At 37.9% G+C, this 57,671-nt stretch carries 59 protein-coding genes and 1 pseudogene (1 of these 60 running past the window's edge); 12 read left to right on the forward strand and 48 right to left on the reverse strand.

Annotated elements, in window-relative coordinates:
* Nucleotides 1-5 precede the first annotated feature (5 nt).
* Nucleotides 6-3,395, reverse strand: a complete 3,390-nt coding sequence (gene cas9, locus ACQRDX_RS03660; RefSeq protein WP_427894539.1) for a type II CRISPR RNA-guided endonuclease Cas9 — start codon at nt 3,393-3,395, stop codon at nt 6-8.
* 101 nt (nt 3,396-3,496) lie between these two features.
* On the reverse strand, nt 3,497-4,543 hold the full coding sequence (locus ACQRDX_RS03665) for an LLM class flavin-dependent oxidoreductase (RefSeq protein ID WP_427894537.1): 1,047 nt from the start codon (nt 4,541-4,543) through the stop codon (nt 3,497-3,499).
* A gap of 139 nt (nt 4,544-4,682) precedes the next feature.
* Here ACQRDX_RS03665 and ACQRDX_RS03670 point away from each other — a divergent pair, with 139 nt between their 5' ends.
* From ACQRDX_RS03670 to ACQRDX_RS03680, 3 genes are read left to right on the forward strand one after another with little or no spacing between them, the layout of a single operon-like run.
* A complete protein-coding gene (locus tag ACQRDX_RS03670) occupies nt 4,683-4,811 on the forward strand; it encodes an SPJ_0845 family protein (RefSeq protein WP_427894535.1) in 129 nt (42 codons plus the stop codon).
* Nucleotides 4,812-4,814: 3 nt separating this feature from the next.
* A complete protein-coding gene (locus ACQRDX_RS03675) occupies nt 4,815-5,714 on the forward strand; it encodes a permease (RefSeq protein ID WP_427894533.1) in 900 nt (299 codons plus the stop codon).
* Nucleotides 5,715-6,530, forward strand: coding sequence for a TIGR03943 family putative permease subunit (locus ACQRDX_RS03680; protein ID WP_427894531.1), 816 nt, complete (start codon nt 5,715-5,717; stop codon nt 6,528-6,530).
* A 114-nt stretch (nt 6,531-6,644) separates the two neighbouring features.
* On the opposite strand, the gene ACQRDX_RS03685 is transcribed toward ACQRDX_RS03680, so the two are convergent.
* The gene (locus tag ACQRDX_RS03685; RefSeq protein WP_427894545.1) at nt 6,645-7,283 is read right to left on the reverse strand and encodes a nitroreductase family protein; all 639 of its coding nucleotides are present in this window, start codon (nt 7,281-7,283) and stop codon (nt 6,645-6,647) included.
* A gap of 456 nt (nt 7,284-7,739) precedes the next feature.
* Here ACQRDX_RS03685 and ACQRDX_RS03690 point away from each other — a divergent pair, with 456 nt between their 5' ends.
* Complete coding sequence (locus tag ACQRDX_RS03690; RefSeq protein WP_427894529.1) at nt 7,740-9,089, forward strand: MFS transporter; 1,350 nt, start codon at nt 7,740-7,742, stop codon at nt 9,087-9,089.
* A gap of 86 nt (nt 9,090-9,175) precedes the next feature.
* Entirely contained in the window at nt 9,176-9,544 is a 369-nt protein-coding gene (locus tag ACQRDX_RS03695; RefSeq protein ID WP_354368676.1) for a glyoxalase, read from the forward strand.
* 69 nt (nt 9,545-9,613) lie between these two features.
* Here ACQRDX_RS03695 and ftsY read toward each other — a convergent pair whose 3' ends face one another.
* The 8 genes from ftsY to yycF form a co-directional block, all read right to left on the reverse strand.
* Nucleotides 9,614-10,786: a signal recognition particle-docking protein FtsY gene (gene ftsY / locus ACQRDX_RS03700; protein WP_427894527.1), complete on the reverse strand. Its 1,173-nt coding sequence runs from the start codon at nt 10,784-10,786 to the stop codon at nt 9,614-9,616.
* A complete protein-coding gene (locus ACQRDX_RS03705; RefSeq protein WP_354368674.1) occupies nt 10,773-11,606 on the reverse strand; it encodes a Cof-type HAD-IIB family hydrolase in 834 nt (277 codons plus the stop codon). Before ACQRDX_RS03705 ends, ftsY begins: the two co-directional genes overlap by 14 nt.
* Nucleotides 11,593-12,408 (reverse strand): Cof-type HAD-IIB family hydrolase, encoded by an 816-nt coding sequence (locus ACQRDX_RS03710; protein ID WP_354368672.1) that lies wholly within the window; start codon nt 12,406-12,408, stop codon nt 11,593-11,595. Before ACQRDX_RS03710 ends, ACQRDX_RS03705 begins: the two co-directional genes overlap by 14 nt.
* 265 nt (nt 12,409-12,673) lie before the next feature.
* Nucleotides 12,674-16,201, reverse strand: coding sequence for a chromosome segregation protein SMC (smc, locus tag ACQRDX_RS03715; RefSeq protein ID WP_427894524.1), 3,528 nt, complete (start codon nt 16,199-16,201; stop codon nt 12,674-12,676).
* A gap of 1 nt (nt 16,202) precedes the next feature.
* Nucleotides 16,203-16,895 carry a ribonuclease III gene (gene rnc / locus ACQRDX_RS03720; protein ID WP_354368668.1) on the reverse strand — a complete coding sequence of 231 codons (693 nt, stop codon included), beginning with the start codon at nt 16,893-16,895 and terminating at the stop codon, nt 16,203-16,205.
* A gap of 146 nt (nt 16,896-17,041) precedes the next feature.
* Nucleotides 17,042-17,863 carry an MBL fold metallo-hydrolase gene (locus ACQRDX_RS03725; RefSeq protein WP_427894521.1) on the reverse strand — a complete coding sequence of 274 codons (822 nt, stop codon included), beginning with the start codon at nt 17,861-17,863 and terminating at the stop codon, nt 17,042-17,044.
* Entirely contained in the window at nt 17,864-19,216 is a 1,353-nt protein-coding gene (gene vicK / locus ACQRDX_RS03730) for a cell wall metabolism sensor histidine kinase VicK (RefSeq protein WP_427894519.1), read from the reverse strand. It lies immediately after the preceding gene.
* A complete protein-coding gene (yycF, locus tag ACQRDX_RS03735; RefSeq protein ID WP_354369884.1) occupies nt 19,209-19,919 on the reverse strand; it encodes a response regulator YycF in 711 nt (236 codons plus the stop codon). The genes vicK and yycF overlap by 8 nt, the downstream gene beginning before the upstream one ends.
* A gap of 218 nt (nt 19,920-20,137) precedes the next feature.
* Here yycF and ACQRDX_RS03740 point away from each other — a divergent pair, with 218 nt between their 5' ends.
* From ACQRDX_RS03740 to ACQRDX_RS03755, 4 genes are read left to right on the forward strand one after another with little or no spacing between them, the layout of a single operon-like run.
* Nucleotides 20,138-20,902 (forward strand): amino acid ABC transporter ATP-binding protein, encoded by a 765-nt coding sequence (locus ACQRDX_RS03740; protein WP_354369883.1) that lies wholly within the window; start codon nt 20,138-20,140, stop codon nt 20,900-20,902.
* 10 nt (nt 20,903-20,912) lie between these two features.
* Nucleotides 20,913-21,725: a transporter substrate-binding domain-containing protein gene (locus tag ACQRDX_RS03745; RefSeq protein WP_354369882.1), complete on the forward strand. Its 813-nt coding sequence runs from the start codon at nt 20,913-20,915 to the stop codon at nt 21,723-21,725.
* A gap of 14 nt (nt 21,726-21,739) precedes the next feature.
* A complete protein-coding gene (locus ACQRDX_RS03750) occupies nt 21,740-22,441 on the forward strand; it encodes an amino acid ABC transporter permease (RefSeq protein ID WP_427894516.1) in 702 nt (233 codons plus the stop codon).
* 17 nt (nt 22,442-22,458) lie between these two features.
* Complete coding sequence (locus ACQRDX_RS03755; protein ID WP_427894514.1) at nt 22,459-23,109, forward strand: amino acid ABC transporter permease; 651 nt, start codon at nt 22,459-22,461, stop codon at nt 23,107-23,109.
* Between the two features lie 54 nt (nt 23,110-23,163).
* On the opposite strand, the gene ACQRDX_RS03760 is transcribed toward ACQRDX_RS03755, so the two are convergent.
* Together ACQRDX_RS03760 and tnpA are read right to left on the reverse strand one after the other, a co-directional pair.
* Nucleotides 23,164-23,949 carry an ABC transporter ATP-binding protein gene (locus ACQRDX_RS03760; protein WP_427894512.1) on the reverse strand — a complete coding sequence of 262 codons (786 nt, stop codon included), beginning with the start codon at nt 23,947-23,949 and terminating at the stop codon, nt 23,164-23,166.
* A 253-nt stretch (nt 23,950-24,202) separates the two neighbouring features.
* Nucleotides 24,203-24,675 (reverse strand): annotated as a pseudogene (gene tnpA / locus ACQRDX_RS03765) (IS200/IS605 family transposase).
* 70 nt (nt 24,676-24,745) lie between these two features.
* Here tnpA and ACQRDX_RS03770 point away from each other — a divergent pair.
* Nucleotides 24,746-25,027, forward strand: coding sequence for an ABC transporter substrate-binding protein (locus ACQRDX_RS03770; RefSeq protein ID WP_427894510.1), 282 nt, complete (start codon nt 24,746-24,748; stop codon nt 25,025-25,027).
* Between the two features lie 16 nt (nt 25,028-25,043).
* On the opposite strand, the gene ACQRDX_RS03775 is transcribed toward ACQRDX_RS03770, so the two are convergent.
* The 7 genes from ACQRDX_RS03775 to ccpA form a co-directional block, all read right to left on the reverse strand.
* Nucleotides 25,044-26,042, reverse strand: a complete 999-nt coding sequence (locus ACQRDX_RS03775) for a DUF3114 domain-containing protein (protein ID WP_427894508.1) — start codon at nt 26,040-26,042, stop codon at nt 25,044-25,046.
* 205 nt (nt 26,043-26,247) lie between these two features.
* Nucleotides 26,248-28,200 (reverse strand): threonine--tRNA ligase, encoded by a 1,953-nt coding sequence (gene thrS, locus ACQRDX_RS03780; protein WP_427894506.1) that lies wholly within the window; start codon nt 28,198-28,200, stop codon nt 26,248-26,250.
* A gap of 17 nt (nt 28,201-28,217) precedes the next feature.
* Nucleotides 28,218-28,541 (reverse strand): MazG-like protein, encoded by a 324-nt coding sequence (locus tag ACQRDX_RS03785; protein WP_427894504.1) that lies wholly within the window; start codon nt 28,539-28,541, stop codon nt 28,218-28,220.
* Nucleotides 28,542-28,559: 18 nt separating this feature from the next.
* The gene (locus ACQRDX_RS03790) at nt 28,560-29,042 is read right to left on the reverse strand and encodes a GNAT family N-acetyltransferase (protein WP_427894502.1); all 483 of its coding nucleotides are present in this window, start codon (nt 29,040-29,042) and stop codon (nt 28,560-28,562) included.
* A 301-nt stretch (nt 29,043-29,343) separates the two neighbouring features.
* Nucleotides 29,344-30,678 (reverse strand): glycosyltransferase family 4 protein, encoded by a 1,335-nt coding sequence (locus ACQRDX_RS03795; protein ID WP_427894500.1) that lies wholly within the window; start codon nt 30,676-30,678, stop codon nt 29,344-29,346.
* Between the two features lies 1 nt (nt 30,679).
* Entirely contained in the window at nt 30,680-31,678 is a 999-nt protein-coding gene (locus tag ACQRDX_RS03800) for a glycosyltransferase family 4 protein (RefSeq protein ID WP_427894498.1), read from the reverse strand.
* 194 nt (nt 31,679-31,872) lie between these two features.
* A complete protein-coding gene (ccpA, locus tag ACQRDX_RS03805; RefSeq protein WP_427894496.1) occupies nt 31,873-32,874 on the reverse strand; it encodes a catabolite control protein A in 1,002 nt (333 codons plus the stop codon).
* A gap of 163 nt (nt 32,875-33,037) precedes the next feature.
* On the opposite strand from ccpA, the gene ACQRDX_RS03810 reads away from it, so the two are divergent.
* Entirely contained in the window at nt 33,038-34,114 is a 1,077-nt protein-coding gene (locus ACQRDX_RS03810) for a M24 family metallopeptidase (RefSeq protein WP_427894494.1), read from the forward strand.
* Between the two features lie 63 nt (nt 34,115-34,177).
* On the opposite strand, the gene celB is transcribed toward ACQRDX_RS03810, so the two are convergent.
* From celB to rplK, 27 genes are all read right to left on the reverse strand, one after another.
* Complete coding sequence (gene celB / locus ACQRDX_RS03815) at nt 34,178-35,530, reverse strand: PTS cellobiose transporter subunit IIC (protein WP_354369714.1); 1,353 nt, start codon at nt 35,528-35,530, stop codon at nt 34,178-34,180.
* Between the two features lie 23 nt (nt 35,531-35,553).
* The gene (locus ACQRDX_RS03820; protein ID WP_427894492.1) at nt 35,554-36,054 is read right to left on the reverse strand and encodes a hypothetical protein; all 501 of its coding nucleotides are present in this window, start codon (nt 36,052-36,054) and stop codon (nt 35,554-35,556) included.
* A gap of 12 nt (nt 36,055-36,066) precedes the next feature.
* The gene (locus ACQRDX_RS03825; RefSeq protein ID WP_427894490.1) at nt 36,067-36,381 is read right to left on the reverse strand and encodes a PTS cellobiose transporter subunit IIA; all 315 of its coding nucleotides are present in this window, start codon (nt 36,379-36,381) and stop codon (nt 36,067-36,069) included.
* A gap of 12 nt (nt 36,382-36,393) precedes the next feature.
* Entirely contained in the window at nt 36,394-38,361 is a 1,968-nt protein-coding gene (locus ACQRDX_RS03830) for a BglG family transcription antiterminator (protein ID WP_354369711.1), read from the reverse strand.
* A 46-nt stretch (nt 38,362-38,407) separates the two neighbouring features.
* Complete coding sequence (locus ACQRDX_RS03835) at nt 38,408-38,728, reverse strand: PTS cellobiose transporter subunit IIB (RefSeq protein WP_354369710.1); 321 nt, start codon at nt 38,726-38,728, stop codon at nt 38,408-38,410.
* A 163-nt stretch (nt 38,729-38,891) separates the two neighbouring features.
* Entirely contained in the window at nt 38,892-39,227 is a 336-nt protein-coding gene (locus tag ACQRDX_RS03840) for a hypothetical protein (protein ID WP_354369709.1), read from the reverse strand.
* Nucleotides 39,228-39,349: 122 nt separating this feature from the next.
* Nucleotides 39,350-39,589: a SemiSWEET transporter gene (locus tag ACQRDX_RS03845; RefSeq protein ID WP_354369708.1), complete on the reverse strand. Its 240-nt coding sequence runs from the start codon at nt 39,587-39,589 to the stop codon at nt 39,350-39,352.
* An 80-nt stretch (nt 39,590-39,669) separates the two neighbouring features.
* On the reverse strand, nt 39,670-41,103 hold the full coding sequence (locus ACQRDX_RS03850) for a 6-phospho-beta-glucosidase (protein ID WP_427894486.1): 1,434 nt from the start codon (nt 41,101-41,103) through the stop codon (nt 39,670-39,672).
* 110 nt (nt 41,104-41,213) lie between these two features.
* Nucleotides 41,214-42,545 carry a DUF1958 domain-containing protein gene (locus tag ACQRDX_RS03855; protein WP_427894484.1) on the reverse strand — a complete coding sequence of 444 codons (1,332 nt, stop codon included), beginning with the start codon at nt 42,543-42,545 and terminating at the stop codon, nt 41,214-41,216.
* A 219-nt stretch (nt 42,546-42,764) separates the two neighbouring features.
* A complete protein-coding gene (smpB, locus tag ACQRDX_RS03860) occupies nt 42,765-43,232 on the reverse strand; it encodes an SsrA-binding protein SmpB (protein ID WP_427894482.1) in 468 nt (155 codons plus the stop codon).
* Nucleotides 43,195-45,522, reverse strand: coding sequence for a ribonuclease R (rnr, locus tag ACQRDX_RS03865; protein WP_427894480.1), 2,328 nt, complete (start codon nt 45,520-45,522; stop codon nt 43,195-43,197). Before rnr ends, smpB begins: the two co-directional genes overlap by 38 nt.
* Before the next feature lie 54 nt (nt 45,523-45,576).
* Complete coding sequence (gene secG, locus ACQRDX_RS03870; protein WP_427894478.1) at nt 45,577-45,813, reverse strand: preprotein translocase subunit SecG; 237 nt, start codon at nt 45,811-45,813, stop codon at nt 45,577-45,579.
* A 46-nt stretch (nt 45,814-45,859) separates the two neighbouring features.
* Entirely contained in the window at nt 45,860-46,006 is a 147-nt protein-coding gene (gene rpmG, locus ACQRDX_RS03875) for a 50S ribosomal protein L33 (protein WP_354368904.1), read from the reverse strand.
* Nucleotides 46,007-46,009: 3 nt separating this feature from the next.
* Nucleotides 46,010-46,618: a dephospho-CoA kinase gene (coaE, locus tag ACQRDX_RS03880; protein WP_427894543.1), complete on the reverse strand. Its 609-nt coding sequence runs from the start codon at nt 46,616-46,618 to the stop codon at nt 46,010-46,012.
* Nucleotides 46,615-47,436, reverse strand: coding sequence for a DNA-formamidopyrimidine glycosylase (mutM, locus tag ACQRDX_RS03885; protein ID WP_427894476.1), 822 nt, complete (start codon nt 47,434-47,436; stop codon nt 46,615-46,617). The genes coaE and mutM overlap by 4 nt, the downstream gene beginning before the upstream one ends.
* 91 nt (nt 47,437-47,527) lie before the next feature.
* The gene (gene era / locus ACQRDX_RS03890) at nt 47,528-48,427 is read right to left on the reverse strand and encodes a GTPase Era (protein ID WP_427894474.1); all 900 of its coding nucleotides are present in this window, start codon (nt 48,425-48,427) and stop codon (nt 47,528-47,530) included.
* A gap of 111 nt (nt 48,428-48,538) precedes the next feature.
* Nucleotides 48,539-48,943, reverse strand: coding sequence for a diacylglycerol kinase (dagK, locus tag ACQRDX_RS03895; RefSeq protein ID WP_354368910.1), 405 nt, complete (start codon nt 48,941-48,943; stop codon nt 48,539-48,541).
* Nucleotides 48,924-49,421, reverse strand: coding sequence for an rRNA maturation RNase YbeY (gene ybeY, locus ACQRDX_RS03900; protein WP_354368912.1), 498 nt, complete (start codon nt 49,419-49,421; stop codon nt 48,924-48,926). The genes dagK and ybeY overlap by 20 nt, the downstream gene beginning before the upstream one ends.
* A 162-nt stretch (nt 49,422-49,583) precedes the next feature.
* The gene (locus ACQRDX_RS03905) at nt 49,584-50,600 is read right to left on the reverse strand and encodes a PhoH family protein (RefSeq protein ID WP_354368914.1); all 1,017 of its coding nucleotides are present in this window, start codon (nt 50,598-50,600) and stop codon (nt 49,584-49,586) included.
* 76 nt (nt 50,601-50,676) lie between these two features.
* Nucleotides 50,677-50,892 carry a YozE family protein gene (locus ACQRDX_RS03910; protein ID WP_354368916.1) on the reverse strand — a complete coding sequence of 72 codons (216 nt, stop codon included), beginning with the start codon at nt 50,890-50,892 and terminating at the stop codon, nt 50,677-50,679.
* Nucleotides 50,889-51,398 (reverse strand): peptide-methionine (S)-S-oxide reductase MsrA, encoded by a 510-nt coding sequence (gene msrA / locus ACQRDX_RS03915; RefSeq protein ID WP_427894471.1) that lies wholly within the window; start codon nt 51,396-51,398, stop codon nt 50,889-50,891. Before msrA ends, ACQRDX_RS03910 begins: the two co-directional genes overlap by 4 nt.
* A gap of 282 nt (nt 51,399-51,680) precedes the next feature.
* Complete coding sequence (locus ACQRDX_RS03920; protein ID WP_427894469.1) at nt 51,681-51,836, reverse strand: hypothetical protein; 156 nt, start codon at nt 51,834-51,836, stop codon at nt 51,681-51,683.
* 2 nt (nt 51,837-51,838) lie between these two features.
* Nucleotides 51,839-52,696 carry a CvfB family protein gene (locus tag ACQRDX_RS03925; RefSeq protein ID WP_427894467.1) on the reverse strand — a complete coding sequence of 286 codons (858 nt, stop codon included), beginning with the start codon at nt 52,694-52,696 and terminating at the stop codon, nt 51,839-51,841.
* 100 nt (nt 52,697-52,796) lie between these two features.
* Nucleotides 52,797-53,354, reverse strand: coding sequence for a ribosome recycling factor (gene frr / locus ACQRDX_RS03930; RefSeq protein WP_427894465.1), 558 nt, complete (start codon nt 53,352-53,354; stop codon nt 52,797-52,799).
* 10 nt (nt 53,355-53,364) lie between these two features.
* Nucleotides 53,365-54,096 carry a UMP kinase gene (pyrH, locus tag ACQRDX_RS03935; protein WP_354368926.1) on the reverse strand — a complete coding sequence of 244 codons (732 nt, stop codon included), beginning with the start codon at nt 54,094-54,096 and terminating at the stop codon, nt 53,365-53,367.
* Between the two features lie 149 nt (nt 54,097-54,245).
* A complete protein-coding gene (rplA, locus tag ACQRDX_RS03940; RefSeq protein ID WP_354368928.1) occupies nt 54,246-54,935 on the reverse strand; it encodes a 50S ribosomal protein L1 in 690 nt (229 codons plus the stop codon).
* 100 nt (nt 54,936-55,035) lie between these two features.
* Nucleotides 55,036-55,461: a 50S ribosomal protein L11 gene (gene rplK, locus ACQRDX_RS03945; protein WP_354368929.1), complete on the reverse strand. Its 426-nt coding sequence runs from the start codon at nt 55,459-55,461 to the stop codon at nt 55,036-55,038.
* A gap of 166 nt (nt 55,462-55,627) precedes the next feature.
* On the opposite strand from rplK, the gene ACQRDX_RS03950 reads away from it, so the two are divergent.
* The gene (locus ACQRDX_RS03950) at nt 55,628-55,981 is read left to right on the forward strand and encodes a DUF3397 family protein (RefSeq protein ID WP_427894462.1); all 354 of its coding nucleotides are present in this window, start codon (nt 55,628-55,630) and stop codon (nt 55,979-55,981) included.
* A 47-nt stretch (nt 55,982-56,028) separates the two neighbouring features.
* Here ACQRDX_RS03950 and ACQRDX_RS03955 read toward each other — a convergent pair whose 3' ends face one another.
* A protein-coding gene (locus tag ACQRDX_RS03955; protein WP_427894460.1) for a DNA translocase FtsK crosses the window boundary here: on the reverse strand, nt 56,029-57,671 show its 3' portion. 697 nt of this gene lie beyond the right edge of the window; 1,643 of the gene's 2,340 nt are visible here — the last part of the coding sequence; its start codon lies off the right edge, out of view; its stop codon occupies nt 56,029-56,031.

Genomic DNA, 57,671 nt, shown 5'->3' on the forward strand with positions numbered 1-57,671 from the left:
TTTTATCATTTATTTTTATCTAATTTATTATCCTTTCCAAAACTTAGTTTAGGATGATTCCCTTCTTTTTTGATAAAATGCTGATGACCAAGAATATCAGTTTTAACTTTGTAGATAGAAATATTGGTTTTACTTAAGCTTTTTTTAACCCGTCCAGATTTGTCAGCATCTCCTAAAACACTGAGTAAAACTTGTCCACCATCAAATTTAGCCTTATCGTAAGGTTTTAACTCAACACAATTTTTTTCATTTGGCTTAGTACGCGACAAAAATCTAAATACTTGTTCCTCTCCATTTTCCATATCTTTAATCAGTAATAAATCATTTTTATAAAGAGTGAACTTGAATTCAGATTCTTCAGAAATACCTTCTCTTTTCTTAATTTCATCATATTTTTCTTGCGAGATAGTATAATTTCCAGTCCCTTTTTCAAAGCTTAAGTCAGCATACTTCAATCCTAATAGTTCATATTTAGCAGTCTTAGGATTAAAGTATAAGTCTGCTCTCCAAGGATTGATCGATTGTAGTACCACAGGATTTTTACTGTCATCTGGTGTGATATCAACATGGTTTCCAAGCTTATTATCATAATATTTCAATGCCTTGATCGGTGTTCCTTTGTTTTTGCGGCTGTACTTAGTCATTAAGCCATTTTGTTGGCGATATCGTTCAAAAGGATTTCCAACTTCTTTCCCCTTATCGTCAAACTCTTTGTAATCACGTAGAATCACTTCAATAACCTTTTCCCAAGTCAAAGAATCCTTCTGGTACATTAAAAATACTGACTTATCTTTATCATATTTTTTACGGAAGGCATCATAACCCGTTTGGCTATAGATATCTTTAATTTTACCTAAAACATAGGTTTCTTCTTTTTTATCTTTTGATAATTGTGCTTGCCTTGTCGCATAAATCGTCGCATCCGAAATTTTTCGATTAACCTTAGAATCTATTTGATAAGAAAAGAGAATCTCATCCTCAAATGATTTTGAAGAAATCGTGTGAACAAAGCCTTGATAAGGTGATTGAAAGACTAATTTCTTGTAGTCGTCATCTGATAAAATCTCGCCTGTTTCCAAGTCTATCTTTTGACCTTGCTCATAGTCCTCAAACATCGGATTATCTTGTTTTTTCCACAATTTTAACTGGCTAGAAGCCGCAATGATAAGAGCATCAATAGCATGATGATGATAAGTATCTCGTGTCTTAGTAATTCTCCACTGTCTGCGCAATTGTGAGGTAAATTGACCACGAACTACTGAAACTTTAGTCTCTTTATTCATTGCTTTTAGAGCATCTTGTAAGGTCGTTAGCACTACCCGCGAAGCATAACGTGTATCAACCAAGTTACGTGCAATAAATGTTCGTCTTACCTCAATTTTATCAATATCTTCTTCTGTTAATAAATACTCTCGTTTTTTCTTACTTAATCTCTTACAAGCTAAAATAAAGGCTTTAAATTCCCTATAAGACCAAGCTGACTTCATCCTTGGAATAGCCTGATAAGGTGTTTGTTGCCCTTTTTCTTGGTTTGCAGTTGCTAAAACTAGAACCTTATTGCTCAGACTATCATCAAATGATAAAGACAAAGGCATAATATGATCAATTTCATATTGATTTTGATTATGAATTAAATCATGAATAGAGATATCTTGACCAGTGTATAAACATTTTCCGTCTTGCTGATACCATAAACGAATCTTAGTAGCTAACTGCTTGTGCCCATGAAAGACCTCATCTGGCAGTTCTTTTTTTCCATTATAAAGAGATGCTGCAAACTTTTCAGCAGTTTCTTTTTCTTTAGCATTAGCTTTTTGGCCATCCGCAATTCGCTTCTTCTCATCATCTTCATTTTTATCACGTGGCATTTCAATAACGATCTGATCAAATTCTCCCCACTTCTTGATACACTCATTGATGATTTTAATAGCTTGTCTAACAGATTTAGCAACAACAGGGTTGTAAATCTCCTCTGTAGCATCCTGCTCATTGATATACTTGGTTCGATGAGTAACTTTTCGCTCAGGAGATACTTTATTTAGCCTCGTCAAAATAGTCCTCTGTTCCTCACTAGTAGCATATAACTCAGGGATAAGCTCGGACATCAATTTTGACGAAAAACTATGCCATCCTTTTCCAAATAACTGACTTTTAGATTTTCTAAACTGAATCAATTCATCAATTTGTTCTCTTGAAAATTGATTTGGTAAATCTTTTGAAATAGCTTCTTCAATTCCTTCTCTATCAGTATTTAGAGTTAAAATACGTGCTAATTCATCTAGCGTTTCACGAGATAAGCTGGCTACATCAAGCGTTTCTAATTTGGTCATTGCTCGATAAGCTTCAAAAGTGTGCAAATCTGGTTTTTCTTTATTATCAATACGATAGCCTTTGATGTCATCTTTGGAGCATCCAACCATCTTAGCAATTTCTTTTAGTAATTTGTCAGGTCCTAAAGTTGTAGCAGTAGTTGCAAATCTGACTAAGTCTTTTTTCTGATCAAAGCTTAGACGCTTGGTTTCTGTAGGAAGCGTTAGATTATTCAAATCATTTAAAAAATTAAATTCTTGTGCAGTATAGGAAGCCTTTGCTGCACGGTACTCATCTGAATAGATACTACATTTTCCAACTAAAATATCAAAAATATTATCAAGCGTCATACCATCCGTACGATAGCGTCCATAGTCCGTCCGAGATTTTTCATTTCCTGGGCCATGATAATATTTTCTTTTTGAGGTCAAAATAGTAATAAAGTCCTCGATAAATTCTGGACTAATTTGAGGATAATAGAGTGCTTGTGTCTCTAAGATTTGTTCTGCTTCTTTTTTATAATCTGTCGTCGAAAAAACATTGATAATCCGCTGTTGCTCCCCTTCAGGTGTCACGATATCAAAATCTCCACGTACCTGACCATATTTTTCAAAGCGTTCTAACTGAATTTGTCCTGGTGTCTTTGATTTTAGGAGCTCTTTATTAGCCAAAACAGATTTAGCATAGTTAGTTTTGGCGCTCGCGCTATCATCTTCTGCATCATCCAGATAAGATATCCCACGATGTTTACTGAGGTTTTTCAAAACAGCAAACAACTCCTCTGGTGCTAACTTCTCTGTCAGTCCTCTAACCCTAAGCTCATATGGATTTAAATTTAGATTGTTAAATCGTGTCTCTAGTCTGTATTTTTCAAATAAGTCTTTCACACGTTTCATACGATGCTTCTTCCGACGGCTCAAACGTCTTCCACCACGAAATCCTCGACGTTCTGCATTGTTAGCTGCATTGGCTGATGGAAAAATGCGAGAACTGGCATGGATGACTTCCCCAGTTGTTGCATCAATAAGACCCACACCAACCGAAGCAATACCTATATCCAAACCTAAAATTTTACCATTTGTCATAATAGATCCCCTTAATAGAAGTAATCGATTACATTATAACACAATTTACTTTACTAGAAAATAATTAAAAAGCACTTTCCAAATCGAAAAGTGCTGGTTATTTATTTTTTCTCAAAATGTGCTCTCACTTTTGGAGCAACTTTTTCACCAAAGAGACGAATAGCTTTTAGCGTCTCTTCATGCGGCATAGAGCCGATTGGCAGGTGAAGCATGAAGCGATCCAAATCAAGATCTTCAATAATTTTAATGATTTTTCTTGCCACATGATCAGGATCTCCTACAAACATGGCGCCATCTGGTCCAACAGCTTGAAGGTAGTCTTCATAAGTCATCTCTTTCCAATGCGGACGGTCTTTACTAATGGCATCAACAACCTGCTTCGTCGGATGGAAATACTCTTTGATAGCGGTTTTAGTATCCTCAGCAATCCAGCCCCAAGAATGAGCCGCAACTTTAAGTTGTTCTGAAGAATGACCATGACGGTTGCCAATCTCTTTATAAATACGAACTAATTGGCGAAAAGCCTTCGGATTACCCCCAATTGTTGCATAGGCAATAGGAAGTCCTTGCTCTGCGATACGGACAGTTGAATCAAGATTACCTCCTGTGGCTACCCAAACTGGAAAATCTTTTTGAACAGCTCGAGGATAGACAGGACGATTATCCACAGACTGCGTATATTGACCCTTCCATTTCAGATTGGTATTTTCCTTAATGGCCAGAAGCATGTCTAATTTTTCATTAAATAAGTCTTCATAGTCATTCAAATCATACCCAAAAAGTGGGAAAGACTCAATAAAGGACCCACGACCAGTCATAATTTCCGCTCTTCCATTTGACAAAGCATCAATAGTAGCATACTGCTGATAAACACGAACAGGATCAATTGAGGACAAAATGGTTACCGCACTAGATAAGCGGATATGTTGGGTGTTCACTGCTCCTGCCGCTAAAATAATTTCTGGAGCTGATACGGCAAAATCTTCACGATGATGCTCACCCACTGCATAGATATCTAAGCCAACTTGATCTGCCAACTCAATTTCTTCAATCATATTCCGAATCCGTTCATCATGTGAAAGAGTTTTTCCTGTTTTTTCAAGGGGAGTTGTTTCGCCAAAAGTTGAAATGCCAAGTTCGATTGTCATAATATTTTCCTCCGATAAGTGATGATGAAGATATATTATCACTAATTAGTGATAGTTGCAAGTCTTTTGTTCAAATTTTGTAAAATCTGTTATTTGCTAGTATAATAGACCTATTAAAAATAGAAAGTTGGTCCAACTGATGGCAATTACCTTTAAAAAACGCGACGATTTAGAAAAAATGATGGAAAATTTTGCAACTCTTCCTCCTATTGAAACCACACCTCCTCCTCAAAAAGAAGAGGATAAAAAAGAAAGTAAAGAGAGTTGATCTATGACTCTATTTCAACAGCTTCCTGATAGCCTCCTACAGATGCTGGCCATCTTTTTATCAATTATCATTGAGGCCCTGCCCTTTGTTTTACTAGGTAGTATATTATCAGGTTTCATTGAGATTTTTGTAACACCAGATAAAGTTGCACAGTTTCTACCTAAAAACAAGATCTTGCGTATTTTGTTTGGTACCTTCATTGGTTTTATTTTTCCGTCATGCGAATGTGGGATCGTCCCTATTATTAATCGCTTTTTAGAGAAAAAAGTTCCCAGCTATACGGCAATCCCTTTTTTAGCCACTGCTCCTATTATTAACCCTATTGTACTTTTTGCGACCTATTCTGCTTTTGGTAACTCGATTAAATTTGTCCTACTAAGGCTACTCGGTGCTATTCTTATCGCCCTCTCTCTTGGTATCTTACTAGCTTTTGTTGTAGATGACAATATTCTAAAAGAAAATAAGAAAGGCCATGTTCATGATAGCCATCATGATTCAAGTGGAAAAAAAATCTTTTTAGCGCTTAGTCATGCCATTGATGAGTTTTTTGACACAGGACGTTATCTCATTTTTGGGTCCTTGGTTGCCTCAGCAATGCAAATCTATGTCCCAACACGAATCCTAACTACTATTGGGCATAGTCCACTTATGGCGATCTTAGTCATGATGCTCCTTGCCTTACTTCTTTCACTTTGTAGTGAGGCAGACGCTTTTATCGGCGCCTCCTTATTATCAACTTTTGGCATTGCACCTGTTTTAGCCTTTCTTTTAATTGGTCCTATGGTAGATATTAAAAATCTTTTAATGATGCACAAATACTTCAAGGGACGTTTTATTTTGCAATTTGTTAGCCTATCTAGTCTAATGGTAATCTTATATTGCATTCTTGTGGGGGTGATTTAGATGTTACGCTTTTTAATTCTCGTTGGCTATCTTGAGCTATCCATGTACCTCAAATTATCTGGCAAGCTAGACCAATATATCAACACACATTACTCCTACCTTGCCTATATCTCTATGGCTTTAGCCTTTATTTTAGCTATGGTCCAGTTAGTAATTTGGATGAAACAAATCAAGGTACATTCGCATCTTCATGGAACATTAGCTAAATTATCTAGCATCGTATTGATGACCTTTCCTATTTTTGTTGGTCTTTGTGTTCCAACAGTTACTCTAGATTCAACAACAGTTTCTGCTAAAGGTTATCATTTTCCACTAGCTGAGGGATCTAGTTCATCTGGTCAAAGTTCAGATGGGACAAGTGTGCAGTATTTAAAACCTGATACAAGTCTGTATTTCACGAAATCCGCTTATGAAAGTGAAATGAAAAAAGCTGAGAAAGCCTATTTAGGCGCAGATAAATTAGTCATCACCACTCAAAACTATATGGAAGTGATGGAAATTATTTATAAATATCCCAATGACTTTATTGGTCGAGAAATTGAGTATATCGGCTTTGTTTATAATGACCCTGAAGACTCAGACAGTCAATTTCTCTTTAGATTTGGGATTATCCACTGTATTGCCGACTCAGGTGTCTATGGCTTACTAACAACTGATGCTAGTGAACACTATGAAAACAATACTTGGGTCAAAGCCACAGGAACTATTCGCCTCGAATATAATCAAAACCTCAAACAAACCCTCCCCGTCCTTCACATCACAAAAAGCCAAAAAACTCAAGAACCACAAAACCCATACGTCTATCGTACGTTTTAAGCATAAGATACTGAGAGCAGGGGAAAATCTTACATTTTCTTAAAACTTTTAGCTAAACTCTCTATCAATAAATAAAAATACGCCTTTTTTGATCATAAAGGTGTATTTTTATCGTTATTTAAACTGAGTAACCCTTTTAGCATCTAATCGAACGGACTGATAGCCGCTTTCTTTAGCCTTACCAATTGAAACAATCATAACAGGGAGGTAACGTTCTGGATCTAAGTCAAATGCTTCTGCCAGTTGATCAGCTTCAAAACCACCAATTGGATTGGTATCTAGCCCATAAGAACGTGCCACTAACATGAACTGCATCGCTACTAGACTGGCATCAATTTTCACAATATCTCGCATGGCTTCACGAGAAAGATTTTGATACATTGGGATAATTGCATTTAGTTGTTTATCACGCACTTCTTTAGGCATTTTTCCTTCTGCAACTGCCTTATCATAAATTTCAGGACCGTATTCGTAACACTGGGTATCACCAAAAATTAAGATCATAGCTGCTGAGGTTTCATTTTGGTTAGTATTAAAACGAATCAATGGTTTGAGCTTATCTTTTCCTTCTGGTGTATCCACCACAACAAATCGCCATGGCTGTAAGTTTACCGAAGAGGGAGCAGTGACTGCCTCATCCAATAATTGTAAAATGTCTTCACGAGATAATTTAAAGGTCTCATCATAATCACGAATGGACTTGCGTTCAAACGTAATTTTATCAAACTGATTTTCTAGACGTTTCATTTTTATAACTCCTTTATTTTAATCGTGCGCGATTAATTTATGATATCATTGAGTTTATCAAGTTTCTAGATTTTTGTCAACATTTTATCATCTCTTTCTTTATACTCAAATGACAACTAATACCACTTTTAAAATGGTAAGGAGACAAATGTTACATTGTACCAAAAAAGATGATGAGCACAGCTAACTTCAGATTGACCTCACTAAAGTGGTACAAAATCTCAAATAATCCTTTACAGGAAAACTAAGACACCAATTTAGCAATTTTCCCTCTTAGTAAAGAAGAAATTGACAAATGACCTCGAAATAACTAAAAGTTAATGACCGCTTTAGACGACCGACTTCACTAAAAGACTGCTTGAACTTTCCCATCAATCGTGTTAAGCTAGTATTATCTAAATTTTATCATCAAAAGGTAGTAGCCAAGTCTGTGCTACCTTTTTATATTTTATGGAGGATACAATGCCATCAAAAGACACTGTCTCAAAAAATACCACCTTATCCATCGTTGCTACTGCTCTCCTTGGTTTTGCTGGTATCTTATCTGAAACAAGTATGAACGTCACCTTTCCAACCTTGCAAAAAGTCTTTGATCTCCCTTTATCAAGTTTGCAATGGATTACGACTGTCTATCTCTTAGCTGTTGCTATTTCCATGACCATCAGTGCTACCTTGCAACAAAATGTCAAAGAGAAAACCATTTTAAATCTTGCCCTAGTTCTTTTTACCTCAGGAACTGTCTTAGCCTTTATCACCAATTTCTTTCCGATGATGATTACAGGGCGTGTGCTACAAGGGCTCGGAACAGGAATTGGAATGACACTTATGTTTAATTTAATTCTGGAGCGTGTGCCTCAAAATAAAATTGGAACTTACATGGGAATTGGAGGACTGATTATGAGTCTTGCGCCCGCATTTGGTCCAACTTATGGCGGCTTTATGATTGCACACCTTCCTTGGCAATGGATTTTCATTTTTATTCTACCTGTTCCAATCATCTGCTTTATTCTCAATCAGATCTATATGGAAAATAGCCCAAAAACTCACAAGCGTCCTTTTGATCTATTAGCTTTTAGCTTATTAGCCATTTCACTCACAAGCTCTCTTCTTGCCATCACCAGCTTAGAAGAAGGACATCCCAATTGGACCTACTTCCTCTTATTTTTACTCACTCTAAGTGCCTTTATCAGACGGAGTTTAAAAACGAAAACACCGTTTCTTGATATTCGCGTACTGAAAGTCCCTACGGTTTGGCTTGGCTTAATCCCTTTTTTCATCTATCAATTTTCAAATCTAGGTTCTAACTTCATTATTCCAAACTTCTTAATTGAAGTAAAGGGAGCTAGTTCCACCTTGGCAGGATTTGCCCTACTTCCTGGAACACTTCTAGGAGCACTTCTAGCACCTTTCTTTGGTAAATTTTATGATCGTAAAGGCCCAAAACCATCTCTTTATATTGGTAATACCCTCTTTGCTCTGGCTTTGTTTATCATGGCGAGTATGACCTCATCCTTAACTGTCTTTAGTTTAGCACTCTCTTACATCGTTTTTACTTTTGGACGTAACATGGCCTTTAACAATACTTTGGCAGTATCTGTTTCCCAACTCCCACAAGATAAAAAAGCAGATGCTTCAGCGATTTTCCAAATGATGCAACAATTTGCTGGAGCACTTGGAACGGCTATCTCTTCTGTTTTAGTCAATACCAGCTCCACACTAACCCAAAGCGTACAAGCTGTCTTTTCTTTGCAACTCTTCCTTGTTCTTGCCATCTATTTCTTCTTCTTTAACTTATTTAAACAATTAAAATAAGAGGAAAATTCTATAAACCCTTTCAACAAGGGTTTTTCTTTTTGCGTAATTATGATATAATATAGAACGTTGAAAAGGAGAAAATCATGTTTAATACAGAATTTGGAATCATGATCTATGTTGAAGATGTAGAAAAAGAAAAGGAATTTTGGAAAAGTCTTGGTTTTGTCATTTCAAATGAACAAACTATCTTAGACTATCCATCGTTTGACATGAAAATTAACCCTGAGTCAAACTGTAAATTTACAGTCTATTCTCTTGAATTTATCCGCACTTATTCACCAGAAGTTGCTGAAAACCAACCAAGTTTACTCTTCACCAGTACAGATATCGAAACACTCTACGAAAAAGTGAAGCAGATTAGCCCTTATGTTAGTGAGCTCAATGAATTACCTTTCAAAAACTTTAATTTCTCATCTGCAACTGGACAATACTATGCTGTAAGAGAAGCTTAAAAATAGAGACTAAGCATCATTTTTATAACTTAAAATCCCCATTTTCTAATAGAAAATGGGGATTTTGATTTATACAATGCCTTCCAAGAGACCTTTTACAAAATCTTCGGAATTAAACTCTCCAATATCATCGATTTTTTCTCCAAAACCAATAAATTTAACAGGGATGTCCAACTCTTCACGAATAGCCAAAACAACGCCACCACGCGCTGTCCCATCAATCTTAGTCAATACAAGACCAGTTAGAGGGGTTATCTTAGAAAACTCTTTAGCTTGTACCAAGGCATTTTGACCAGTCGAGGCATCTAAAGCAAGAAGTGTCTCGTGGGGAGCATCAGGCAATACTCGCTTAATAATACGTCCAATTTTTTCAAGCTCTGCCATCAAGTGATCTTTATTTTGCAAACGTCCAGCCGTATCAATCAACAAAATATCGACACCCTCTGCAACAGCTTTTTCCATCCCATCAAAAACAACTGAGGCAGGGTCTGCTTTTTCAGGACCAGTTACAACTGGAACATCAACTCGACGCCCCCACTCCGCTAACTGTGCCACTGCACCAGCACGGAAGGTATCTGCTGCAACCAACATCACTTTTTTTCCAGCCGTTTTATACTTATGCGCTAATTTTCCGATAGAAGTCGTTTTACCAACACCATTAACACCCACAAAAAGCATGACCGTCAAATCATCTTGAAAATTGATCTTCTCATTATCAAAACCATCTTTTTCATATAAATCAACCAATTTTTCAATAATGACACGACGTAACTCTTCTGGTTTTTTAGCATTTTCTAATTTTGCTTCATAGCGTAATTCCTCTGTCAAATTCGTGGCAACTGTCACACCCACATCTGATAAAATAAGCATCTCTTCAAGCTCTTCAAAAAAGTCCTCATCTACTCGACGGAAATTAGCTAAGAAAGCATTGAGACGTGCTCCAAACCCTGTTCGTGTCTTTTTAAGACTACGATTGTATTTTTCACTTTCTGTTTCAAGTGCAGGAACTTCTTGTTCTTCTTGTGGTTTTGTTTCTTCTGGTTTAACATAAGTTCCCTCAGCAATAGCTTTTTCAATTTCAGCACGCTTGGCATAGTACTCAGCCATAAAATCTTTAGCTGCTTGATTGGTTTCTATTTTTTCCTCTGCTAAATCTTCGTTCACCACCGTGTCATCAGATGTGACCTGTGTCGCATCAACCCTTGTAGCCTCTTCTCCAAATAAATCATTAAATAATCCCATGCTCTTCTCCTAAAATGAATTTTTCAACTGCCCAAGCTAAACCTGAGTCATTATTTGTATGGGGTGTCACCACATCTGCTTTTTCTTTTAATGCTGGAACACCATTTTTCATCGCAATCCCTAAACCTGCCCATTCAATCATGGTCAAGTCATTTTCCTCATCACCAATAGCTAGTACCTCTTTGGGACTAATCTCAAGATGCCGACAGAGGTGAGCTAAGCCCGCTGCCTTGTGAACCCCTTTAGGCATAAACTCTAGAACAATGTCACGTGATTTAAAGACCTCTACGTGCTGCCCTAACAAATCTTGTAAAACAGGAAGTTTTTCATCCAAAACCCTAGCATCATAAGCTGATAAAACCTTATTTAACACAATATCTTTTGGCAAATCTTCGATGCGATCTAGTTTATGAAAAACGAGATGGGGATTAACCGCTTGATAAAGTGAATGAAGCCCATCTGGATTATACTCATAAACATGAGCATCACTTAAAATATCAAGAGGTAAACCCATAGCCCCTGCTATTTCAACAATTCGTCTAGCCTCTAAATAAGACATCTCTTTTTTATCTAAAATCTCACCCTGATTATTTTGAACTAGACCACCATTAAAAGTAATAGAGTAGGAGTCTTTTGTCATCAAATCAAGCTCCTCAAGAAGGTATTCAATAGCTTTTAAAGGACGCCCTGTGGTCACCACAACATGAACACCTTTTTCTCTTGCTTTTTTCAAAGCCTGCTGGTTTCTTCGAGTGACTTCTTTTTGATCTGTAAAAAGAGTGCCGTCTAAATCCATGGCAATTAACTTAATAGACATCATCTACCAATCCTTCCATATAGGATAATACCGCTCCAGTGTGAGCGTGACCAATCTCAATATCAGCTATTTTTTTTATGGCTTCTCTAGCGTTTTCTGGAGCCACAGCATAGCCAGCCATGCCCATCATCTCTAAATCGTTAAGGTTATCCCCAAAAGCAACAACATTTTCTAGTCCTATTCCTAATCCTTGACAAAGATGCTCCAAACCAACACCCTTGTGAACATCTTTTAAAATGATATCCACTGATTCAAAACCTGTGGTCACAGCCGTAGCATAAGGAACAGCTTGATTCAACCAAGCCACCCCTGCTTCCATCTCTTCTGGAGAAATATTGGTAGTCACTTTAAAAATATCGTCCGTCACCTCTGAAAAGGAGCTAACCAATTGAATATTTTCATAATATTGAGCCATAAAGGCACGATAACTGGGACTGGTCTCCTCAAGCATATAGGCGCCATCTTTTCCAGACAAGAGCAAGTCCGTCCCTTTTGCATAAGGACTATTTTTAATCACATCCACCAAATCTAGATACTGCTTTGTGGTCATCTTAGCTTCAAAAAGTATCTCACCTTGATAAGTGACAACACTTCCATTTTCAGCCACTAAAGCAATCTGTTCCAAATACTCTTTAAACAACTCTTCTAAGGCTAAAAGAGGACGTCCACTAGCCACTGCAAAAATGATATTTTCCTGAGCTAATTTAGGCAATAAAGTCGTCAAACGGGTACGATCAAATTGACCATTTTCATCCAAAAATGTTCCATCCATGTCTGTTGCAAGTAACTTAATCTCTTGGGCCATACTAACTCTCCTATTTATCATACTCTTATTTTATCAAAATTTTAAAAAATCTTCTCGATTATCCCTCATTTCCTCTCTTTTTAACTGTTATCATATTTCAATCACTTCTAAAAAAAGCAAAGTAAAAATTTCTTATCATTATCAAGTCCATTTTTAGAAATCTTTTTGAAGGATTAAAAAATAGCCAAAGACCTACTTCTTAAAGGGCATAACGGAGCCTTGTTAAGAAGCATGATTATCTTAGGCTATTTGTATCATCATTTTTTTAGGTGGCTACATCTTTCAATTTGACTGAAACTAATTTAGACACCCCTGATTCTTGCATAGTAACACCATAAATACTATCTGCTGCCGCCATAGTCCCTTTGCGATGGGTCACGACAATAAACTGACTAGACTTATCAAAGCGATTGAGATAATCTCCAAAACGCTTCACATTGGCCTCATCTAGAGCTGCCTCAACCTCATCTAAGATGACAAAAGGAATGGTTTTGACCTTGATGATGGCAAAAAGAAGGGCCAAAGCAGAGAGTGCTTTCTCTCCTCCACTCATGAGATTCAGTGACTGAATTTTCTTGCCTGGTGGTTGAACTGATATCTCTACTCCTGCTGTGAGAAGATCTGAGCTCGTCAAAATCAAATCTGCAGCCCCACCTCCAAACATACTTCTAAAAGTCTGCTTAAAATTATCACGAATGGCCTCAAAGGTGGTGGTAAAGCGTTCCTTAACCTCAGCATCCATGTCTGAAATAGTATCTAGTAACATGGTCTTAGCCTGAACAAGATCCGATTTTTGACTGCTAAGAAAACTCAAACGTTGGCTAACTTCCTCAGATTGCTCAACAGCCTCTAAATTGATCGGACCCAAATCTTTAATAAAGCGCTCCAAATCAATCAAACGTTGTTTGGCAACGCTACTATTTTCAACAAACTGGGCAGCCTGCTTAGCTTCATCATATGATTTTTGATAATCAGTAATTAAGCGATGCCCTAACTGTTGCAACTGACTAATACTACCCTTTAATTCTGTTTCCAAAGCCGCTTGATTACGGATAAAGGTGTCATTTTTTTGACCTAGACTAGTTAGCTTCTCCTCAATTTCTTCTAGCTGAGCTTCAGTATCCTCTAACTCAAACTGCAACTTAATGCTATCTTGTTGTAGGCGATCAGCTTGAGTTTTAAAATGCCTTATCTTTTCCTCTAAATCAGGTAAATTTTCAGAAGATAGCTGATGACTGGCTTCCAGAAAAGCCTCTAGCTCTTGGATCTTGGACACCGCCTGCTCCAAATCTAACTCTAGTCTAGAGAAATTGGCTGATTCAAATTTTAAAGTATTCGCTAATTCTCGCTCACTCAACTGCCGCTCATTTAATAACTGACTGACATCTGACAGCTCTTTCGTTAGACTTTCCTTATTTTCTTTAAGCTGATGCATCTCTTTTTGAAGTTCTTCTTTTTGTTTTTGGATATTTTCCAAGTCTTGATGCAACTGTGCTTTTTGCTCCAGTAACCCTTTCTCTCTTAAGTGATTATCTTTTGGAACTAACTTTGAAAAAGCCAATTCTAAATCAGACAATCGCCCCGACAACTGCTGATACTGTAGCTCCTCTTTTTGCTCTAATAACCTAGCTTGATCTCCTGCTTGTTTTAGATTTTCCAATCCTTGACGAGCTCCATCTAACGTTTGCTTGAGGCTAGCTACCTCTTGCTCCAATCCTAATAGATCTACTGATAAGGCCGTGATGTCTTGTTTTAATTGATCAAGTTCTGGTTTAATAAAAGTTGGATTTTGTTGTCTCCTACTTCCGCCAGAAAAAACACCACCTGGTCGAATCTCACTGCCATCTAGGGTCACTATCCTCACCTGATAGCGCAATTCACGCGCCGCTTGATTGGCTTGGTCAATAGTTTGAAAAATAGCCGTTGTCCCTAGTAAATTTTTGAAAATCGCCGACAAAGCAGCATCGTAGGTTACTAACTCACTTGCTAAACCAATAAAACCTGAAAGACGCGATAACTGATTAATAACCTCATCTGATAAGTAACGTGGCTTAATGGTTGTTAATGGTAAAAAAGTGGCTCTTCCCTGACGACTTTTTTGTAAAAATTGAATCGAACGTTTCGCAGCAGACTCGTCTTCAACGATAATATGTTGACTACTAGCCCCCAACGCAATCTCTAAGGCTGTCTGATAAGATGGCGCAAAACTAAGATGCTCACTAACCGCTCCTATAATGCCATCTAACTCATGACTAGCCTTTAGAACAGCCCTGACACCCGCATAAAATTGACTATGGCTTTTTTGGATCTGTTTTAAACTTTCTTGCCTTGCTTCTTTGTGTTTAATCTGATCCATCTGATGAAACATCTGAGCTTGTTTTTCTTTATAAACTTCCTCTAGTCTTAACACCTCTTGTGACTTGTTTTGATAGTCTTCGAGCAAATCTTCAACTTGTTGTTTTGCAGACTGGTAACTCTTCAAGGCAACTTGAGTTTGTTGAGTTAAACTTAAGATTTCTGAATTTAACTTTTCAGTTTCTGCTGATTGAGTGTTTTGAGTTTCTTGATAGCTTTTAAGATCTGTCTCCACTTGTGTCAAAAGGGTTTTCTGATCAGCCTCTGTTTGCATCAAATCGACAAATTCATCTCTTAGCTGCTCTAAAACCTGATCAGGATTTTGATCAAAACGTGCCAACTTTTGTTTAAGACTTTGAATATCTCGCTCAACTTCTTTAAGTTGGGCCTCCACTTGATCAATCGTTGCTTGCTTTGCTGTTAAGTCTTGATCAAGCTGGTTTTTATCCTCTTTCAAAACCTCTAACTCTTTTAAAGCATCAGCTCTTTTTTCTTCAGTTTGACTTGATTCAAGTGCCAATAAAGCAGCTTCTTTATCTAACTCGCTCACTGTTTTAGTAGTATCCTGCCATTTTTCTTGACAGGTTTTGATTTGCTCCGCTAGATCTTGTCTATCTTTTTTTAAAAGATGATAGTCCTGATCTAACTCGGCTTTCTCCGCATAATAAGCATCCAGCGTTTCTTGAGCATCTTTGAGTTCCAACTCAAGTTTAGCCTGCTTTTGTTTCTGGTCTTCTATTTGATAAATCAGCAAATCTAAATCGAGTTGTTTTCTCTCTTTTTCTAAAATTAAAAATTGTTTTGCTGTTTCTGCTTGTTGTTTAAGCGGCTTTAATTGAAGATCCAATTCATAAATAATATCTTCTAGACGATCCAAGTTATCTTGAGTCTGATTAAGTTTTGATTCTGTTTCTTTTTTACGTGTCTTATATTTCAAAACACCAGCCGCTTCTTCAAAAATTGCTCGTCTTTCCTCAGGCTTACTGTTAAAAATCGATTCCACACGACCTTGAGAAATGATAGAAAAAGAATCACGACCTAAACCAGTGTCCATAAACAACTCATGAATATCTCGCAACCGAACCTTTTTCCCATCAATCAAATAATCACTATCACCATTTCGATAAATGTGACGTTCTATTCGGATTAAATCCGAGGCTTGTTTGATAAAATGATCAGAATTATCTAAGGTAACGGCAACACTTGCAAAGTTAAGAGCTTTTCGTCCTTGAGTTCCTGCAAAAATAACGTCAGGCATCTTGCCACCTCGAAGACTCTTTGCACTCGATTCTCCCAAAGCCCATCTTAAACTCTCTGTAATATTACTTTTTCCTGAACCATTGGGTCCAACAACAGCCGTAACCCCTTGATCAAAGTCAATTAAGGTCTTATCTGCAAATGATTTGAAACCTTGCATTTCAATTGATTTTAAGTACATTTTACCCTCTTGTTAAAATCTCCAAAGCGGCCTTAGCTGCTGCTTGTTCAGCTGATTTTTTTGACTTTCCACTTCCTTGTGCGACCTCTTGTCCATCAACCACAACTTTTACTTCAAACAATTTAGCATGTGCAGGACCAATTTCACGAAAAACTTGATAGGAAATCTTAACTTCTCCTTCTATCTGCAAATACTCTTGAAGTTTGGTCTTATAATCTGTGACGCGCTGATAATTTCCAGCTTCAACCTCTGGTATCATCACTTGATAAAGAAAATCTTTCACAACCTCAACACCTTGATCCAGTAAAACGGCACCCAAAAAGGCTTCAAATAAATCACCTAGGATCGTTGCGCGTTGTCTCCCACCTGACTTTTCCTCACCTTTTCCAAGTTTGATAAACTGATCAAATCCGCATGAAATAGAAAATCCTGCCAAGCTCTCTTCACGAACAATCATCGAGCGCATTTTTGAGAGATCACCCTCAGCTTTTTTAGGGTAGGCTGCAAAAAGATATTGAGAGATAATCAGTTGCAGAACAGCGTCTCCTAAAAATTCCAGACGCTCATTATGTGAAATATTTAGGAGGCGGTGTTCATTAGCATAACTCGTATGGGTAAAGGCTGTCTCAAGTAAAGAGAGATCTTTAAATACGATGCCAAAATCTTGCTTTAGTTTTTGAATTAACAGTTGCATGACTATCCTTTCTAATTAACATCATCAATCATCTTACCATTATATCAAAATTCATACTAGCTGACTATAAAGAAAAGTAGGGACTACTATCTGTTTTAACAAATAAAAAATGTTTGAAAGAGTCTTTCAAACATTTTACTTTACAATTAAATAAGACTAAGGGGAGTTGCACTATCAGGGGAAGTATCATAAACCTGAAAATCTTTTCCCACAGCAAAATCAGCTTGTAAGAGATTATTTTCCATGGTCATATGGGCTAACTCCTTAATGTTATTTTCTTTACTAAGGTGTCCAAGATAAATTTTTTTAGTTTTATTGCCAATAGTGCGTATCATAGTTCCTGCACCGTCTTCATTTGATAAGTGTCCTTTATCTGATAAGATACGTTGCTTTAATTTCCAAGGGTACATCCCTGAACGTAGGATTTCAACATCATGATTGGATTCAATGAGATAAGCATCTGCATTTTCAATAATCCCAGCCATTCTATCACTCACATATCCCGTATCCGTTAGCATCACAAAACTTTTATCATCTTTCATGAAACGATAAAATTGGGGATCCACAGCATCATGGCTGACTCCAAAACTTTCAATATCCACATCACCAAAAGTTAAGACTTTACCTCGTTCAAAAATATGCTTTTGCTCAACTGCAATTTTTCCCAACATATTTTGTTCATCCATCACTTGCCAAGTTTTTTCATTAGCATAGATATCTAAGTGATATTTACGCGCTAGCACTCCTACACCATGGATATGGTCTTTGTGCTCATGGGTTACCAAGATGGCATCTAAATCTTTAGGATCTCTCCCAATTTCTGCCAAAAGACTGGTAATCTTTTTACCAGACAAGCCTGCATCTACTAAAATCCGCTTTTTAGGAGTCTCCAAATAAAAGGAATTACCTGTTGATCCTGATGCTAAAATACTATACTTAAATCCGCTTGTTAATCCGCTTGTTGTCATTTACTCCTCTTCTTCATCCCAATTATCTACAGCGACACTTTCTTTATCATATGGCAGGACTATGGTAAAGGTAGAGCCTTTTCCGTACTCGCTCTTTGCCCAAATAAAGCCTCTATGTTGTTTAATAATTTCCTTAGCGATAGCCAGTCCTAAACCAGTCCCTCCTTGAGCACGACTTCTTGCCTTATCCACACGGTAAAAGCGATCAAAAATTAGAGGTAAATCTTTTTTAGGAATCCCTAAGCCCTCATCGGCTATAGAAATAATCAGCTGAGTATCAGTTGTCTTCATTCCAACAGTTATTTTACCACCATCTGGAGAATACTTGATAGCATTGTTTAAGATATTATCTAAAACCTGGGTCATCTTATCATTATCAATCTCAATCCAAATGGGTGAAATAGGATACTCTCGAACGATATCATAGTGCTTACCTTCAATTGTTTGCTGACTTTTAATCTGATCAAAACGATTCAACACATAAGTCATAAAGGCAGTAAAATTCGTTAATTCGACATCAAGCTGACTATTATCATTATCAATACGTGATAAGCTTAGTAAATCTGATATCATTCGCATCATGCGGTTGGTCTCATCAAGAGACACACGAATAAAGCTAGGCGCCACCGCCTCCGTCAAAGCACCGTCATCTAGAGCTTCTAAGTAGGATTTAACAGATGTCAATGGTGTTCGAAGTTCATGACTGACGTTTGAGACAAATAGCCTGCGCTCACGTTCTTCTTTTTCTTGTTCAGTTGTATCATGTAAAACCGCAACTAAACCTGAAATAAAACCACTTTCCCGTTTGATAAGAGCAAAATTGATGCGTAAGCTAATCCATTCTCCAAACTCATTTTGACGTGTCAAGGTCACCTCAGGTGTCTTTGATAACAGTTCATGATAGGTATAATCTGACGTCTCACCAAGGATATCCAAAACATTTAATTCCAAAGCTTGATCCTTATCAAGTCCTAATTGACTCTGTGCCATAGCATTGATCATTATAATTTTTCCACGACGATCTGTAGCTAACACACCATCACTCATATAAGCTAAAATGCTAGAGAGACGATTCTTTTCCTGCGCCAAATTTTCATGCGTCATGCGAAAGACATCTGATAAATCATTGATACTAGAAGACAAGTCAACTAAACTAGAAGAGCCTTTTAACGTCAAGACATCCGAATAATCCCCTGAAATTAAAGCTGTCACTTTTTGGTTCAACTGCTTTAATTGTTGATTAAACTTATAGCTTCGAATCAAAAGATAAATAAAATAAAATAAAAAGAGAAACAAAAGAACAAGGAACCAAAAATTCCAATTAAAAATAATACGTTTGATAAACTCAATCATAAGACTTCATGAAATACCCTACACCACGACGCGTCAAAATATATTCTGGACGACTCGGTGTATCTTCAATCTTTTCACGCAAACGACGAATCGTAACATCAACTGTTCGAACATCCCCAAAATAGTCATATCCCCAAACCGTCTCAAGCAAATGCTCGCGCGTCATCACTTGCCCCATATGTGTCGCTAAATGATGTAACAACTCAAACTCACGATGGGTAAGCTCTACTTCTTCACCATGTTTTTTGGCAATAAAGGCATCTGGAACAATCTCAAGGTTTCCGACAACAAGATTATTACTTTCTTTAGCACTGGCCTCTTCTTGAATTTGTGCGCCGAGATTGTCTGTTCGACGAAGATGGGCTTTAACACGCGCCTGCAACTCACGATTAGAAAAAGGTTTGGTGACATAGTCATCTGCACCAATCTCAAGTCCAATAACCTTATCAAACTCACTATCTTTAGCTGACAGCATAATAATAGGCACATGGCTTGTTTTACGAATTTCCTTTGCCACTTCTAAACCATCAATTTCTGGTAACATCAAATCTAGAATAATCAAATCAGGTTTTTCCACCTCAAACTGCTCTAAAGCTTCTTTTCCATCAAAGGCTGTAAGAACATCATAACCCTCCTTAGAGAGGTTGAATTTAATAATATCCGAAATTGGTTTTTCGTCATCAACGACCAATATTTTTTTCATATTTTTTCTCACCTATTCTTTTTATAAAATTATATCAAATTTTGGTAAAAGTTGGAAATTCTAGCTTTTTTCAGACACCTCAAACGTTTACAAGTGCAGAATTTTCTGACAAATTTGACATTTTTTTAAGTTTGTGATAAGCTATTAAGTACATGTTAGAAAAGCTAACAAAGAATTATTGATTCAGTCCTATAGACTCAATCACCAAGGAGGATAAAATGGCACTTATTGAATATAAAAATGTCGAAAAATACTATGGTGACTACCATGCACTCAGAAACATCAATCTTGAGATTGAAAAAGGACAAGTGGTTGTTTTACTAGGTCCTTCCGGATCAGGAAAATCGACTCTCATTCGCACCATGAATGCCTTAGAATCTATTGAAACAGGAAGCTTAAAAGTAAATGGGCATGAGCTAGCTAATGCTTCAGCTAAGGAACTAGTTGCCCTTCGTAAAGAAGTCGGAATGGTTTTTCAACATTTCAATCTTTATCCACATAAGACCGTTTTGGAAAATGTAACCCTAGCTCCTATCAAAGTACTGGGTATGGATCCTAAGGAAGCCATTGCTATTGCTGAAAAGTACCTTACCTACGTTAATATGTGGGATCGTAAAGATTCTTACCCAGGCATGTTATCTGGTGGACAAAAACAACGTGTCGCTATCGCACGTGGGCTTGCGATGAAGCCTGAGCTTCTTCTTTTCGATGAACCAACCTCAGCCCTTGACCCAGAGACTATCGGAGATGTCCTCACTGTCATGCAAAAACTGGCAAAAGGTGGAATGAACATGGTTGTTGTGACACATGAAATGGGATTTGCCCGTGAGGTCGCTGATCGCATTATCTTTATGGCAGACGGGGAGATCTTAGAAGATACTACTGATATTGAAGGTTTCTTCAACCATCCAAAAGAGCCTCGTGCTCAACAATTCCTAAGCAAAATTATTAACCACACTAGTGATAAAGTGAAAGAAGATTAGGAGGACAACGATGAAGAAAAACTCTTTTTTCCTTAACCTCCTTGCGATTGCAGTAGCTTTTATAGTCTTCACCCTTTCTTTTTCAACAGTAAGTGCAGACACCTTGCCAAGTCAAGTTCAAAAAATTAAAGAATCTGGTGTGCTACGTGTAGGGGTTAAACAAGATGTTCCAAACTTTGGCTACCTTAACTCTGAGACTAATCAGTATGAAGGAATGGAAGTTGATATTGCACGAAAAATTGCTAAAGCTATTGGTGTAAAAATCCAATTCACCCCTGTAACTGCTCAGACTCGTGAACCCTTGATGGATAACGGACAGGTAGATATTATCATTGCAACTTTCACGATCACACCTGAGCGTCAAGAATCTTACAATTTCTCAGCCCCTTATTACTATGACCAAATTGGTTTCCTCGTTAATAAGGATTCAGGAATTTCATCAAGTAAAGACCTAGATGGTAAAACTATCGGTGTCGCACAAGGATCAACCACAAAAGCCAACCTCAAGCTTTATGCTGAAGAACAAGGGATTTCCTTTAAATTTGCTGAATTGGGATCTTATCCTGAGTTAGCTATTTCACTTTATGCCAACCGTATTCAAGCCTTTTCGGTGGACAAATCCATCTTGTCAGGTTATGTCAGCAGCAAAACTAAAATCTTAGATGAAGGTTTCAACACACAAGAATATGGTATTGCAACCAAAAAATCCAACACAGAGGTTATTCAATACATCAACACCCTCATTGAGAAATGGTCAGATGATGGTAGTCTAGAAAAAATCCAAGCTAAATATGGACTAAAATCCGCTGAGCCAACGGAATAAAAATAGGAGGTAATATGACTTTTTTAACTGTTGCAGGACCTTTTGCACTGTCTCGTTGGGTTGAATTTTTTCAAAACTTTGGAGAATTCGCAAAAGGATTCCTTTATACCTTAGGGTTATCTATTGGGGCACTAGCACTTTCCATGGTACTTGGTATCGTGTTTGCTGCTATGTCTTCAAGTAAAAATAAATTCTTACAGATTTTATCACGCATCTATGTTGAATTTTTCCAAAATACACCACTTTTGGTACAATTTGTCTTTGTTTATTATGGTTTAGCCATTTTATCAGATGGTGCTATTATGATTTCAGCTTTCTTTACAGGTGTTATTTGTGTCGGACTTTACCATGGTGCTTATATCGCTGAGGTCTTCCGTTCAGGAATTGAGGCTGTTCCCAAGGGACAAACAGAAGCTGCTTTATCACAGGGCTTCACCTATGCAGATACCATGCGCCTCATTATTATCCCTCAAGCTGTTCGAACAATTCTCCCACCACTGACCAATCAAGTGGTTAATTTGATTAAAAATACCGCAACGGTCGCTATTATTTCTGGTGCTGATATTATGTTTGTCGCTAAAACATGGTCCTTTGATACCACAAACTACGTTCCAGCATTTGCAGGCGCTGCTATTCTTTACTTCATTATGTGCTTCCCACTTGCTACGTGGGCACGTCGTAAAGAAGAAGCTAATAAAAAAGCCTATAGCTTATAAAATAGGAAGGAGTTACTATGTCAGATATTTTTAAAGCATCGAACCTAAGCTTCCTATTACAAGGCCTAGGGCTAACACTTTATATCTCATTTGTTGCTATCGTTTTGTCAACAATATTTGGAACAATTCTAGCTGTTATGCGTAATGGGAAAAATCCCATCTTACGTATCCTAGCTAGTATCTACATTGAGTTTGTCCGCAATGTCCCTAACCTCTTATGGATTTTTATTATCTTCTTGGTTTTCCAAGTCAAATCGGTTCCAGCTGGGATTATCTCCTTTACCGTTTTCACCTCTGCTGCTTTAGCTGAGATTATCCGTGGGGGATTAAACGCTGTTGATCACGGACAAACAGAGGCAGGGCTATCTCAAGGTTTTACTACTTTTCAAATCTTCACCATCATTATCTTCCCACAAGCCATCCGCAAAATGTTACCAGCTATTATTTCACAGTTTGTAACCGTTATAAAGGATACGTCCTTCCTTTATTCTGTTATTGCTTTGCAAGAGCTATTTGGTAAGAGCCAAATTTTGATGGGGCGTTACTTTGAACCAGAACAAGTCTTTACACTTTATGGTTTGGTCGCTTTAACTTACTTTGTGATTAACTTTATTATCTCAAGCCTTTCACGCCGACTGGCAAAACGCTGGGAAAAAAGTGCTGTATAAAAAATAAGCTAGGTCACATAGTGACCTAGCTTATTTTTTATGCGATATTTTTTCTTATTCTGATCTCCTTCTAAAATCATAACTCATCATCTGGCTACTATCTTTTATAGGACAAATGGTTGCACAAACTCGAAAAACGTCCCATAACATCTCTTCTGTGAAGACTTGCTTGACCTTGCCTGCAGAATAAATCTGTCCCTCTTTTAAAGTAATAATGTAGTCAGCATATTTAGAAACAAGAGAAAGATCATGTAAGACTAGCACAATGGTTTTATGATATTCTTTTTGCAATCTTTTCAATAACTCTATGAACTCAATTTGATGATGAATGTCTAGATAGGATGTTGGCTCATCAAGAAAGATATACTTCGTATCCTGTGCCAAAACCATTGCTAAAAAAGCACGCTGCTTTTGTCCACCACTTAAAGATAAAACAGATGACTTTTGATAAGATGTCATATCAACCCAGTCAATAGCTTTTCGACATAATTCTAAATCCTCACCACTCAATGAGGAAAACAGACGTTTATTATGCTGTCGGCCTAGACCTACTAAATCTTCGACTGTCATATGGTCTTGAAGGTTAGGAAATTGCGATAAAAAAGCGACAACTTTCGCCCTCTCCTGGTGGCTCAACCGATCAATCTTAGCACCGTCAATGCAGGTGAAACCAGATGTTGGTTTTTCTAAATGTAGCATACTCTTTAATAAAGTTGATTTCCCTGATCCATTTGGTCCAATCAAAGCAATGAGTTGCCCCTCTTCTATTTCAAGAGAAATATCCTGTAAAATTTGTTTTTTGTCGTAGAAAAAATTGAGGTTTGAGACTGAAATCCCCATTATTCACTCCTTCTTTTCAATAAAATAATGATAAATCCTAGAGCACCAAAAAATCCAAGAAAAATATTAGTTGGTAAAACAGTAGAAAAAGCATAGTGAGCTAATAAATCACTTAGTCATAACCACCCGTGAAAACGGGTGGCTTGTACACCGGCTATAAGCCGTTTCTCTCCAGCGACATCTAAAGACGTTCGCTGAACTTCGTTCAGGTTAGTGCTATAATTACTTGACTAATGCCTGTAACAACGGGCTTTTATCTTGTTCTAAAACTGCCATCTGAAAATGGATCTTCATACTCTTTGACACTCAAGAATCAAGTGCAATGTCATTTTTCTCCTGATCGCGAATGTATTTCGCAACTGTCTTTTCGTTCAGCCCAACGGTACTAACATAGTAGCCTCTGCCCCAAAACTTTCGATTTCCATACTTATATTTTAAATTAGCGTGTTTATCAAATATCATTAGAGCACTTTTGCTTTTCAAATATCCCATAAAATCGGAAATCGAAAGTTTCGGAGGTATCAAGACAAGCATATGAACATGGTCTGGCATCATGTGTCCCTCAATGATTTCCACGCCTTTGTATTGACATAGATGACGGAAAATATCAATTAAGTCCTGTCTAATTTTGTAGTAAATGGATTTTCTCCGGTACTTAGGTGTGAAAACTATGTGATATTTGCACATCCATTTGGTATGTGATAAACTGTAACTGGTTTTAGCCATTTCTTTTTCCTCCTTTATCTAACCTGAACAATTAGATTATAACAGGAAAAAGAAATGGAAGCTCAAAGCCTTGTCAGCCACCAGCTATGCTGGTGGTTTTCTTGTTTTTCTCTACGAGAAAAACTGGCTCGAAGCCATAATAAAAGAGCTGAACCCTGATTTGATGATTGTCCAAGCTGATAGTAAAGACTTACTAGAAGACAAAGTCAAAGAATCAGCTATCTGGCAAGACCTGACTGCCGTCAAAAATAAAAAAGTTATCTATGCGGACTATTCCACTTGGATGCTAGGATTTGGTGTCGTTTCTCAAGAGAAGATTATGGATCAAATTGAAGATAACTGGATAAACTAGCGCAAAAGCTACCCAATCAAATCTGATTGAGTAGCTTTTTCATTTGTTTTCCTTTTTCTCTGACACATTTTTCAAGGGATTTGCCCGATTGGGCGTAGAGACCTTTGCGATTAAAATAACTTCTCTCCCAATCTTTTTGACCAATAGAAAAGACTAGTTTGGGAGAGCGAAAACCGTGACAAGTTTTTTTTCGAAACAAGGGATCATGATGCTCAATAGGATGGACATCCAATGCTCGATGTAAAGCATCATTTCGATAGGCATAATTAAAACTAGCTCCATTAATCACACCATTTTCTGTCTGTTTTTGTGGAGTCATAACATCAAGAAAATCCCCATCCTGAGATAGAATAAACTCCGTATGAAAATCAAGCAAGATTTTAAGGTTTATCTGAGATTTTCCATCTGGATAATAAAGCTGACCATTTTTTATGGCTAATTTATTGTGTAGTCGAGAAGACTCTTTAAACGTATAAGGTTGCCGTCTTCTCAAATATGGAGACTTTATTTTTACACTCTTTAGATAAGACAAGAGGGCTTCACGATCGGTTTGAGTTTCTTTACCATAGTGGTCTCTAACCCACTGAGATTGTTGAAGAGAAATCAGATAACGACATTGATGTATCTTTTTTTCTAAAAGCCCCTGTTGACTTAAACTCTCCTTAGGAAAGGCTAACTGAACACATTGTGCCAAGCTTTTCCAAAACCTATCATGAGGTGATAAATCGGATGAAAAACCTCTCAATAATTGTCTCACTTCCTCATCTTTTCCTGATAATTCTTCTGGAAAATCTAGCTGTTTAAGCAAAATTTGAAGTAAATTCTTGGCTTCTTTTGAAGATCGAGGTTGCGCTAGATCCCAAAGAGCATTAAAGGAAGGAGAGCCAACCAACATCACCTCCTCAAAATATTCGTGATGCCGATAATGATCAAAAAAAGTAGAAACCAAGTTTGGTGGCCAACCATAGTCTAACAAACACTTAAGAATCTGTTTTTGTTTCAGTAAATTTCTCAAAACTTCCCTCCCGAATCACTTATTTTCATTATAAAGCTTTTCACAAAAAAAGTAAAAAATCCTTCATTAGCTCTCACCATTTCAAGCCTGCTAAACATTTTTGGTTACTAGGGATAAACCGTAATAAAAATAGATTGAAGAAAAGTATTCCATAAAGGACTACTTCTTCAATCTAAATATGATTTTATTAGCTTTTTTTCTGTGGTTAATCGTCCTCAGAAGTCACACGAGATTTACGGGCAATATCCGCTAAAATCGTGTTCACAAACTCGTCAACTGATTCAGTATGTGTCTGTTTGCTACCATAACGACGGACGTTGACTGCATTATCTTCCATTTCCTTATCACCAACAATGAGCTGGTATGGAATTTTGCTGGTCTGTGAGGCACGAATCTTGAATTGCATTTTCTCATTACGCTCATCCACTTCTGCACGGACACCATGATCACGCAAACGTTTGGCAACCTCCCAAGCATAATCCGTGTGAGCTTCATTTGACACTGGAATAAGTGTTACTTGGGTTGGCGCCAACCAAGTTGGGAAAGCACCCTTATAGGTTTCAATCAAGATGGCAGTGAAGCGTTCCATAGTCGAGATAACACCACGGTGAATCATAACTGGGCGGTGCTCTTCACCATCAGCACCAATATAGGTCAAACCAAAACGTTCTGGCAAGAGGAAGTCCAACTGAATAGTTGATAGGGTTTCTTCATTACCAAGGGCAGTTTTCACTTGGATATCCAATTTCGGACCATAGAAAGCCGCTTCACCTTCTGCTTCGAAGTAGTCCACGCCCATTTCATCCATGGCACCCTTCAACATACGTTGGGCATTTTCCCACATCTCATCATTGTCATAGTACTTTTCTTTATCCTCTGGGTCACGATAAGAGAGGCGGAAACGATAGTCGTTGAGGTTGAAATCTGCGTACACATCGATAATCAACTGGAGAGCTTTTTTGAACTCTTCTTGGATTTGCTCAGGTGTGACAAAAATATGACCATCGTTAAGTGTCATCTCACGCACTCGCTGCAAACCAGTAAGAGATCCAGATTTTTCATAGCGGTGCATCATACCCAGCTCCGCAATACGCACAGGCAATTCACGGTAAGAACGCACATGGTTTTTATAGACTTGGATGTGGTGCGGGCAGTTCATCGGACGTAGCACAAACTCCTCACCATCACCCATGTCCATGGTTGGGAACATGTCTTCTGAATAATGCTCCCAGTGACCTGAAGTCTTGTAGAGCTCAACAGAAGCCAATGGTGGTGTGTAAACGTGCTGGTAACCTGAGGCTAATTCTTTATCTGTGATGTAGCGCTCCAAGGTACGACGGATAGTTGCTCCATTTGGCAACCAGAATGGCAAACCTTGACCAACTTCTTGGCTAATCATAAAGAGATCCAATTCCTTACCAAGTTTACGGTGGTCACGCTCTTTAGCTTCTTCACGCATTTGAATGTATTTTTTAAGGTCTTTTTTGTCAAACCAAGCTGTCCCATAAACACGTTGCATCATTGGATTTTCACTCTTACCACGCCAGTAAGCACCCGCAACATTTAGGAGTTGGAAAACTTGAATACGACCTGTTGACGGAACGTGTGGCCCACGGCAGAGATCAACATATTCACCCTGGGTATAGATGGTCAAACCACCTTCATCATCAGAATGTTCCTCAATCAACTCAAGCTTGTAGGGATCATTTTTAAAAATCTCACGCGCCTCGTCTTTTGAAACTTCACGGCGTTCTGATGGGAAATTTTCCTTAACAATTTGACGCATTTCATCTTCAATTTTTGCCAAATCTTCATTTGAGATTTGCCCTTCGCTGTTATCCGTATCGTAATAAAAACCATCCTGAATAGCTGGACCAACCCCTAGCTTAATATTTGGAAAATGACGGCGAGCCGCTTGAGCAAATAAGTGAGCCGCTGAGTGACGCAAAATATCCAAGGCATCCTCATGATCAGGCGTTACGATTTCAAGCGTGCCATCCTCTTCAATAGCACGAGTGGTGTCAATCAATTTACCATTGAACTTACCAGCAAGCGCCTTTTTCGCCAAAGACTTGCTGATGCTCTCAGCAATTTCAAAAGTTGTCACGCCAGCTTGGTACTCACGAACAGCACCATCTGGGAAAGTAATTTTAAGCATATTTATCTCCTTTTTATTTATTTTTTAATCCCTAATAACTCTTCTGTTTGAGTTAAAAAGGTTTCCATTTCTTTTTGAATATCAATATCTAGGCGGTCAGCCAGTTCAATCAACCACCAGATATTTTCAGCCAGTTTATGCTCCAAGGTATAAGGCGTTTCATCATAGTAACGACCCTGCTTGGTCATAATCAGGCGGTTCATATTGCCAATATCATTGGTCAGAGCCAAGAGGTCCTCTTCAATAGACCACTCTTTGTCGTGATGCTTAACTTCCAACTCTCTGTAAGCCTTGCGAATGGCTAGGCAGCGCTCCAGCGTTTCTTTAGGAATAGCAGGCATCTGTATCTCCTTAAAGTATTAATTTCTTGAAGGGTGAAGTTGATAGCGATAGAACCGATTGTCAACATCAAGTTTTGGAAAATCAGCAGGCAAATCATCCTTCGTAATCTCACAAAAACCTAATTTTTTATAAAAAAACTGTGCAGCTTGAAATGTATCTGTCGTCCCAAGATAAACTTCATTTACAGCATGTTTTCTACAATAATCAAAAAACTGTCTGACTAATTGTTTCCCGACCCCATATTGTCTATACTTAGGATGAACAAACATCTTTTTCAACGCAACATTTTGATGGTTTAACCTAACTAATCCAACAAAACCTACAAGTTTTCTATCGGAAAATGCTAACCAAAACGTTTTAGGATAGTATGAATCAATATCCAATAAATCAGGCTGATCTTTAAGATTAATGGGTAAACGAAATTCATCTTGTTGAATTGTTAATATTAACTCAATCACCTCATTCTCATAAGATGGATTAAACGGAATAATCTTAATCAACTTCGCCTCCTTTCACAAAAAATACGACGTCCTCGCAAAAGGACGTCGTAACGTGGTTCCACCTTCATTCGCAGTCACGCAAAAAAGCCTGACTACCTCGAACAGCGATAAGGGAGCCACCCTTTTATGTTTGCATAAAATCATACCGAGTAGTGTCAATCCTATCCTCTATGTGCTTGCACCAACCGCACACTCTCTCAAAGATTTCCTAGAATTGATAAGTCTCTAAGTGTTATTATAGCATACAAAGAACATTTTTCAAGCTTTTTATCATATCAATTCTATATCAGATGACAAATCCCTAATCTAGAAAATCTTGAATAGATTTGACTAGCCTAACGGGTGCTTTGACCACTTTGACAGATGTTTTAGCGGTCTGTTTCATCGCTCTCTTAGGCAAGGTAACTGTTTGCTTGGCTAATTTCAAGGATCGGTCTTCCAAACTTCCTGCCACTGTAAACGTTAGTTTATCACGTTCTCTCATCTTTTTAGAAATAATACAATCCTGGTAAAAGGCGTAAACAGATTTTCCAAAATTTTCAGCAGAAATCGCGTACAACTTCTCTTGCCACTTAAGCTCAGACTTTTTCGGTGTCGTAATCAAAGCATCTAATATGGCATCAGACAAGTCTGACTGATGATGATACAGCAAACCAAACATAGCATCGTCAATTAAATCAGCTAGATAGGGATTACTATGCGCAATAATCGGAGTACCACTCGCTAAACTTTCTGTATAAGTCAACCCCTGAGTCTCACTAGTTGAAGCACTGATAAAGAAATCAGCCGCTTTATAATATCGAGCAGTCTCATCTGGATTAATCATCCCCGTAAAGATAACATGCTCGGTTATCTCCAATTGAGCAGTTAAATCTTTCAACTCTGACAGATAAGGGCCATCGCCTACAATGACAAGTTTGATGTTTTCATTTTGTGTTAGGACTTCTGGAAGAGCGGTTAAAATAGCCTGAATATTTTTTTCATAGGAGATACGTGAAAGACTAAGTAACATCGTCTCATCATCTGAAATCTCCAACTCATCTCGTAATTGTAAACAGGATTCTTCCGTAATATCTGGACGTAAATATTTCTCCAATTCTATTCCTGTTGGAATAATCTTCTTAGGAATTTTAACCGCATAGCCATCAAGAACATTTAAGACAATACGACTGGGACAAATCACACCATCTAAATCGTTAAGGTAACCTCGCACAATATACTTAACCATACTTGGTGTGATCACCTTACCCTTAGCAAAATAGTGAACATAGTCTTCATATTGCGTATGATAGGTGTGAATAACAGGAATCCTCAAGGCTCTCCCTATCATTTTCCCTAACAAGCCCATACCAAACTCTGTCTGAGTGTGAATAATGTCTAATTGATATTTTTTAGCAATCCGATAAGATGACATAATGCCTCGATAAACCACTCGACGATCTGTAAACGAAATAAAAGGAACACTAGGCAATCGGATAATGGTTTCATCTTCACCATGTTTTAAATGCTTATCAGTAGTAGTAAAAATATAAACATCGTGTCCTAGTTTTTCTAACTCTTGTTTTAACGTTCGAATACTTGATGCCACACCTGATACCTGTGGAAAATAAGTATCTGTAAAAAGACCTATCCTCATCTTATAACTCCATGACTTTTTGATAAACCGTACCTAATTGACCCGCAATTCGCTCAATACTACGACTTTCTGCGACTCGGTAACCCACTTTTCTCTTATCTACTTCTCCAGCCAAAATAGCTGATAAAGCTGCCACAAAATCCTCAACATCCTTACCAAATACTGTCGCTGTTTCATCTAACCATCCCTCATAAACAGGGATATCTCGTAAAACGGTATGCTGATGACTCGCTAACGCCTCTAAGACAACGATACCTTCTGTCTCCTCATAGGAGGGGAAAAAGAACGCATCCGCTCCACTCATAGCCCCTTCAAAAACATCTCCTTTGATATAACCTGCAAACGTCACGTTAGAAGGATGATGCTTTGTGACAATTCGTCTAATCTTAGCTGGAATCACCCATTTATTCGTTTCACCAAACCAAATAAAACGAACATGAGGCATTTGTTCTGCCACTTTGACAAAATCTTCAATTCCTTTTCTTTTAAAATAAAGGGCTGCGCAAATCACTACTTTTTCGTTCGGCTTGATATTAAAGTAAGAACGAAAAGCCTCCTCTTTAGCTGAATCTTTTTGATAACGGCTCAAATCAATCCCATTAGATACTGCTTCAATGGGAGTTTTCACACCATAGCCAGTAATTAACTCTTTAGAATAGGGTGTCGGAGTAATGATAAAATCTGCTTTATGATAAAAATGACAAAGGTAACGTCTAAATAAAGGTGCTAACAGGTTACTTCCAATAAAGGAATTTCTAAAATCTTCTTCCGTGGAATGCCCATGCATGATAACCTTTTTGCCAGACTTTTTAGCTCTGTCCATTAAACGCCAACTTTTAAACCCATAGGTATTGATGTGAACAATATCATATTCCTCTTCTGGATTGGTGGTATAAGGAATCTCTTTAAGAGATAGGGCGCGCTCTTGATGTTTAATGGCACGACCAATTCCTGACTTTCTTAAATAATGTTCCGCCTCTAGATACAGTAAAATCTTCATATTGCTATTATATCTTATTTTTATCTAAAATTCATCCCAATACAAAAAGACAATATAAAGGAAATGAAAAAGAGCTCCCTCACTTCCAAACATATCGGTCAGGGCTAAAATAGTTACTGGACTATTTTCCTCCCATCACCGAACACTTCAAACTGTCTAAATAACAGCTTGAGGTTGGAAATGAAGCGAACTCTTTATTTTGTTGAACCGCGTTTAGTGATGCCGTGATTTAAGATAATCTCTTTTTCGTCTAATTCTTCTTTGTTCATGATTTTAGTCAACATCCTCATACTAATTGCCCCTAAATCATAAACAGGTTGGCTAATAGTCGAGAGGTTAGGACGAGTATATTTTGTAATTGGGGAATCATTACTTGTAATGATTTCAAAATCTTCTGGGACAGATTTACCCATCGCAAAAAGACCATTTTGAAGACCCGCTGCTAATTCATCAGAAGTGACATAGGCTGCCGTTGCACCTGAATTTACCACACGCTCTGCTAATTCAAAACCTTCATCATAACGGTACTTCGCTTCAAAAACTAACCCTTCACTAAAATCTAATTGATTAGCTTTCAAACCGTCCTTATATCCTGTTAAACGAATCTTGCCATTAATATCGTCAATTAAAGGACCTGAAACAAAGGCAATTTTCTGATGATTTTCAGCTAAAATAGCAATCACATCTTTTACCGCTTGCCCATAATCAATATTAACACTTGGCAATTGATGATCTAAATCAACCGTTCCAGCCAAAACAACAGGCGTACGAGAGCGTGAAAACTCTGCTCTAATTTTGTCTGTTAGATGATAACCCATAAAAATAATACCATCAACCTGTTTAGCAAACAAGGTATTTACAACATTGACTTCTTTATCGTCATCTTCATCACTAGAAGCCAAAACGATATTATACTTGTACATGGCAGCAATATCATCAATCCCACGCGCTAAAGTTGAAAAATAACTATTAGCAATATTAGGGATAACTACCCCAACTGTTGTTGTCTTTTTACTTGCTAAACCTCTTGCCACAGCGTTTGGACGATAATCCAAGCGCTCAATAACCTCAAGGACCTTCTTTCGTGTATTTTCTTTTACATTTTTGTTTCCATTAACAACACGGCTAACAGTTGCCATAGAAACACCCGCTTCACGAGCAACATCATAAATAGTAATAGTTTCATCAGTGTTCATAAGCGACATCCTTTCTATTCTGAAAATCATGCTTTCATAATTATAATACCACCTTTTGAAAACACTTTCAAGCAAAACAAATGAAAATCTTTGAAAAAATCATCAAACACTTGATTTTTCAGTATTTTTTTGAAAAAATAGAAGACAAAAGGAAGGTAATGTTATGTCTAAAATTACGCAACTACTCCACTCACTTGAAGCAAATCAGATTGCTTGTGCGGTGATCTCTGATCCTGTTTCTATCAACTATCTCACAGGCTACTATGGTGATCCTCATGAAAGACATATGTATCTTTTTGTCATCTCTCAAAAAGAGCCGCTACTTTTTCTACCAGAATTAGATGTGGCGCGTGCTCGTCAAACTGTTAATTTTCCTGTCGTGGGTTATGTTGATTCTGAAAATGCTTGGGAAAAAATTAAGGCTGTTCTGCCAAAAACAGATTTCCAACAAGTTGCTCTTGAGTTTGATCACCTTAACTTGACTAAGTTTAGAGGATTAGAAAATGTCTTTTCATCTGAATTTGTCAACCTCACACCTTATCTCAATCAAATGCGTTTATTGAAGTCCTCAGATGAAATTGACAAAATGCTCTTTGCTGGTCAGCTCGCAGATAAAGCTGTTTCTATTGGTTTTGATGCTATTTCTCTTGAACAAACAGAAACAGATATTGTTGCCAAAATCGAATATGAAATGAAACGTTTAGGTTACGATATGAGTTTTGAAACCATGGTCTTAACAGGGACTAATGCTGCTAATCCTCATGGTATTCCAGCAGACAATCCTATTGAAAATGATGCGCTTCTACTTTTTGACCTCGGTATCTCAGCTAATGGCTATATGTCTGATATGACGCGAACGGTGGCTGTTGGTAAACCTGATACTTTTAAAGAAGAGATTTATCACCTCTGTTTAGAAGCCCAACTAGCCGCCCAAGACTTTATCAAACCTGGTGTTACAGCTAGTCAAGTCGATCAAGCTGCACGCGAGGTCATTGAGAAAGCTGGTTACGGAGAATATTTCAACCATCGACTTGGACATGGCATCGGAATGGATGTCCATGAATTCCCATCTATTATGGAGGGAAATGATCTTGTTATCCAAGAAGGCATGTGTTTCTCAGTAGAGCCAGGAATCTATATTCCAGGAAAAGTAGGTGTCCGCATTGAAGATTGTGGCTATGTGACCAAAACTGGCTTTGAAACCTTTACTAAAACCCCAAAAACACTCCTTCGATATTAATTACCTAATAAAAAAGCAACGATTTTCACTTCGTTGCTTTTTCATTTTATACTGGCACCTAGTCTAACCAAGCCCTTGTTCTTCTGCTACTAATTTTTTGTCATAGGCACGAACAAATGGATAGTAGATGAGAAAGGCTGTTAAGGCACACAACAAGGATAAGATAATCGCACGCCAGTCAGCTGTTCCAAGAAAAGCACCTATTCCAACTGGGGTTGGCCATGGCACTTGTGCAATAACAGCGTTTACAAGATTGAGCTTCATAGCAAAGTAGTAAACTGTTGCAGATGCAATCGGTGCAAGCATAAATGGAATAGCTAGTGCAGGATTGTAGATAATTGGAAGACCAAAGATCAGCGGCTCATTGATATTAAAGATGCCTGGTACAATAGAAGCTTTACCAATAGCACTTAGTTGCTCTGATTTGGCACGTGTTGCAAGCCAAATACATAGCCCCAAAGTAGCACCAGATCCACCTGCAATGACATACATATTTGAAAATTCACCTGCGACGATAAAGCGAGCACCGTCTGCATTAGCTGCCATATTAGCCAGTGCAATGGGACTAACAAAAGCAAAGATAATATTAGCACCATGAATCCCAACAATCCAAAGAGCTTGTGTCAAAAGATAAATAATGACTAAACCAATCCATGAGTTTGTTAAATTAGCAACGAATCCAAATGGAATGGCAATCACTTTAAAGATATCGGTTCCCGAAGCAACTAAGATACCATTAACCGCAATCATAAAGAAAGCCACGACAAAACTTGGAATCAAAGCTGTAAAACCACGAGAAACACCTTCTGGTACTGAATCAGGCATTTTAATAACCCAGTTATTCTTCACACAAAGGCGGTAAAGTAAAACTGCTGCAATCGCCATGAGGATAGCTGTAAAAATACCTGTTGTTCCAAAACGAGCAACACCACCACCCATTTGCCATCCATCTACAACAATGGTTCCATCCGCATCCAATGTATGAATGGCAGACATCACACCATCTTTAAACACAATCTGTGGCACTGTCATGATAAAGGCGAAAAGAGATAGGAGCGCACCATTAATTGGTGTTAGGTTCAAACCTTCTTCCTCAGCATAAATCTTAGTGAGTTCATAGCCAATAACCAAGTTAAAGTAAAGAGATAAACATCCCATAGTTGCTGTATTAGCGACCATATAAAGACTGGTGAACTTATTAAATGAGGCATCAAAGATATCCCCCACTACAGGCCAGAATGAAAAGGCTAGAGGTAAAATACTAAAGACGAGAAACATTGATCCGACAATCGTAAATGGTACTGCTGCCATCCCTGCAGCTGTGATAGCCCGAACAACTTTATACTGTGCAATTTTTCCCATTGGTCCCATTAAGTATTTTTCAAGGAAACCAAATAATCCGTTTTGTTCTTCCATATTAGAAATCTCCTTCTAAATATTTAGTAAAATTGTTGCATCTTTTGAAAACGGTGGTAATAAGTATCTCTATCTTCATTAATCTCAGTAATTCGGTGAAGATTGATTCTAATCAATATAAGACCTAAAATTTGAAGACCTATCAAAAATAGACGAGCTTGCCATTGGTCTGAAAAAATAGGAAAGACAGCCCTACCAAAATTGAAAGATAGTAATACCAACAAGACAAGGTTAATGATCCCTTGAGCTTGTAAAGCCAGCTTCGTTTGTTTTAGTCGAACAACCTTATTTCCATATAGTCTGACTTGCTCTGAACAAGCCAAAATCTGTAAGAATAATAATAAGGTCGGAGCCAATATCAAGAAGCTCGTTTTATAAGCCAAGATCAATAACCAGTAAAGATTAGCAAAGAAGAAAATGGCTAATGAGTATCTAAAAAGCATAAAACGATTGAAGGCATTATTTTTTTCAATTTGCTGACGTTTTAAGGTTTGTGCATCAATAGTTTTAGTTTTTTGACTCATCGTTTTATCCCCCTAAGCTATTTTTTGATGCAAAGCTAGCATCTCTAGAGCGACCTCTCGCAAGGTCATAGTGGTCATCAAGTGATCTTGCGCGTGCACCATAATGATTTCTATTTTAATCTCCACACCACTAGCGTAATTTTGTAGCAGTGACGTCTGTGCATGATGGGCTGCTAATAGCTCTGTATTGGCATCTTCTAACTTTTGCTTGGCTTCTTCATACTGCCCTTCTCTCATAAAGCCAAAGGCTTCATGGACAAGACTTCTGGCGTTACCGCTACTTAGAATAATTTCAAAAGCAACAACTTGCAATTCCTCTGTATTCATAAAACAACCTTTCTATATAATGGATAAGAATAACTGTTTAAATTCCTCATAGGACTGAGAGTGAATCATTTTTTCCTTAATATCAGACCGCTCAGTGAGACGAACTAAAAGTTGGGTTAAGTCTGACAAACCATCATTATCATGTACGGAAGGTGAGACCAGAAAAACTAATTTAATGTGATGAAACTGCTCATCCCAGTCTAGCCCATTTTTAACAACAGCAACACCAATCTTATGCTGCTTGTCAAAAGCTTTTAAGGGATGAGGAACGGCTATATCTTGATCAAAGACAACTGAACTCATCTTTTCTCTTTGAATTATCAAATCCAAAAGATGATACTTGTAACTCACTTCCTCTTGTTCATTAAAACAGTCCACTAAAGCATTTAAGACCCCTGCCTTATCTGTTTTCTCAAATACTTGAAAGTAATTTGGTGAAAAATATTGGTCAAAAATACTAGCCAATTGATTGGTTTTACTAACGATTGGTCTAGAAGTACTTCCTGATAAGCTAGAGAGAACTTGTTTTATGGCTAAAACATCCTCACTTTTTAGAAAAACACTCACCGTTACAACAGGAACACTAAAAACCAACGTGGATAAATCAATTGAGGAGACAATCAAATCAACTCCAGTCAACAAGTCATCATTGATATCATAATAACCAACAACATCAACCACATGAACCTGCCTACTCAATTCATTGAGTAGGCGATGCTTTAGCATCTGTGCAGAACCATATCCCGTTGCACAGATGACTAAAACATTCACCTTTTTATCTTCTTTATACCGCTCAAGAGCTGCCATCAAATGTAGTGCAATATAGGCTAACTCATCATCTGACAGGTGGTAATCCTTAAAGAAAACAATCTGATTAACCAATTCTTTCGTCAACTCAAAAGGCTCCTGATAAAGAGATCGCACCTCTTCTAATAAAGGATTTTTTAGCTGAATCTTATTTTTTAAACGCTCTACCAAAACTTCCATATGGGTAAGTAATCCCTCAATCAAGGTAAAATCTCGACTAAAAGCTAAACCATAATGTTCATCACACCTCTCAAGTGCTAACATTAAGTCTGATCGCAAACTCTGTTCAATATCAAGATAACGTTCTTTGGTACTGTACTTCCCTTTTGAAATTAAGTGTAGGGCAATATAGTCTGCCTCTTCTTTTGGAAAAATAATTCCTGTCATGCGTTCTAAACGATGGACTATGTGCTTTGCAATCACCAATTCATGAGCAAATTTCTCTTGATCTAAATAAATAGGAGTCATTTGAAATCCGTCCATGACCCGTTTTAGAGCAAGCGCAATATGGACTACCAAATTTTGAATGACAAAATCAGATAAAGATAGTTTCCCGTTTCGGCATTCATCCAAAACAACGATGGTCAATTCTTCAAAACTAATGGGTAAATTCAAGATTTCCTCACTGATATAGTTTTGAAAGTTTTTCATAAAATGACCACTAAAAAAGTAATCCATGATGAAGCGCCGTTTATGGTGTTCTGCCCCTTCGACAAAAATCCCTCTATTAGCACGACTATTAATGTTAAGATGGTAATCAGATAAGATCCTACGAATCTTCTTCATATCTGATGATAAGGTTGAACGACTCACAAAGAGTTGATCTGCTAAATCATCAAACAAAATATCTTTTTGTTCAAAGATCAACTTATTGATGATATAGTAATGACGATCTGTAATGTCGGTATTTTTCTGACCAACTTTAACCAAATCTTCACCGACTAAGTTAAAAAATTCTTCCTCATCAGATACTTGAAGTTGATAACCATATCCCTGTTTAGAAAATAGCGATACCCCTTCGAGAGTTTTAAAAGATTCTGAAAGTGATTTTAAATAAGTCCTTACTGTACGGTCGGAGCAGTTCACTTGTTCTGCCAATTCTTTACTCGTCACAAACTGGTTTCGATGTTGAAACAAGTATTGGGCGATACTTTTTTCTTTTTGACTTAACATCGTTTCTCCTTTTATAGCAATAAGAACTATTTTATACCAATTTAACCTAGACGCCTAGAGTTTCTGTGATTAAATTAGCCATTTTTTCAATTCCCATAGGAATTGGAATATAAGCTTGTGGTGGAATTTGGACAACAGGTTTATCAACTTTCTGCCCCGCCTCTTGAAATTGTTTGAAAAACATCTTAGTCTGTGGACTGACAAGGTAAAGATCAAAATCTGCTGCAGCAATTGCTTTACCACCTTCTGTAGCACTAATGGCATCTACCTCAATATCATGACCTTTAGATTTTAAAAACTCAGTTGTTTTTTTAGCCATCAAAGATGATGACATCCCTGCTGCACAAATAATCAATGCTTTTGTCATAAGTTTATCCTCCGAAATAATGTTATCTTTTTGATAGTTCTAGTATAGATAATAACGCTTACAAAGACAATAGTAAGCTTTTCCTTAGTAATAAGGAAAAAATAAATATGACCTTATACATAAAAAGAACTCGGTGATAGCACACCAAGTTCTCCTTTCATCTCTAGCCTTGCATCCAATTTTTGGTAAAGACAGAAACATCTTGTGATTGGATACCAAATTCTTGAGCTAACAGTTCTCGAATCTTTTTATCATTAACCAAACTCTCCACCACATAAGAAGTCTGATTGTTCACTTCAATGTCAAGAATAGCCATCATATCAGCACTCTTTGTCAAATCAGGAACCTCTATACCATTTAAAAATTGAATAACATAAACAGTTGTCTCTCCTTTCCCCGAACGACCAGGCGCTAGCAGCCTTTTATATAACCAAATAGTAAACCACGCGAAGACTAAAAAAATCCCAATTCCTAAAATATAAGACACTAACTCTCCCATCTGACAGGCTCCTTTCTTTAGGCTAACTCTAATCTCTGAATAAAGGATGTGAAAGCGACTTTTATCTCAAAGAAAGCGTTTTCTTTTAGTATAGCCCCTTTTATCCTCTTTGTCAACTCACGTTATTTATACCTCAATTTACAGATGAGTATGGTTCCTGTCAACAACAGACTGACCCCATTTGCCAACATAAGAGGAATATCACCAATATTGATACCATGCCAAAACCATAAAGCAATACCAGATACAGTCATGGCATACATCCCAAGAGAAATTGCCGAAGTATCCTTTGTCTGAAAAATTTTAATGACCTGTGGAACAAATCCAAAAGTTGTTAATAACGCTGCCACTAATCCAACCATTTTTATCCTCCTTATCAACCAAAATAGATAAGAAAAACCTTGTAGGAAAGGAGATTGATTCCCTACAAAGTTTTTCATCTTTAGACTTCCTCACCATTGGTTGCAATAACTTGCTTATACCAATTAAATGATAATTTTGGTGAGCGTTTGTAGCTACCTTGTCCCTCATCATCTTTATCAACATAGATAAAGCCATACCGTTTTCTCATCTCACCTGTACCAGCCGAAACTAAGTCAATACAACCCCATGGCGTATAACCCATCAAATCAACACCATCTTCATCAACAGCCTTAATCATCTCTTTGATATGAGCCCCTAAGTACTCAATGCGATAATCATCATGCACCATACCATCTTCTTCTACTTGATCAATAGCACCAAAACCATTTTCCACAATAAAGAGAGGCAAACGGTAAACATCGGTAAACCAATTTAGTGCGTAACGAAGACCTTCTGGATCAATCTGCCATTCCCAATCAGATGCCTTAACATAAGGGTTTTTAACCAAATCTTCTGTTTCAAGATAGTCAAAATACGGATTATTTTCACGATGCGCATCAATAGCAAAAGACATGTAATAAGAAAAACCAATATAATCCACACAACCTGCTAGTAAATCTTTCTGATCTTGCTCAGTAAAGTCTAAGGAAATCCCTTTACGCTCTAAGTACTTCACAATATGTTTTGGATAACGCCCAAAAACATGTACATCTGTAAAGTAATAACGTTTTTGCATCGCTTTTTGCGCCATTAAAATATCTTTAGGATGGCAAGTCGCAGGATAAATTGGACACATGGCAATCATACAGCCGATCTGAAAATCAGGATTGATGTCATGACCAATTTTAACAGCACGAGCCGAAGCCACCAATTCATAATGGGCAGCCTGGTACATAATCGCTTCACGATCTTCACCTTCTTGATAAACAATACCAGAGTTTGTAAAAGGAGCAAAGTCCTCTTGATAATTTGCTTGGTTATTGATTTCATTAAAGGTCATCCAATATTTCACTTTGTCCTTGTAGCGTTTAAAGACAACCTCAGCAAAACGCACAAAGAAATCAATCACCTGACGATTTCTAAAACCACCATACTCCGTCACCAAATGATAAGGGAGTTCAAAATGTGACAAGGTTACAACAGGTTCAATCCCATATTTTAAGCACTCATCAAACAAGTCATCATAAAATTGAAGACCTGCTTCATTCGGCTCTTGTTCATCCCCTTTTGGAAAAATACGTGTCCAAGCTATTGAAGTCCTAAAGCATTTAAAGCCCATTTCTGCAAATAAAGCAATATCTTCTTTGTAGCGATGATAAAAATCAATCGCCTCGTGGTTGGGATAATATTTCCCCTCCACAACACCTGCTGTAATCTCTCGAGCTACCCCGTGACGGCCTGCTGTCATCACGTCTGCTACACTTAGACCTTTACCACCTTCTTGCCAACCACCTTCTAGTTGATGAGCAGCTACTGCACCACCCCATAAAAAATTATCTGGTAATCTAGACATGACATTTCCTCCTTGAATCTGATAACTCTAGTTTAATCCATTTTTCTCTCCTCCACCACCTTGATTTTTTCCTTAATAATAAGGAAAAAGACCATCCCAAGGGATGATCTTTACTTAGTCATTCGAGATTTTTTATAACGTCGGATAACCTCTAAAACAATTGCCAACAAGATAAAGAAGATACCTCCTATAAGGACTAATAACCATTTGTTATTAAGGAGCTTATCGGTTACCTTTGTCTCAGCAGTAGAGTTTCCTGTCACTAATTGAGCAGCTGAATCAATAATATTGGTGGACGCTTCTTCAACTTTTAGGGTATCTGTCAAGTTAGGACTAACACTTTCAAGACCATTTTCGACGGATAAAACGCCATCTTTCACCTGTAATTTAGGCTCTTCACCTTTTTTCACGGTCGCATAAAAATCTTTTTCTAAATGATAAGTTTTACCATCAATCTCATGATCTCCTTTTGAAAAAATCTTTTTATACTCGTAATCGGCGTAAGCTTTTTCTAAAAGAGCATTTCCAAAAGGATGACGATAATATTCACCATTTTGATCTGACCAGTCACCCACTCCCATGATCACTTCAACTAGACGTTGCTCACCTCGTTTTGCGGTCGCGATATAGTTAAAGGCACCTCTTGGACTTGAACCAGTCTTTAAGCCATCTACACCTTCTACACCATACAGAGCACCTTCTACTGAGTAATTGTAAGTTTCAAAGGTCTCCTCATAAGGTGTTCCTGCTTTAACGGTCACAACAGGATCATCAGTATAATCTAAAAATTGCGGATACTTTTTAACAAAATTAGCACTCAAAATTGCCATATCTCTAGCTGTCGTCTCATTAGCTGCATTATTGTCATAACGCGTTGGCAGGTAATACCCTTCAAACGAAACCGCTGCCGCACCACTAGCGTTAAACCACTTAGTATTAGTCATCCCTAGCTCTTGAGATTTTGCATTCATCATATCCAAAAACTTATCTGGATCATTATCAGAAATCGCATTTGCTAGCATCACCGTCGTCACATTTGAAGAAGGGACAGCAGTCATCGTAATCAACTCACTGACAGTATAATCAACCCCTGACACAATCTTATTATTAGAAATGGCATAAATACCAGCAATCGCTTGATCGGCATCTGTAGCAGTGATAACCGTATCTTCTGATAATTTCCCTTGTTCAATCGCTTCATAAGTCAAGTACAAGGTCATCAACTTACTCATACTCGCAGGGTCACGTACCTCATCTGGATTATCTTGCCATAATATGTCCCCTGTGTTAGCATCAATAATAATGGAAGATTTAGGTCTATTAACCTCACTTACCTCATAACCAGCTGCACGGGTAATATCCATCAACTCATCCGCCTGAGCAAGTCCTTGAAAACTCAGTCCTAGAACAAGTAAACTTGTAAAAACTAACTTCTTTATCATTATTTCTCTCCAAATTTAATATACTTTCTCAGTATAGCATATTTTGGTAAAGAAATATAGAACATTGACTTTAAATATCCACATCATATTACTAATCATAGTTATATAATCCTATGAAAATGAGCCATCCCAGACTAAACAAATCGCAATGTCTTTCAGTTTACAATATTCAAAGTTTTATTTAATCTTATAACTGATAAAATCAGCAGAAAATAGCGTTTATCTACTATTATAATTTTTAATCTGACGTTTGATATCACGATCGAGTTCACGACGCTTAATGGATTCACGTTTATCATAATCATGCTTCCCTTTAGCCAGTCCTAAAAGAACCTTGGCAAAGCCATCTTTCAGATAAACTTTCAAAGGAACTAAGGTCATACCGGTTCCCTTTAACTCATTAGAAAGTTTTTCAATTTCTCTTTTTTTCAACAATAGCTTTCTGGTACGATCTGGATCTTGATTCCAAATATTGCCTTGCTCATAAGGGGTAATGTGGACATTATTTAACCAAGCTTCTCCATTTTTAATCTGAGCAAAGCCATCTTTCAAAGTTATACGAGCTGCACGAACACTTTTTATTTCAGTTCCTGTCAGTACAATTCCTGCTTCATAGGTATCTACAATCGTATAGTCATGTCTTGCTTTTTTATTTTGAGCGACGACGTTTCCTTGACCCTTTACCATGCTTTCCTCCTTTCTTCATGGCCTCTTTATAAAAAGGTTTTTTGCTCTTTTCCTTAGAAAAAGATTTTCCTTTTTGCTTTGAACCATGTGTTCGTTTTGATTTTTCAGACTTCCTTGCTTTTCCTCTTCCTTTACGAACTGATTTTTCAACAACATCATAATCACTAGGAAGATAAATAAAGTCAATGTCTCCTGTTTCCTTATCTGCTTTGGTTAATTGTACCTTGATCTGTTGACCAGCTCTAAAGACGACTCCTGACTTTTCACCTTCTAGTGACATCATACGCTCATTATAGTGATAATATTCTGGGAGATTTGTAATGTGAATAAGCCCTTCAATCGTGTTTGGCAACTCGACAAAAAGACCAAATTTCACCACACTTGAAACCACACCTTCAAACTCTTGTCCAACAAACTCTTCCATGTATTCAGCTTTTTTCATAGCCTCAACCACGCGCTCTGCATCAATAGCACGTCTTTCTAAGCTTGAGGTTTCCTTAGCAATCTCTGGAATACGGTGATGAAAATGCTCAATCTTCTCAGCTGTCACTTGGTTGTACTCACGAATCATACGGTGCACTAATAAATCAGGATAACGACGAATAGGGCTAGTGAAGTGAGTGTAAAATTCGGCAGCGAGACCATAATGCCCATGATTGTGCTCAGAGTATCTAGCTTGTTGCATCGAACGCAACAACATCATAGAAAGAACATCACTACCTGGCTGTCCTTCAAGGGCTTTCATAAAGTCTTGAAGTGCCCCTTGTGTAACTTTATTGGCTGTTCCTTGGACTTTCATCCCAAAAACACTCGCATAATCGATAAATTTTTGTAACTTTTCAGCCTTTGGCTCCTCGTGAATACGATAAATAAAGGGAAGATTTTTCTTAGCAAAATGCTCTGCCACACACTCATTTGCCGCTAGCATAAAGGACTCAATCATCCGCTCTGCCATACCACGTTGTCTGAGCTTTATATCCACTGGCCGTCCCTTATCATCGACAATAATCTTAGCTTCTGAAGTATCAAAATTTAAAGCACCACGTTTTTCACGCATCTTCTCTAAAATTTGGTGCAATTTTGCCATCAGATGAAGACTCGGTACAATCTTTTCATATTGCGCCGTCAAAGCCTCATCACCAGCTAAGATTTTATTGACGTCACTATAAGTCATCCGAAAAGTCGTCTTAATCACCGTTTGAGTAATCTGGTAATCCACCACGCGCCCATGGTGATCAATTTCCATAATAGCTGACTGGGTTAGGCGGTCAACATTGGGATTAAGCGAGCAAATACCATTTGACAGACGCTCAGGAAGCATGGGAACAACACGATCAGTCACATAGACACTGGTCCCACGCGCCAGAGCTTCACGGTCCAGTGCTGAATTTTCCTTCACATAATAAGAAACATCTGCGATATGGACACCTAACTCCATATTGCCATTTTCTAAGCTTTTGATATGGACAGCATCATCTAAATCTTTAGCATCTGCTCCATCGATAGTAAAGGTTACCTCATCTCTCAGATCAACGCGTCCCATATAATCTTTTTCAAGAGGATAATCTGGTACTTGATTAGCTTCAGCAAGAACAGCATCAGGGAAAGTTGAGACAATATCCATAGACTCTAGAACTTCTAACACATCGATTCCTGTATCACCTTGGTGACCAACGATATCCCGAACGGCTCCAACAAAATAATCATGCTTTTTAGTGGGATATTTTTCAATATCAACCTTAATAATCTCTGTGCCGTCTAAAACAACAGGTTCTTTTCTAATATAGATTCTCTGTGTAATTTTTTGATTTTTACTCTTGATGTAACCTGCATACTTGGGCTTTTCGTCATCTAAGACAAATTTTCCTACCACCGTTTTCAAAGCATGATCCACAATTCTAACCACACGGGCTTCTGCAGCTGTGCCTTTTAAACGATTGGCCACTTTTTTGATGGCAACTTCAACAGTATCTCCATCAATCGCATGCCCCACATCATTTCTTCCTACAAAGAGATCTTCCTCAGCATCATCAATGGACACAAAACCAAAACCTGCTTTATTTGCTCGAAAGATCCCTTGAAGAGTCACTTCTTCTTTTTTAGACTTTTTCTCTTTCAGAGAAATATCGCCATTGTCATCAAAGGAAATCAACCCCTTACTTTCCATAGATGAAATCGTCTTAATCAGATCACGAAAACCTGTTGAACTCGCCAAATCTAAGGCTTTAGCAAGATCATCAACGCTAGATTTCCCTTCTTCTTTTAAATAGTTTAAAATATCTTCTTTCATTTTTTCCTTTCAATTCTGAAAAAAAATGAGCCAGACATAGTCAGAGCCCACTTCTTATCTACTTGATAATACGGCAAGTGCCAAAGCAATCACCAACCACAAAAATACCAAAATCGCTGTAAAACGTTGCATCACAGCTTCAAAACCACGTGCTTTTGTTCGTTCAAAAAGTGCTTCTGAGCCAGAGCTATCAAAGACATTACTACTTGGATTTTTTTGAGGTTGCATAAAGATTGCAATAATTAAAATCACTGATAAAACCAAAAGTGATGTCAGTAATAAGTCGTACATATTATTTCCCTCCACTATCGTCCTTAGTAGTCTATCATAAATTAGATTAACTTTCAAGGTGAAGGGTTACTTTTCTTTCTTTGGGACAGTATTTAGGCACTGAAATTTTTTCAGGATGATTCTGTTTATTTTTACTGGTGAGGTAGTTTTTACTCCCACATTCTGAACACTTGAGGTTAATTTTAACACGCAAGGTCTAATCCTTCTTCCTTTCTAAAAGTTGCAAAAGCAGAGCTTTTACTTGATTTTCTAATTGCAAAAGATTGCCTCTATTGTCAATCACCTCATCTGCCAAGACTTTCTTATCTTCTAGAGGCATCTGAAAAGATAAGCGTTTGAGAGCCTCTTCTTTTGAAAAACCGTTGCGCTTCATCAAGCGTTTCACTTGGCTTTCGTGATCGACATAGACCAGCCAAATCACATCAAACCACTCTCCAAAATCTTTTTCAAACAAAAGGGGAATATCCATAAAAACAAGGGAATGCTCTTTTAAAGCTCTTTCCTTTTCATCCCATAATGCTTGACGAATGATAGGATCTTGAAGACGAGCTGACTTTTCTTGATGAGAAGGATTTGAAAAAATTAACTGTGCTAACTTTTGACGATCAAGTTCCCCTGATGGCAACAAAATCTCATCACCAAAAGCTTCTACAAGGGCTTGATACAGGTGCCCACCTTGTTTTTGGAGATCATGGACCAACTGGTCCGCATCAATGACGAGATAACCTTTCTCTCGTAAGATAGTCGTAACCGTTGATTTTCCAGAAGCAATCCCCCCTGTAAGTCCAATAAGTGTTGATTTCATCGTTGCTGACAAGAGGGACAAAAATGACTCCCTCTTCCTCCTACTTTTATTTTTTCAATGGGGCTTGCACACCTAGGACAAGGTTGACCGAGCTTATCATAAACCTGATGGTAGTCTTGCATCGTGCCATTATCACCAAAAGCATTTTGATAAGTCCGAATAGTTGAGCCACCTTTTTTTATCCCTAACTGTAAGATACGGATAATCTCTTTCCGCAAGATTTTTACCTCTAGAGGGGACAAGGTTTTACTGAGGCGTTCGGGATGAAGTTTAGCGGCAAATAAGACCTCATCTACATAGATATTCCCCAGCCCTGCCACTAAACTTTGCTCTAAAAGATAGGGTTTAAGTTTCTTTGATGAAGAAGCTAGCGCTTTTTGAAATGGACCTAACAAAAAATCCTCTTCTGTTGGTTCTGGACCAATATGCTTTTTTTGAAAATAGCTTGGCAACTCATTTGTTGCCATGACTTCCATAGTCCCAAACTTTCGCACATCTTGATAGACCAAGCACAGTCCATTATCAAGCTTGAAAAAAACATGACAATGCTTGTTAGCAGACTCCCCGTTTTTTAACAGAAAATACTTTCCTTCCATGCGAAGATGCGAAACCATAGCCACATCACCAAAATCAAAAATCAGGTATTTCCCACGACGTTTCATCTCTAAAATCGTTAAACCCACAAGTGTAGTTTGAAAGGTTTCCACATCAGACTTAACAATACCTGCATAAGTCAGATGAACCGCTTTAATGCGACAACCTCTAATCTGTTGATTTAAACCTTGTTTTACAACTTCGACCTCAGGTAATTCTGGCACGTCACTTCACCTCATTTTACTCATTCTGACTCGTCAAGCATGGATGACATGAACAAGCTATCAAGTTCCTTTTAGAGAACACGTTCTCTTTCTAATATTCCTTTTCGTTATAACCAAAATCAGCAAGGTCTAACTTTTTATCCCGCCAATTTTTCTTCACCTTAACCCAAGTTTCAAGAAAGACCTTATCACCTAGCATGATTTCAATATCACGACGTGCCATAGAGCCAATCTTTTTAAGCATAGTGCCACCTTTACCGATGATAATGCCTTTTTGACTATCACGCTCAACCATAATCGTCGCACGGATATGAACCTTATCAGTCTCTTCATCACGCTTCATGGAATCTACCACGACTGCTACAGAGTGGGGCACTTCTTGCTGAGTCAGATGGAGCACTTTTTCTCGAATCATCTCAGACACTAAAAAACGCTCTGGATGATCCGTAATCATATCTTCTGGGAAATACTGAAAACCTTCTTCGAGATGGTCAGATAAGATCTCCATCAAACGATTGACATTATTTCCCTGAGTGGCAGAGATAGGAACAATCTCTTTAAAATCCATTTGACTTCTAAAATCATCAATCTGCTCTAATAATTGATCTGGATGGACCTTATCAATCTTATTAATAACTAGGATAACAGGGACCTTAGCTGCTTTTAAGCGCTGGATGATCATATCATCACCTTTTCCTCGTGCTTCATCAGCGGGCACCATAAAAATAACCGTATCCACTTCACGCAATGTACTATAAGCAGACTCCACCATAAAATCACCTAGTGCAGTCTTAGGTTTGTGGATGCCAGGAGTATCAATAAACACAATCTGCTCCTCAGCAGTGGTATAGATTCCCATAATTTTATTACGCGTTGTCTGCGCCTTGTCACTCATGATGGCAATTTTTTGTCCCATCACATAATTTAAAAATGTAGATTTCCCAACATTAGGACGACCTAAAATCGCCACAAAACCAGATTTAAATACCATCTAAAATACCACGTCCATCAAATACTTATTCGCTTTGATGGTTCTTCCTTTCTCTAAAAAACAAGAACATACTGATAAAAGACCACATCTCAGGTCTTTATAACATTCTCTTTATCCAAACAATAGCGTCCAAACTTTCGGCACAAAAATAATAAGCCCCGTGATAAAGGCATAGCCTGAAACCACCAGTACCGCACCTGCTGCCATGTCTTTAGCATTTTTTGCCAGCATAGAAAAATGGTAATTTGATGCCAAATCCACAACATTTTCAATAGCTGAATTAATGATTTCAAACGTGATCACTAAAAAAATACTATTTAATAAAAATAGCCACTCTACAGCTGACACACGAAAAATCAAGCCTGCTATCACAGCCAAAACAGCTGATATAGCATGCTTTTTCATATTACGTTCTTCTTTAAAGGCCGTAAAAATCCCTGTGATGGCAAACTCTAGGCTATCTGATAAATTTCTATTTTTCCACTTCTTTTGTGGATTATTGTCGCGTAAGTCCATAGGCAGTTAAAATCTCTTCTTGTAAACCAAACATCTCTTTTTCTTCTTCAGGTGTATAGTGATCATAACCATTGATATGTAAAAAGCCATGAACCGCTAAAAAGCCCATCTCTCGCTCAAAACTATGACCATACTCTTTCGCCTGTTCTCGTGCCTTATCAATCGAAATAAATAACTCACCAATATAGCTATCAAACTCTGACATCATCTCAAGTAAGTCTGGGTTATCCGCTAAATCCTCCTCATCAAATGTGATGGGAACTTCTGGTTTATATTCTAGGCTGATCACATCTGTTGGGCGATCCGTATCACGATATTCTAGGTTTAGGGTATGGCTACGCTCGTTAGTCACAAACGTCACTGCCATCTCTTTATCTTCTTTGCCAGTTTTTTCTGCAGCAAAATTCAGTATATCTAAGGTCTGTTGCTTCATCTCTTCAGAAAGCTGCCCTGTTTCATCTATTAATTCAATATACATTACTTAATCTTCTTTCACAGTTTCATTTACCCTATTATAGCATAAAAAGGCTGAAATAGTCACTCCAGCCTTTATCTTGTTAGCCTAACGCCTCTTTTCTTAACAATTGACAAATCTTTAATTTCATTTAGAGCCCCTTAGCTTACTGCCACCTGATGCTCATTATTTTTGATCGTTTCCTAGCTGGCCAATCGTTTCAAAACTAGCCTTGTCAGGTCTATCTGCACTAGAAGTTTCATAGGCATTGATCACCGCTGCTACAACAGGGTGACGAACAACGTCCTTACTTGAAAAGTGAACAAAATCAATTTGCGTAATTCCTTTTAACTTTTCTTTAGCATCAATTAAACCAGACTTTACATTTCTTGGTAAATCAATCTGACTAACATCCCCATTCACAATCATCTTAGAATTAAAACCAAGACGCGTCAAAAACATCTTCATCTGCATAATAGTGGTATTTTGCGCTTCATCTAAAATAACAAAAGCATCTTCCAAGGTTCGACCACGCATATATGCTAGAGGAGCTATTTCGATAATTTCTCGCTCCATCAAACGATTGGTTTGCTCTTTTCCTAAAATCTGATAAAGGGCATCATAGACGGGGCGAAGATAAGGATCAACTTTTTCCTTTAGATCACCTGGTAGAAAACCTAGACTTTCTCCTGCTTCAACGGCTGGACGTGTTAAAATAATCCGTTTGACCTGTCCACGTTTGAGTGCTGTAACCGCCAAGGTGACCGCTAAAAAGGTCTTGCCTGTTCCTGCTGGGCCAATCCCAAAAACAATATCATGGTTTTTGACACTATCCACATAAACTTTTTGCCCCAAGGTCTTAACACGAATCGGCTTGCCATACGAATCTTTAATAATTTCCTCTTCATAAAGGGCAACAAACTTATCAATCTCATGGTTTTTAGCCATTGAAATCGCCGTCACGGCATCTGCAGTCCCAATCAACATCCCACGACTAACCAAAACAAGCAAGGCTTCAATAACCTGTCTAGCCATCTCAACATCTTGTTCCTCTAAGCCGATAATCTGAACACGCTCCACTCTGGCATGAATGGTCACTCCTAGTTCAGCCTCAATCAATTTTAAATGACGTTCATTTGTTCCAAATAAACTTAAGACGTCATCAGGATGCTTCAAGATGACATCGATAGAATAATTTTGCAAAGCCAAACTCCTTTAGTCTAAATCACTTACTCTATTATAACAAAAAAATCTCTCAAATCGGAGATTTTCTCTGGGCTTAATGGGCTAAATACTCTTCCCAAATCTGATCAAAATCACTCATCGGAAAAGAAAAACTGGCTTTCTCTTCTAAAAATCGACTCACTTCATCAAAATCATCACTTTGTTTTGGAAAGTCATATTCTGAAAAAACATGGTCAGCTAAAAGGGCAACAGGGGCATGACTTTTGGGATTGCGTTGCGTCATTAGCCAAGTATAAAAAGATTTTCTCATTGCCACTTCCTCTCTAGAAATTCTCGACGACGTTGGCTCGATAAAGCATAACGTTCTGGATTTTTACGATAAAAGGCCTGATGGTAATCCTCTGCCACATAAAATGGACAAGCAGGCTCTATCTTGGTCACAAGAGGTCGATCAAATCGACCAGACACTTCCAATGCTAACTTTGAGTCTTCTGCAATACGCTTTTGCTCTTTTGAAGTATAAAAAATAACTGGTCGATAATTATCTCCACGATCTTCAAACTGACCAAAAGCATCCGTTGGATCAGTTTGCGCCCAATAGATTTCCACCAAATCGGCATACGAAATTTTTTCTGGGTCAAAAATGATTTCCACAGCTTCTGTATGACCTGTAGTCTTTGTACAGACCTGTTCATAAGTGGGGTTTTCCACATGTCCACCTGTGTAGCCTGACCGAACAGACAAAATTCCCTCCAATGTTTCAAAAGGTTTTACCATACACCAAAAACAACCACCTGCAAAAATCGCTCTTTCCATAGACCAGACTCCTTCAAATTTTTTAGCATTATACCATATTTCCGCATTCTTGTCAGAAAAATCAAATAGGTAAAATGCTAAACTAGGTTTGACATATCCTTAAGACTGCTGATTCTGATTTTTTAGATGGTTTTTTTCATACAAGGCAATATAATCTGATACTGTCAATCGGCTGGCTAACTCTCCTATTAGTGAAAAAGGGATGTGTTTTGGATTTTTCAGTCTCACACAAGATTTTCCCATATCTAGTTTTGGCGGAGTATCTTTTCCAACATGATAACCTTATGGATAAAGATCAAGTGGCACTTGATAATGAATGAAACGCTTATCCACAGTATCCACAAATCCTTTTGGTAAATGGGTGATGATTTCTTGACGTAACTTTAAAAATACTTCTCGTCGCTCGTCTGGAACTTGCCTTAAAAATTGATCCAGCATCATTAATCGACTAATTCTGTTCCAAAAGGATCTTGCTTAATTTTTTTAGCTTTCATCAACCCACCTAAAGCTTTCTTAAATTGACCTTTAGAAATACCAAAAGTAGCCTTAATGTCTTCTGGGCTAGACTTATCATTTAAAGTCATAAAACCACCATTACTCTCAAGGTAGGTTAAAATCATCTGTGCATCATTTTCTAGCATCTCAAAGGAACGTGGTTTCAAAGAAAGATTTAAAGTACGATCAACTTCTCTAAATCCAATCACACGTACCGTCACTTCCTCTCCTAGTCTTGGCTCAGAAAAACGCTCACTAGGGTGAATAAAACCTAGCATATTATTATCTGGTAAATATACAAAGGTACCACTTAATTTCAAACGATAAACAATAGCACGAAGATTTTGATTTTGCATATTGTCATAGGCTTTTCCTGCTAGCTTTTGAAATACTTCTGATTCTGCTGGAATAGCCCAGATACGCTCTTTTTTATCCACTTCTAAGCGCACATAAAGTTGGTCGCCTTTTTTAGGCCACAACTCTTTCATCTCAGGTAAAAGGTCTAAAGACACGACAACCTGTTTATCTGGAAGACCTGTATCTACAAAGACTCCTAAATCTCGACGCACCTCTGTTACTTGTCCCCAACCATAGGTGGTTTGAGTGGCTGACACTTCTTTTGTTGTCAAACGTAACTTTTGTTTCATGTCTGAGTAGGCAAACCCTTGAACCATATCTCCAAGTTGATGCTCCCCTTCTTCTTTAGAAAGCGCAAAGGTTAAGCCGTCTTTTTGAACAAAATAATAAGTTTTGTTTTCATCTGTAATCATCCCTGTTAGGACTGTTGCTAATAATGTTTTCATCTTTTTCTTTCCTTGGTTTAAAACCCAAAAAAACGAGCAACTGGTTGACGCTAACTAGGACGATCCCGTTGTTCGTTTTATTTTCTACTTTTAAGTGATTTTAGACTTCTAACAATTCTTTTTCTTTGTTAGCTGTCATGCCATCAATATGCTTCACAGCTTCATCTGTAGCTTTTTGAATCTCTTTCTCAAGAGCTTTCAACTCATCTTCTGTGATTTCTTTATTTTTTTCTTGCTTTTTAGCTTCATCCATAGCATCGCGACGGATATTACGGATAGCAACTTTAGCATTTTCCCCAACTTTTTTCACATCTTTTGCCAAATCACGACGTGTTTCTTCTGTTAGAGCTGGAATAACCAAACGAACAACTGATCCGTCATTTGCTGGGTTAATCCCTAAATCTGACTCATTGATCGCACGTTCGATTTCTTTTAAGACAGACTTGTCAAATGGCGTAATCAAGAGAACACGTGCTTCTGGAATGGTGATAGAAGCTAACTGGTTCAGTGGTGTCATGGCACCATAGTACTCAACTTGAATACGATCTAAAAGACTTGCGTTAGCACGGCCAGCGCGAATGCTTCCAAATTCGCGTGCAAGAGCATGATGTGATTGCTCGAATCTTTCTTTAGCTTTTTCAATAATAGCGTTTGCCATTTCTTACTCCTTATTCTGAAATATTATTTGTCACGGTAGTTCCAATATGCTCACCCAAAACAACACGTTTGATGTTGCCTGGCTCGTTTAAGTTAAAGACTACCAAATCGATATCATTATCCATAGACAAAGAACTTGCCGTAGAATCCATAATCTTAAGCCCACGTTTTAACACTTCCATATGCGTTAACTCATCAAATTTGTAAGCATCTGCATTTTTACGTGGATCGTCATTATAGACTCCATCAACACCATTTTTCCCCATCAAGATAGCATCTGCCTCAATTTCTGCCGCACGAAGAGCAGATGTCGTGTCTGTTGAAAAATAAGGTGAACCGACACCAGCAGCAAAGATGACAATACGATCTTTTTCCAAGTGACGAAGCGCACGCCCACGAACATAAGGCTCTGCTACTTGATTCATTGGAATAGCAGTTTGAACACGTGTGTCAACCCCCTCACGTTGAAGAGCATCAGCCATGACCAAAGCATTCATCACTGTTCCAAGCATTCCTGTATAGTCTGCTTGAACACGATCCATACCAGCTGCTGCAGCTGGCTCACCACGCCAAAGGTTGCCCCCTCCGATAACAAGAGCAATTTGGACGCCAGAATCTTTTACATCTTTAATCTCTGCAGCAATTTCTTGAACTGTAGGGATGTCAATGCCAACTCCTTTAGAGCCTGCCAAAGCTTCACCCGATAGTTTAATTAAAACACGCTTATATTTTGGTTCTACCATTTTTTCACTCCTTATTTTATCTGTACTATTTTATCATAAAATTACCTTTTTAGGTAGGTGAAAACCCAAAATCTTTCGCTTTTGGAAAAATTATTTTTCTGATCAAACCATATAAAAAGAAGAGCCTCCTAGACTCTTCTTTCTTTTCATTAAAGTGAGTTAACGTCAACCTTAATTCCAACACCTTGAGTAGTTGTAATTGTAAGGTTTGTGACATAAGTTCCTTTAGCTGTAGCTGGCTTAGCTTTTTGGATTGTATCGTTAAAGGCTTTGAAGTTTTCAACCAATTTGTCTGCTTCAAATGATACTTTACCAATGATAGCTTGTACGTTACCTGCTTTGTCAGCACGGTAAGTAATTTTACCACCTTTAGACTCTTCAACTGCTTTAGTAACATCCATTGTTACTGTACCAGTTTTAGGGTTTGGCATCAAGTTACGTGGTCCAAGGACACGTCCAAGACGACCAACAACAGCCATCATATCTGGTGTTGCAATAACAACGTCAAAATCAAGCCATCCACCGTTGATTTTTTCAACAAGATCTTCTTCACCAACGAAGTCTGCACCTGCTGCTTTAGCTTCTTCAGCTTTAGCACCACGAGCAAAAACAAGAACGCGTGAAGTTTTACCAGTACCGTTTGGCAATACCATTGCACCACGGATTTGTTGGTCAGCTTTTTTAACGTCGATGTTAAGGTTGTAGGCAACTTCTACTGTTGCATCAAATTTTGCAAAGTTTAATTCTTTTGAAAGTGCTACAGCTTCTTCTACGCTGTAAGCTTTTGTGCTGTCGATTTTTTCAAGAGCAGCACGCAATTGTTTGCTTTTTTTAGCCATTTTAAAATTCTCCTTGTAATGTGGTTATATCGATTTTCATCTCCCACGTCACCCATCAAATTACGATGAGGTCATGCGGGTCTTGGGTTGTTACGTTAAATTAGTCAGTAACAGTGAATCCCATAGAACGAGCAGTACCCTCGATCATACGCATTGCAGCTTCAACTGACGCAGCGTTCAAATCTGGCATTTTAGTTTCAGCAATTTCTTGTACTTGTGCACGAGTAACTGTTGCAACTTTAGTTTTGTTTGGCTCACCTGAACCTTTTTCAACACCTGCAGCTTTTTTCAAAAGAACAGCAGCTGGTGGTGTTTTTGTGATGAAGTCAAATGACTTATCTTCATAAACTGAGATAACAACTGGGATGATCATACCAGCTTGATCAGCTGTACGAGCGTTAAACTCTTTAGTGAATCCCATGATGTTGATTCCTGCTTGACCAAGTGCTGGTCCAACTGGTGGAGCTGGTGTTGCTTTACCAGCAGGAATTTGAAGTTTTACGATGTTTTCGACTTTTTTAGCCATGATATAAAATCCTCCTGTTGTGGTTCTTTCGGTAATTGAAATATTTTTACCTCCCACAGATATGCTCAAATAGCATACTGAAATAGTATAACGCAGTTCAATAAATAATGCAAGTTTTTTTAACAAATGATTTACATTCTTTTGTCTTTACTATAAAATAAAAACCATGGATATGTATAAATTACTTGCGATTGTCTTTATTTTTTTGACATTAGCCTTCACTTATGTTCTTGTATCGATTTTTAAATTAAGGCGGTTTGATCTCAATGCGGCTGACCTAGCTCTTCCCTTATATGCTCTAGAGTTGGTCTTAGTATCTGGACATTTTTTTGTCCATCATTACTTACCTTTTTATGCCATTTTGATGTCTCTACTTGCTCTTATCTTAACCATCTATCAAGTACGCACAACACAACGCTTTCAGTTCAGAGCCTTCTTTAAATTTTTTTGGAGATTTGGCTTTTTTGTCACATTAGCAGCTTACATTATGACAGTGCTTGCTGTATTTTTAATGGGATGATTCGAAAATAAAAAAGCTAAAATAGGCAAGTTCCTATTTTAGCTTTTTTATTTTGTCATTAAGACTTTGCGTGGTTTAGTTCCTTCAGCAGGACCGATAACTCCAGCCTCTTCAAGTTCTTCCATTAATCTAGTAGCACGATTAAAACCAACAGATAGGCGACGCTGTAACATGGAGGCACTCGCTTTTTGTGTCTCAAGCACCAAATTCTTAGCTTCTTCAAATAAGGGGTCTCCCTCACTTGAACTACCGCCACCAGTATCAGTATCTGGGACATCCCCAGGATCAAAACTGTCATCATAGTCAGCTTCAGCTTGATTTTTAATAAAACCAACAATACGTTCCACATCATCATCTGAGATAAAAGAACCTTGCAATCGAACAGGATGATTTTCATCAATCGGTTTAAAAAGCATGTCGCCTCGACCTAAAAGTTTTTCAGCCCCATTTTCATCTAAAATAGTACGACTGTCTGTCCCACTGGAGACAGCAAAAGCAATTCGTGAAGGAACATTGGCTTTGATCAGGCCTGAAATGACATCCACTGACGGACGCTGAGTTGCTAAAATCATGTGAATCCCCGCTGCACGTGCCTTTTGTCCCAAACGGATAATGGCATCTTCAACTTCTTTACTGGCTACCATCATCAAGTCCGCCAACTCATCCACAATAACCACCAATAGGGGCAAGGGAATATGTTTCGTCTCAGATTGAGCATTAAAGTCCTCAACCTTAGCATTGTAACCTGCAATATTTCTAACACCAAAATGGCTAAATAGTTCGTAGCGATTTTCCATCTCATCAACAACTTTTTGAAGTGCCTTACTAGCTTTTCTAGGATTGGTGACAACTGGAATTAAGAGATGGGGGATATCGTTATAAACTGATAACTCAACCATTTTAGGATCAATCATCATAAATTTAACTTGATCAGGTCTAGCCTTCATCAAGATACTAGAAATAATGCCATTTACAGCTACAGATTTCCCAGATCCTGTTGATCCCGCTACCAATAAGTGTGGCATGCGAGCAAGGTCAAAGGAACGACTAGTTCCGTTAACAGCCTTACCAAGCGGAACCTCAAGTAGCTTATTAGGATCAGTCTTAGATTGCTCCCAAAGTTCTCTGAAACTAACGGTAGCAATTTCTGAGTTAGGCACTTCAATTCCTACTAGAGACTTCCCTGGAATTGGTGCTTCTATACGAACATCTTTGGCTGCTAAAGCTAAGGCCAAATCATCTGCTAAATTGGAAATCCGATTGACACGAACACCGACAGCAGGCTTCACTTCATACTTGGTGACAGAAGGACCAATCTCAGCTCTCTCCACTGTCGCTTTAATCCCAAAGCTATTAAAAGTTTCTTCCAAAACCCTGATATTTTCACGTACCAGCTTCTTCTCTTTACTTTGATTTTTAGGTTTATCTGGCGCAAATAAATCAATACTAGGTAAATGATAAAGAAGATGCTGCTTAGGAGTGAAGTCAACCTCCACATCATGACCGTCTCTCTCGTCAACTGGCTCTAATTGAGGAACTTGGGCAAAGTCCTCTGGTGGCATGGTATCTTCCAAACCTTCTAAATCATAGCTGACAATTTCTGGCTCAACTCTAACTGGCTCCTCTTTAACAGGTTCATCAAGGATCTCCCCTGTTTCCATATCAACCCTGGCCAAGCGTTGCTCTTGTT

Source organism: Streptococcus sp. SGI.013 (assembly GCF_050315295.1).
GTDB lineage: Bacteria > Bacillota > Bacilli > Lactobacillales > Streptococcaceae > Streptococcus > Streptococcus porcorum.

Coding starts and splice junctions, on each gene's coding strand:
- cas9 (WP_427894539.1), bottom strand. CDS start 3,395: ATGACAAATGGTAAAATTTTAGGTTTGGATATAGGTATTGCTTCGGTT.
- ACQRDX_RS03665 (WP_427894537.1), bottom strand. CDS start 4,543: ATGACAATCGAACTTGGCATTTCAACTTTTGGCGAAACAACTCCCCTT.
- ACQRDX_RS03670 (WP_427894535.1), top strand. CDS start 4,683: ATGGCAATTACCTTTAAAAAACGCGACGATTTAGAAAAAATGATGGAA.
- ACQRDX_RS03675 (WP_427894533.1), top strand. CDS start 4,815: ATGACTCTATTTCAACAGCTTCCTGATAGCCTCCTACAGATGCTGGCC.
- ACQRDX_RS03680 (WP_427894531.1), top strand. CDS start 5,715: ATGTTACGCTTTTTAATTCTCGTTGGCTATCTTGAGCTATCCATGTAC.
- ACQRDX_RS03690 (WP_427894529.1), top strand. CDS start 7,740: ATGCCATCAAAAGACACTGTCTCAAAAAATACCACCTTATCCATCGTT.
- ACQRDX_RS03695 (WP_354368676.1), top strand. CDS start 9,176: ATGTTTAATACAGAATTTGGAATCATGATCTATGTTGAAGATGTAGAA.
- ftsY (WP_427894527.1), bottom strand. CDS start 10,786: ATGGGATTATTTAATGATTTATTTGGAGAAGAGGCTACAAGGGTTGAT.
- ACQRDX_RS03705 (WP_354368674.1), bottom strand. CDS start 11,606: ATGATGTCTATTAAGTTAATTGCCATGGATTTAGACGGCACTCTTTTT.
- ACQRDX_RS03710 (WP_354368672.1), bottom strand. CDS start 12,408: ATGGCCCAAGAGATTAAGTTACTTGCAACAGACATGGATGGAACATTT.
- smc (WP_427894524.1), bottom strand. CDS start 16,201: ATGTACTTAAAATCAATTGAAATGCAAGGTTTCAAATCATTTGCAGAT.
- rnc (WP_354368668.1), bottom strand. CDS start 16,895: ATGCAACTGTTAATTCAAAAACTAAAGCAAGATTTTGGCATCGTATTT.
- ACQRDX_RS03725 (WP_427894521.1), bottom strand. CDS start 17,863: ATGACAACAAGCGGATTAACAAGCGGATTTAAGTATAGTATTTTAGCA.
- vicK (WP_427894519.1), bottom strand. CDS start 19,216: ATGATTGAGTTTATCAAACGTATTATTTTTAATTGGAATTTTTGGTTC.
- yycF (WP_354369884.1), bottom strand. CDS start 19,919: ATGAAAAAAATATTGGTCGTTGATGACGAAAAACCAATTTCGGATATT.
- ACQRDX_RS03740 (WP_354369883.1), top strand. CDS start 20,138: ATGGCACTTATTGAATATAAAAATGTCGAAAAATACTATGGTGACTAC.
- ACQRDX_RS03745 (WP_354369882.1), top strand. CDS start 20,913: ATGAAGAAAAACTCTTTTTTCCTTAACCTCCTTGCGATTGCAGTAGCT.
- ACQRDX_RS03750 (WP_427894516.1), top strand. CDS start 21,740: ATGACTTTTTTAACTGTTGCAGGACCTTTTGCACTGTCTCGTTGGGTT.
- ACQRDX_RS03755 (WP_427894514.1), top strand. CDS start 22,459: ATGTCAGATATTTTTAAAGCATCGAACCTAAGCTTCCTATTACAAGGC.
- ACQRDX_RS03760 (WP_427894512.1), bottom strand. CDS start 23,949: ATGGGGATTTCAGTCTCAAACCTCAATTTTTTCTACGACAAAAAACAA.
- thrS (WP_427894506.1), bottom strand. CDS start 28,200: ATGCTTAAAATTACTTTCCCAGATGGTGCTGTTCGTGAGTACCAAGCT.
- ACQRDX_RS03785 (WP_427894504.1), bottom strand. CDS start 28,541: ATGCCTGCTATTCCTAAAGAAACGCTGGAGCGCTGCCTAGCCATTCGC.
- ACQRDX_RS03795 (WP_427894500.1), bottom strand. CDS start 30,678: ATGAGGATAGGTCTTTTTACAGATACTTATTTTCCACAGGTATCAGGT.
- ACQRDX_RS03800 (WP_427894498.1), bottom strand. CDS start 31,678: ATGAAGATTTTACTGTATCTAGAGGCGGAACATTATTTAAGAAAGTCA.
- ccpA (WP_427894496.1), bottom strand. CDS start 32,874: ATGAACACTGATGAAACTATTACTATTTATGATGTTGCTCGTGAAGCG.
- ACQRDX_RS03810 (WP_427894494.1), top strand. CDS start 33,038: ATGTCTAAAATTACGCAACTACTCCACTCACTTGAAGCAAATCAGATT.
- celB (WP_354369714.1), bottom strand. CDS start 35,530: ATGGAAGAACAAAACGGATTATTTGGTTTCCTTGAAAAATACTTAATG.
- ACQRDX_RS03820 (WP_427894492.1), bottom strand. CDS start 36,054: ATGAGTCAAAAAACTAAAACTATTGATGCACAAACCTTAAAACGTCAG.
- ACQRDX_RS03825 (WP_427894490.1), bottom strand. CDS start 36,381: ATGAATACAGAGGAATTGCAAGTTGTTGCTTTTGAAATTATTCTAAGT.
- ACQRDX_RS03830 (WP_354369711.1), bottom strand. CDS start 38,361: ATGTTAAGTCAAAAAGAAAAAAGTATCGCCCAATACTTGTTTCAACAT.
- ACQRDX_RS03835 (WP_354369710.1), bottom strand. CDS start 38,728: ATGACAAAAGCATTGATTATTTGTGCAGCAGGGATGTCATCATCTTTG.
- ACQRDX_RS03840 (WP_354369709.1), bottom strand. CDS start 39,227: ATGGGAGAGTTAGTGTCTTATATTTTAGGAATTGGGATTTTTTTAGTC.
- ACQRDX_RS03845 (WP_354369708.1), bottom strand. CDS start 39,589: ATGGTTGGATTAGTGGCAGCGTTATTAACAACTTTTGGATTTGTTCCA.
- ACQRDX_RS03850 (WP_427894486.1), bottom strand. CDS start 41,103: ATGTCTAGATTACCAGATAATTTTTTATGGGGTGGTGCAGTAGCTGCT.
- ACQRDX_RS03855 (WP_427894484.1), bottom strand. CDS start 42,545: ATGATAAAGAAGTTAGTTTTTACAAGTTTACTTGTTCTAGGACTGAGT.
- smpB (WP_427894482.1), bottom strand. CDS start 43,232: ATGGTAAAGGGTCAAGGAAACGTCGTCGCTCAAAATAAAAAAGCAAGA.
- rnr (WP_427894480.1), bottom strand. CDS start 45,522: ATGAAAGAAGATATTTTAAACTATTTAAAAGAAGAAGGGAAATCTAGC.
- secG (WP_427894478.1), bottom strand. CDS start 45,813: ATGTACGACTTATTACTGACATCACTTTTGGTTTTATCAGTGATTTTA.
- coaE (WP_427894543.1), bottom strand. CDS start 46,618: ATGAAATCAACACTTATTGGACTTACAGGGGGGATTGCTTCTGGAAAA.
- era (WP_427894474.1), bottom strand. CDS start 48,427: ATGGTATTTAAATCTGGTTTTGTGGCGATTTTAGGTCGTCCTAATGTT.
- dagK (WP_354368910.1), bottom strand. CDS start 48,943: ATGGACTTACGCGACAATAATCCACAAAAGAAGTGGAAAAATAGAAAT.
- ybeY (WP_354368912.1), bottom strand. CDS start 49,421: ATGTATATTGAATTAATAGATGAAACAGGGCAGCTTTCTGAAGAGATG.
- ACQRDX_RS03910 (WP_354368916.1), bottom strand. CDS start 50,892: ATGAGAAAATCTTTTTATACTTGGCTAATGACGCAACGCAATCCCAAA.
- msrA (WP_427894471.1), bottom strand. CDS start 51,398: ATGGAAAGAGCGATTTTTGCAGGTGGTTGTTTTTGGTGTATGGTAAAA.
- ACQRDX_RS03920 (WP_427894469.1), bottom strand. CDS start 51,836: ATGCTGGATCAATTTTTAAGGCAAGTTCCAGACGAGCGACGAGAAGTA.
- ACQRDX_RS03925 (WP_427894467.1), bottom strand. CDS start 52,696: ATGAAAACATTATTAGCAACAGTCCTAACAGGGATGATTACAGATGAA.
- frr (WP_427894465.1), bottom strand. CDS start 53,354: ATGGCAAACGCTATTATTGAAAAAGCTAAAGAAAGATTCGAGCAATCA.
- pyrH (WP_354368926.1), bottom strand. CDS start 54,096: ATGGTAGAACCAAAATATAAGCGTGTTTTAATTAAACTATCGGGTGAA.
- rplA (WP_354368928.1), bottom strand. CDS start 54,935: ATGGCTAAAAAAAGCAAACAATTGCGTGCTGCTCTTGAAAAAATCGAC.
- rplK (WP_354368929.1), bottom strand. CDS start 55,461: ATGGCTAAAAAAGTCGAAAACATCGTAAAACTTCAAATTCCTGCTGGT.
- ACQRDX_RS03950 (WP_427894462.1), top strand. CDS start 55,628: ATGGATATGTATAAATTACTTGCGATTGTCTTTATTTTTTTGACATTA.